Below are 55,205 nucleotides of genomic sequence, written 5' to 3'. Positions count from 1 at the left end.
GCCGACGGCCGGATCTGGAACGGACTGAAGGTCCTGCGCAAGGACAATCGCGGCTATGATCTGAAGCAGGTCTTCATCGGTTCGGAAGGCACGCTCGGCATCGTCACCGCCGCTGCGCTGAAGCTCTTCCCCAGGCCGACGCAGATCGAAACGGCGCTCGTCGGCCTGCGTTCGGTCGAGGATGCGATGGCGCTCTATGCGCGGGCGCGGCGCGGCTGCAGCGACCTGCTCACCGCCTTCGAGCTGATCCTGCGCGGCGGCATCGAGATCACCATGCGCGAGGGCAAGGATTTCCACGAGCCGCTCGGCAAGCCTTACCCTGCCTATGTGCTGATTGAGGTTTCGTCCGGAGGACTGATCGACCTCAAGGATATGCTGTTGAGTTTTCTCGCGGGCGTCGAGGATCTCGTCGAGGACGGCATCGTGGCATCGACCCGGGCACAGGGTGAGCGCCTGTGGCTCTACCGCGAGATCATGGTCGAGCGGCAGGGGCGCGGCGGCCGCTATCTGCGCACCGACGTCTCCGTGCCGATCTCGAAGCTTGCTGATTTCGTCACCGATGCACTGTTCGAATTGGGGCGGGCGAGACCCGACGCGCTGCCCGTCACCTACGGCCATGTCGGCGACGGCAACATCCATCTCAACGTCGTGCCGCCGGAGGGCATGGCGGCCGAGGCGATCGAGCATCTGTTCGAGGAGGCGGAAGCGGAGATTTTCGCCGTCGTCGACCGCTATGGCGGCTCGATCAGCGCCGAGCACGGCATCGGCCGGGTCAAGCAGCGGGCCTTCCTCGACCGCATCGATCCGGTGGCGCTCGATCTTGCGGCAGGCATCAAGGATGCGATTGATCCGCGCCATATATTGAGCAACGGCCGCATTCTGGCGTCCGCATCCGCGCTCGACTATAGGTGAGCGATGACGCTGAAGCTCGACAAGGTCAATCGCGGTCCGCACCTCTCCACGCTCGTGGCGAGTTCCATCTCGCGCGAGATCGCGCAGGGGCGGCTGAAGCCCGGCGATCAGCTTCCGACCGAACAGGCGCTGGCGACCACGTTCGGGGTCAGCCGCAACGTGGTGCGCGAAGCGATCGCAAGGCTGCGCTCCGAAGGCCGCATCTGGTCGCAGCAGGGCAGGGGCGCCTTCGTTGCCGACGCTACCAACGCGACGGTGCTGACGATCGACTATGAAACCTTGCAGCGGGCGGATTCCTTCCGCAACCTGTTCGAACTGCGCGGCATGCTGGAAGTGCAGATCGCCGCACTGGCCGCGACCCGCCGCTCCGATGCCGATATCGTGGCGATGGAACAGGCACTCGACGGGATGCGCACGGCTCCCTATGGCAGCGTCGCCTGGCTGAAGAACGACCTCGGTTTCCACCGCGCCGTCGCCGAAGCGACCCAGAACCCTTATATGGGCCAGTTCCTCGTCTTCGTCTCGGAACGGGTGCGCGAAAGCATCCTGGCCGCCGGCAACCAGCAGAAGTCCGACGACATGGCGCGCACGACGCTGGGCGAGCACGAGCGCATCCTGGCGGCGATCAAGGCCGGCGACGCGAAGGGCGCGAGCGCCGCCATGACGCGGCATCTTGCGGGTGCTGCCGCGCGTGTTGGATTGCCTGGAAGCGAGGCCTCGCCGAAGCCAGTGTCGCCAGCACTGCCTTCGCGGCTGCGGAAGGCAGTGCGCGGGCAGGCGGCGGGGTAGGCGGCGGCTCAGCCCGCTCGGTCAACGCCAGCCAAAACGGAGAGGAGCGCCCAGTGCGATTTCACTCAGCCGCCGGCTCAACCAGCGACACCCCATTCAACCCCGCGACGATATCCGACAGCGCCGGCACGAATTTTTCCCCGTGTCCCGTGGCCACCGCCGTCGCAAAACCGTTGCGGACCACGGCGCCGACCGGGTTGGCGATGCCGGCGGCCTGGGCGAAGGAGGCGAGGTAGGTCATGTCCTTCAGCGCATTGGCGATGGCGAAGCGCTGGGCGTTTTCGTTGCGGTTCAGCACGAAGTCGAAGAAGGCCTGGTAGAAGCCGCAATCCATGCGGCTGCCGGAGATGACGCTGTTGAAGACCTGCGGCGTCAGCCCGGCCTTGGCGCCGAGCATCAGCGCCTCGGAATAGATCGCCGAATAGCCCATCGAGACGAAATTGTTGAGCAGCTTCATGGTGTGGCCGCTGCCGGTCGGGCCGGTGTGGACGATGCGCGCGGCGAAGGCTTCGAGCACTGGCCGCGCGCGGGCTACCGCTTCCGCCGCGCCGCCGACCATGACGTCGAGCTTGCCCTCGGCGGCTTCCTTGGGCGTGCGCGCCAGCGGCGCGTCGATCAGCGTCACGCCTTGCGTGGCGAGTTCGGCGGCGAGCGCGATCGTCGAGGGCGGGTTGGAGGTCGAGCAGTCGACGATCAACAGCGGCTTGCCGGCGGCGGCCAAGCCGTCAGGACCCCTCACGACCGCTTCCACCTGCGGCGAGCCGGTGACGCAGAGGAGAACGATGTCGCAGCCTTCGGCGAGCGCGCGCGGCGTCGCCGCCTGGCCGGCGCCGGCGCTGACCAGCTTCTGCGCCGCCTCCTGGTTGCGGTGCGCCCAGACCGTCAGCGGCCAGCCCTTGGTCAGAAGGTTGGCCGCCATGCCCGAGCCCATCGCGCCCAGGCCTATAAAGCCGATTTGCTGCTTCATGTTGGTCTTCCCTTGCTGTTGGGCTCAAACAAACGAAAGATTGCCGTTGCAACCAAGCGGTGCGATCCTTGGCGTAAGAATCGATTTAACGGGCCGGTTTTCCGATGACGGATCGCGAGGGAGCAATGTTCGGCGCCATTCGCCAGTCCCCCAACCTCAGGGGCGAGCTGGTCGACAAGTTTGCCGCGCAGATCGAAGCCGGCGATCTTGCGCCGGGACAGCGGCTTCCCACCGAGCAGGAGATCGTCAACGCGACGGGCGTCAGCCGGACGGTGGTTCGCGAGGCGCTGGCCTCGCTCCGCGCACGGGGGCTGATCACCACACGGCAGGGCCTTGGCGCCTTCGTGGCCCAGGAGCCCCCGCCGAAAACCTTTTCGATCGTGCCGACGGATGTCGAATCGATCGACGAGATCCTGGCGGTGCTTGAGCTCCGCATGGGCGTCGAGGCGGAAGCTGCGGCGCTGGCGGCCACGCGCCGGACCGCCAAGGACCTTGCGCTCATGGCCAAGCAGCTCGACGCCATCGACCGCGCGATCGCCGAAACCGGTCTCGCCGCGACCGAGGATGCGGCTTTCCATCGGGCGATTTCGCTCGCCTCGCACAACGCCTATTTCAGCCGGCTTTTCGACACGTTCGGCACCGCGATGATCCCGCGCCAATGGACGCAGTTCGATCGCCTGGAGCCCGACGAGCGCGAGCGGCATTTCGAGCGCACGCGGCGCGAGCACCGGGCGATCCACGACGCCATCGCGGCCCGCGACGCCAAGGCGGCGCAGCGCGCGATGCGGCTGCATCTTTCGCGTTCCTACAAGCGCTTCGAGCAGCTGCGCGACAGCGCTGGGAAATAAATCGGGCAAGGTCGCTCGATCGGTCCGTGGCTTGTATCGATCAGCGGCGGCTGCGGCTTGACGGTCCAAATCGGGTTGGCATCGATCGGCACCACGCGCCGATGCCAGGAACATCCCATCGCCCTCCAGCCTGCCGGTAGATCCAAAACCGCCGCTTTTCGCCATCACCTTTTGCATGCTTACAGGGTTGTCATACAACTATCCGATCTGATATTCCTGCGGGCACGACCCGTCAAGACGACGTTGGCTTTCAGGAGTGAGTTTCCATGCATCAAAGGCGATTTGGCCGCACCGGCTGGCAAGTGTCGGAAATCGGCTTCGGCAGTTGGGCGATCGGTGCCGACTGGGGCGACGTCGAGGAGAAGGACGCCATCGCGGCGCTCAACGCCGCGCTCGATTCAGGCGTGACGATGATCGACACGGCCGATGTCTATGGCGACGGCCGGGCGGAAAAACTGATCGCAAAGACGCTGAAGGGGCGTGGCGGCGTCAGGCCTATTGTCGCCACCAAGGCGGGCAAGCGGCTGAACCCGCATTTCGCGTCAGGCTACAATCGCCAGAACCTGACCAGCTTCGTCGAGCGCAGCCTGCGCTATCTCGAGGTCGACGTGCTGGACCTGGTCCAGCTCCACTGTCCGATGACGGAGGTCTTCTACCAGCCCGAGACGTTCGAGGCGCTGGACAGGCTGGTCGAGGAGGGCAAGATCCGTCACTACGGCGTCAGCGTCGAGAAGGTCGAGGAAGGCATCAAGGCGCTGCAATATCCGGGCGTCGTCAGCGTCCAGATCATCTACAACATGTTCCGGCAGCGACCCGCGGAGGTGTTCTTCGATATGGCGCGCCAGAAGGATGTCGCCATCATCGTCAGGGTGCCGCTGGCCAGCGGGCTCTTGTCCGGCAAGTTCAAGAGCGATTCCAGTTTCAGCGCCAAGGACCACCGCAACTACAACCGGCAGGGCGAGGCCTTCGACGTCGGCGAGACATTCTCCGGCGTGAATTATGAGGAAGGCCTGCAGGCGGTGGAGGAATTGCGGCCGCTGCTGCCGCCAGGCGCGACAATGGCGCAATGGGCGCTGCGCTGGATCCTGATGAACCCGGCGGTGACGGTGACCATTCCGGGCGCCAAGTCCGTCCGGCAGGCGCAGGAAAACGCCGCCGCGTCCGACCTGCCGGCGCTGTCGCCGCAAGTGATGGAGCGCATCGCCGACATCTATGAGCGGCGCATCAAGGCCTCCGTCCACCAGCGTTGGTGAGCGTCATGACCGCCGGTCGGCCCCTGATCATCGACGGGCATCAGCATTTCTGGGATCCGGCGGATGGCTCCTGCGGCTGGATGACGGAGGATTACGCTTCCATACGCCGGGTGTTCTCCCCCGACGACCTCAGGCCGGCGCTCGCCGCGGCCGGTGTGGACAAAACCATCCTTGTCCAGACTTGGCATTCGCTCAACGAGACGCTTGTGTTCCTGGAGACCGCGAGCCGGACCGATTTCGTCGCCGGCGTCGTTGGATGGGTCGACCTCACCGATCCTGATGTCGACGCCACGCTGTCCGAGCTGAAGGCGCGGTCGGATGGCCGCTATCTGGTCGGCATCCGTCATCTCGTCCATAACGAGGCGGATCCGAACTGGCTGCTGCGCGCGGACGTCCAGCGCGGGTGGCCGCGGTCGCCGAAGCGAACCTCGCCTATGACCTGCTGTTGAAGGAGCCGCAAATCCCCGCGGCCCTGGAGACGGTGGAACGGCATCCCAATTTGCGTTTCGTGGTCGACCACATCGCAAAGCCGCGCATTGCGCAGCATGCGATGGAGCCATGGGCCGGATTGATGCAAGGTTTCAAGGCGCATCGCGACCACGTCTGGTGCAAGCTGTCGGGGATGGTCACGGAGGCCGACTGGCGGCACTGGAAAAGCCAGGACCTGCGGCCCTATGTCGACGCGGTGCTTTCGATCTTCGGGCCGTCGCGATGCCTGTTCGGCTCGGACTGGCCGGTCTGCCTGGTCGCCGCCGACTATCAGTCGGTCAAGCGCGCCCTCGACGATTGCCTCTCCGGGTTGACGGAAGAAGAACGATCGCAAATTCTTGGCGTTTCCGCCATCGAGGCGTACCGCTTGCCGCTGTGACTGTGGCAAGGCTCTGAGCCTCCGCCTTAGCATTTGTCGGGCCACTTTCATCATCACAATGATCGCGGCGCATGTCTCTGCGTTGGGCATCCTAGTCCGGCGCCTCGCACTGACTGCGACGAACTTCCCCACCCAAAGCTTAGATCGGAAACAGACGAACGAAAGGGGTGACACGACGCCACCCGTTCGCTCGCCGTCAGGCCGGAGTCATGTTGACAGCAGTGTTACATGGTAATAGGGTTGTATGACAAGTTGGCCATGTAACGGGAGGAACATGCATGAGACAGCTAGGACTTGGATTGGCCATGGCAGCCGCGGGGCTCGCCATGGCTTTGCAAACGGCCCGCGCCGACGAGGAACTGCCCATCGGCGTCATCGCCGCGCAGTCGGGCTCGTTCGTTTCGGCCGGCAACACCATCGTCGGCGCGGCCAATCTGGCGGCGCAACAGATCAACGACGCCGGCGGCATCAAGGTCGGCGACAAGACCTACAAGATCAAACTCTATATCCGCGACAACCGGACGGATGTGAACGTCACCATCGCGGCCGCGCGCGAGCTGGTCAACGACATCGGCGTCAAGGCCATCTGGGGCACCGAGACGCATGACTTCTCCGTGTCGATGGCCAAGATCACCGGCCCGGCCAAGGTGCTGCAGTTCTCCGGCAACAGCTCGCTCGGCGCCGTGCTCGACGACAAGGCCGTCGCCGAGGACGGTTGGCTTCACTACACGTTCCAGAGCGAGCCGCAGGAATGGCAGCGCAGCGGCAGCACCGCAAAGGGCGTGCTGTCGCTGCTCACACCGCAGCTGAAGTCGCCGCCGAAGCATTCGGTGGTGTTCGTCGGCAATGACGCGACCGGACAATATCTGTCGTCGCACTATGTCAAGGCGCTCGAGGCGGAAGGCCAGAAAGTCGACCTGGTGCAGTATCCGCCGGACACGACCGACTTCTCGCCGCTGCTCACCCGCATCAAGGGCATGAAGCCCGATATCGTGCATTTTTGGTACAATGGCGATTCAACCCTCACAGCCTTCCCGCAAGCCCTCAAGCTCGACGTGGCGCCGTCCTACTTCCTGTTCGGCGTCGACCCGGGCATCTACCAGGAGCGCAGCCTGAAGGCGGGTGTGCCGGTGACGATGAGCTGCGTGCCGGTCTGCTGGGGTTCCTCGCCATACCCCGAAGTGAAGCAGTATTTCGACAAATATTTCGGCCTCGGCGCCGCGAAGGGGCCGCAGTCCTCGGTATCGCTGCTCTACTATGACTACTTCTTCTGGTACGCCAAGGCGCTGGAGAAGGTCGGCAAGATCGATGATCCGGACGCGGTGGTCGCAGAGCTCCTGAAGTCGGACTACAAGGGCGTCGTGTCGCCTGTGCCGCTTGTGTTCAACAAGCATCATCAGGTCACCTTCGCGACCGAGGTCTGCATGGTCGAACCCAACACATCCGACAAGTTCAAATGCGCGGTCGAGCAGCCGCCGGCCGCACCGCCGCCCGGCGACAACGGCGGCTGAGCCGGCCCGCGACAAAATCCAAAATCGGATGGGCGGCTATGTTCCGCCCATCTCCTTCCCTGCAGGTTCGCCACCCGGATTTGATTATGGACATTTTTGTGCAGCAACTGGTGAACAGCCTCTCGGTTGCCAGCGTCACCATTCTCATCGGCATCGGCATCACGCTGATCTTCGGCCTGGCCGGCATCGTCAATTTCGCGCATGGCGAGTTCCTGATGGTCGGGGGCATGGCGACCTGGTTCATGGTCGGCGCCGGCATGAACTTCTTCGTCGCGCTGGTGTTGGCCGGCCTGCTGGTCGGGGCGCTCGGCTTTGCCGCCGAAAGATGCCTGTTCCGCTTCACGCTCAACCGGCCGATGAACGGCTTCATCATGTCGATCGGCCTCAGCGTGATCCTGCAGCACGCCGTCATCCGGGTCTTCAATGAGTTCCAGAAGAGCATCACCGACCCGGTCGGCCTGGTCTGGACGATCGGCGGCGTGGATATCATCGCCATGCGCGCGATCGTCGTCGCGCTAACGGCCGTCATCGTGGCGATAACCTACTTCGGCATCTCCCGCAGCCGCTATGGGATGGCGTTGCGGGCGAGTGTTTCGGACCGCGACACCGCCGAGCTGATGGGCATCCCGGTCCGCCGCTATGTCACCGGCGTCTTCATCTATGGCAGCCTGCTTGCCGGCATAGGCGGCGCGCTGATGATCTCGCTGTTCCCGATCACGCCCTTCACCGGCAGCGTTATCATCATTCGCGGCTTTGCGGTCTCGCTGATCGGCGGTCTCGGCAATGTCGGCGGCGCCGTCGTCGGCGGCCTGGTGCTCGGCCTCGTCGACGGCCTCAGCGCCGGTTACGGCTATCCGGAATGGACCGACGCCTATTCGCTGGTCGTGATGATCCTGATCCTGGTACTGCGGCCCCAGGGTCTGCTCGGCGGCACGCTCGGGCCGAAGGCATCGTGAGATGTCGATGCCAATGACCGACCAGAGCGCCGGCAAGACAAGCGGCGCGCCAGAAGGCGTCAGGGCACGGGATCGGCTCGCGCTTGTGACGGCGGACAATGCCGCCGTTCCGCTGTCGGCCGGCGTCCAGGCGATCACGGCAATCCTGCTGGCGGTGCTGCTCATCGCCTTGCCCTGGCTCGGCCTCGGCTACCGCTTCCTGTCGATCGCCATCACGACGCTCTATACGGCGATCGGCCTCTACGGCCTCGGTCTGCAGTTCGGCCAGGCAGGCATCATGTCGGTCGGCCATGCGGCGCTGATGGGGGTCGGCGCCTATGCCTCGGCCATCCTTTCCGTGCAGCTCGGCTTGGGCTTCTGGACCTCGCTGCCCTTCGCCATGGCCTTGTCGGCGATCGTCGGCGGCGTCATCGGTCTGCCGACGCTGAGGGTGGGCGGACAGCATTACATCATCATCACCTTCTGCTTCTGCGCCCTGTTCGTCATCGTGCTCACCAATGGCGGCACCTTCACCGGATCCGCCACGGGCCTCGATGTCGGGTCGGTCACTCCCTTGCCCGGCATCAATTTCGACAAGCTCTCCAACAATTACTATTTGGTCCTGGCGGCGCTCTTCCTGGCGCTCGCCGCGACCTATCTCATCGGCATTTCGCGCTACGGCCGGACGTTGCGGGCCATCCGCGAGAACGAGCAGCTGGCGCGTTCGGTCGGCATCAATGTCGACCTGCACAAGCTTGGCGTGCTGATGGTTTCAGGCCTGTTCGCCGGCCTCGCCGGCGTGCTGCAGCTCTACTACCTGCGCCACATCTCGCCGACCCTGTTCGGTGCTTTCCCGAGCCTTTACCTGGCGCTGATGGTCATGCTGGGCGGCGCCCGCTATCTCTACGGGCCGCTGATCGGCGCGGTCGTCGTCAATTTCCTGCCCGAGGTGCTAAACCTCGATCCGGTCGATTCCCGTATCGCCTACGGCGTCTGTCTGCTTCTGGTCATCCTTCTGCTGCCGGGCGGAGTCGGAGCAGGCATCAAGAACGTCTACTGCGCGGTTCGCGGCGGGTTCGAAAAGCAAGGCGGAGGCACGAATGGCCGCGCTTGAGGTGAGGGGTCTGCGCAAGCAATTCGGCGGCGTCGTCGCGCTCAACGGCATCGATCTCGACATCGGCACCGACCAAGTGGTCGGCATCGTCGGCCCCAACGGCTCCGGCAAGACCACCTTGTTCAACGTCGTCACCGGCGTCCACCCGGCGACCGCCGGCACGGTATCGTGGCAAGGGCAGGACATCACCAATATCGGCGCGCACCGCATCGCGCGAAAGCGGCTGGTGCGGACGTTCCAGCAGGCGATGTCCTTTCCGGGCCTGACCGTCGACGAGAACGTGCGTATCGCCTGGGAGCAGGGCAGGATGGGAGGCAGCCGCTGGGCGTCGCCCGGCATGATCCTCGACTTTGTCGGCCTGGCGCCGCTCGGCAGGGCGATCGCGGGATCGCTGCCCTTCGGCAGCCTCAGGCGCCTTGGCCTGGCCGTCGCGCTCGGCGTCTCGCCCGAACTGCTGCTGCTCGACGAACCCGGCGCCGGGCTGAACGACAGCGAAGCCCAGGCCTTCGCGGCCGTCATCGCGCAGCTGCCGCCGCAAGGCATCGGCGTCTGCCTCATCGACCATGACATGGACATGATGGCCGAGCTCTGCGACCGCCTCGTCGTCCTCGACTTTGGCACCAAGATCGCGGAGGGCCCGCCGGCCGAGGTTCTTAACGATCCCAAGGTCCGCGAGGTCTATCTTGGTCCCGACAAGAAGGCGGCCGCGTCATGAACTTGCTTGCCGTCGAGCATGTGGACACCGGCTATGGGCCTGTCGCGGTCAATCGCGACGTCTCGCTTACGGTCGGGCAAAACGGGATCGTCACCATCCTCGGCCCCAACGGCGCCGGCAAGACGACGCTGTTGCGTTCCATTGCCGGTCTGGTGAAGCCGCGGCGCGGCGCGGTGACCTTCGACGGCCGCGACGTCACCGCGCTGCACGCCGATGAAAAGGCCACGCTCGGCATCGTGATGGTGCCTGAGGGTCGCCATGTATTCGCCGACATGAGCGTGCGCGAGAACCTTTTGCTCGGCGCCTATACCCGCAAGGACCGGCATGCGGTCGAGGCCGACATCGCATTGATGGAGAACTATTTTACCATCCTTGCCAAAAAGCGCGGCGCCAGGGCGGGCACGCTCAGCGGCGGCCAGCAGCAGATGCTGGCGATCGCGCGCGGCCTTATGGCCAGACCACGGATCCTGTTGCTCGACGAACCCTCGCTCGGACTGTCGCCATTGCTGGTGTCGGAGCTGCAGGGCATCATCATCGACGTGCGCGAGAAGTTTGGCGCCGCTGTGCTGCTCGTCGAGCAGAACGCCGGACTTGCACTCTCGGTGGCCGAGCAAGGCTATCTGATGAATTCCGGCCGCATCGTGGCGTCTGGCGGAATCGAGCAATTGAAACAGTCGCCGGTCATGCAGGAGCTCTATCTCGGCAAGAGGGCACGGCAGAGTTCGTGATCGCTCGAGGACGACGCGCCTGCGCGAGCAGGGGGGCAGTTCGATAGCCTTTCTCAGCGTTCAGATGTCCTCGGCGGCCCCTGGATCGAGGTGCCTCGACCACCACGGCCGAGATGACCGGCATCAGACAAGGGGTCCCCTATGTCCTGATAGGTCTGGCTGGTGCAGCAGGAGGAGGGCGCCGAAACTGGAAAACAACGCAGCAAGGACGAGGGCTGCCGCTGTCACCAGTCGATGCGCACGCCAGCAAGAAACAGGGCTCGTCGCGAATTGCCGAGCGCATAGTTCTCGCGCGGGCGGACTTCCGAGGAGCGACGTTCACCGCGCCGATAGACTTTGACGGCGCTTTTTTCTTTCTGACCCGTATCGAGGGCCTCGATCTTTCCAAATCGACGGGTTCTGTCCCAATGGCAGCTCAACATGGCTTGTTGAGTTGCCTTCTGGCTTGACCAGGCCAGAAAATTGGCCCTGTCAATTCCAGCAGAAATAGCGAGCCTCGTTGGAGTAGGATGCGTCGAGGCGCCCGAGGATCCGGCCGCTCGAATCGAGCATGGGCGCGGCCATGCAGCTCAGATGGCAGTGGCAGGCGAAATAATGCTCGCGCCCGTAGAGGGCGACGGCCGCCTTGCCGGCCGCTGCCAGTTCCAAGCGCGTTGGTGCCGTAGCGAGCGATCCTATCTCCCGCCGCTCTCTCGCATCCGCGCGATGATCTCGGCCATCAGCGCAAGGTCGCGTCGTGAGTCCGCCAGGTCGGTGACCGGCTTGGTGCCCTCCATGATGTGGCGGTGGAATGTCTCCAGTTCGTTGGAGAAGGCGTCACCATAGAGCGGTCCGAAGGCCTTCGTCACCGGGCCAAGCGACCCGGCCTCCGTCACCTCCAAGCGAGTCGGCAGGCTGCGGATATAGGGCGTGTCGTAGATGATCCGTACCCGTTTGGTGTTGGAGCGAACCTCGATCATGGCGTCGAACAGGCCGAGATCGTCGACCACCGCGTCATAGAGGCAGGCGAAGTGGCCATAGTCGAAGGTGACGCTGGTATTGGCGCCGCCATTGGTGCGGTGCGCCGCCACCACGCGCCGCGGCTCGCCGATCAAGCCGCGCATGGCCGAGATGTGGTGCGAGGAGAGCGCGGTCAGGCCGCGATAGGCGCGCACGAGCTCAGCCGATGCGTCTTTTCCGACCACCTCGCGGATCAGCGCGTCGCGCTCCTCGGCACCGCGCGAAAGGATCGTAGGGTCGATATCGGCGGGGTAGAGGACGTTCTGGCTTTTCTGGAGAAAATGCCGGCCTTCCGAGATCAGGTCGAAAATGCGCACATGGGTGATGTCTCCGTGTGCCGGCAACTCGTCTCGCGCCGCCAGATAAGCCGGCGCGTAGCGGCGCATGTAGCCGACGAAGATCGTCTTTTTATAATCCTTGCTCAGCGCCATCAGCTCGTCGATCTCGCGCACCGTCAGGCAGGCCGGCTTTTCGAGCAGCACATGCTTGTTGGCTGTGATCGCGGCGCGGACGAAGCGGCTGTGCGTGTCGTCCGATGAGAGCACGAAGACCGCGTCGATGTCCGGCGAATTGATCAGCGCCTCGGCGCTTTCATAGGCCTTGGCGGTTGGGTATTGCGAGGGGATGAGTTTCACCAGGCTCGCTGATATGTCATGGGCACCGGCAATGACCCAGCGGTTGCGCTGGTCGGCCAATACCGGCAGATGGATCGATTGCGCGACCTCTCCAAGACCCACAAGCCCGACACGGATCAGCGCCACGGCAAACTCCTTCGCTAGTTTGTTTCAAATTCCAGCGCGAGGCGGCGTTCACGCCGCGCCGGTCACCAGCGCCACGAGCTCGTTGCCGGTGGTTTCGGATGAGCGCACCGTCGCCACCATCTTGCCGGCGCGCATCACCCAGATCTGGTCGGAGAGCCGTCGCACCTGATCAAAATTATGGCTGATCAGGATGACGCTTACGCCTTGCTCGCGCAGCTTGCGGATAAGGGCCTCGACATTTGCCGTTTCCTGCACGCCAAGCGCCGCCGTCGGCTCGTCCATAACCACCAGCTTGGCGCCCGACCCCGCCGCGCGGCAGATCGAGATCGCCTGCCTCTGGCCGCCCGAGAGACGCCGGACGCGTTGGGTCACGGACGGCACGTTGATCGACAGCCGCGACAGCATGGCGCGCGCCTGCTCTTTCATCGCCTTGCGGTCGAGCAGGGCGAACGGGCCGATGCGGCGCACGATCTCGCGGTTGAGGAAAAGGTTCTGCGCCACCGTCAATTCGTCGATCAACGCCAGGTTCTGGTGCACTGTCTCGATGCCCGATTTGCGCGCCTCGTCCGGATTGGAGAACGGGTGCTGGCGGCCGTCGAAATGGATCGTGCCGGCGTCGGGCACATGCACGCCGACCAGGCAGCGGATAAGCGTCGATTTGCCGGCACCGTTGTCGCCGATCACCGCGGTGACCTCACCTCGCCGGGCTTGAAACCCGACATCGGTGAAGGCGCGGATGCCGCCGAAATGCTTGCTCAGTCCCTGGCAGGCGAGGATCGCCTCGGAAGGCGCGATGTGATTGACGGTGCTCATTTCTGATACCGCATGATCAGCGCCGCCAGGACCACGATCACGCCCACGGCAAGTGGTTGATAGAAGGCCGAGACGCTGAGCAGCGTCAGCCCGTTGACGAGGGCCGTTAGCATCAGCGCGCCGATGGCCGGTCCCAGGATGCTGGCGCGGCCGCCGAAGAGGCTGACGCCGCCCAGTACCACGGCCGCCACGGAGTTCAGGAGCAGGCTCGTGTTGATCTGCGGCTCGGCCGAGCCGATGCGCGCCACCAGTAGGATCGACGCGATGCCGGCGCAGAAGCCGGAGATCGTGTAGGCGGCGATCTTGACCCGGTTCGTGCGAATGCCGAGCGCGCTGGCGCTCTCGGCCTGGCCGCCGGTGGCAAGCAGATGCACGCCGAACCGCGAGTGATAGAGCGCGACATGCGCGACAAGGACGGCCGCGATCGCCACCCAGACCGGGTGGCCGAACGGCCCGAAGGAGCCGGAAGCGAGCTTGAGCAGGAAGGTGGAGCCGACCATGGTCGGCTCGCCGCCCGACAGGATCAGGCCAAGCCCGGTGATGCCCGACAGCGTGCCGAGCGTCACCACGAAATCGGGGATTTTCCCGGCGGTGATGATGAGGCCGTTGAAGAAGCCCAGCGCGCTGGTGGCCAGCACGCAAAGCACGCAAGCTATGACGATGCCGTAGCCTGCGGCGTTGACGAGGCCGAGTATGACAGCGCCCAGCATGACCGCCGCCGCCAGCGACAGGTCGATGCCTGACGTCGCCACGACGAAAGTCTGGCCGATCGACAGCACGACCAGGATGGCTGCCGCCAGAAGCAGCGCTTGCAGGTTGGCGATGCTCAGGAAGACCGGCTGGGCGATGCCGAAGACGACGACCAGTCCGACCAGGCCGACGACGGATGCCCAGTCGGCCCAGAAAGAGGGATCGAGGAGGAGAGCCGCAAGGGAGGAACGGCTCTCCTCCGGCGCGCCCGACGAGTGGGCGGCGGGCGCATTGTTGGTGGAGTTGCTCACTTCAGCAGCTCACGCAGCGGATCGGGATAGTCGCCGCCGGGGCGTGGGAAGTTCTTCAGCGAGGCTTCGGCATTGTCCTTGTTGATCAGCAGCACCGGCGCCGGCACGTTGGCCGGCAGTTCCTTGCCCTTGACCGCCGCCTTGCACGCCTCGACCCCCATGGCGCCGACGACATAGGGATATTGGGCGACGGTGGCGGTGAGTTCGCCGGCCGCCACCGATTTCAGCGCGTCGACGATGCCGTCCAGGCCGATCACCTTGACGTCCTTGCCCGAGGTCTGCACGGCACGCTCGACGCCGAGCGCCATGATGTCGTTGGCGGCGAAGAAGCCGGCGAGATCCGGATGTGCCGCGAGGATGTCGGTGGCCGCGGTCAGCGCCTTCTCGCGATCCCAGTCGGCGCTCACCATCACCACCACGTCGAGCTTGCCTTCGACGGCCTGCCTGAAGCCCTTGATGCGGGCGTTAGAGCCGACGTCGCCGACGATGCCGGCGAGCAGCGCGACTTTCGAGCCCTTCGGCACCAGCTTCAGCATCTCCTCGCCGGCGAGCGCGCCGGCGGCGACGTTGTCGGTGCCGATATAGGTCGAGACGGTGAAGCCGGCGGCCTTGGCCTGCTCGGCGTCGATGGTCGAATCGATGTTGACGATCGGCTTCTTCTTCTGGGCCACCGGCACCAGCGCCTGGACGAGGTTGGAGACGCTGATCGGATTGACCAGGTAGCAATCGAAGTCCTGCAGCGCCATTGCGGTCAGCCGGTCGGCCTGGCCGGTGGCGTCGCCCATATTGGCGGCGGCCTGCACCGTGACCTTGACGCCGTCGGCCTTGGCCTGCTCCTCGATGCCCTGCTGCATGGTCTGGAAGAACGGATTGTCGAGACCCTTGACGATCGCCGCGACCTTCGCGTCTTCGGCATGGGCGGGCAGGGCAAGCGTCGTGGCAAGCAGGCCGGCGCCAAGCGCCAGGCGATCGAACATGCGCATATGTTTTCCTCCTCCGGATTTTTGATTGTCGGTTCGTTGTTCTGCGAACGGCATGGCTGACGGCGCAAAAGCGACCCCCGCGCTTGCGTTGGAAAAACCAGCTGGCGCGCGTGGGACGCGCCCGGTTCGGGCTTCTTCCATGGCAGTCATTGCTCCTCCCAGAGAGCTGATGGATGCCCCACCGGCATTTCCGCATGGTTGAGAAAAATTTTACGTACGTCAAGAATTAAAATGGAGCGCAGTGGATTTTAATGTGCTGAAACGCGACAGGAATTTGAGGGCAGCCTCAGGAGATTGGCTGACACGGCGGGGCAACAGCCGATTTCACCGGAGCAATTCCAGGAAGGGTGTACGGTTTTCCGTCCGGGATTGCGTAAAAGCAAAGACAGAACGCGGGAAGATCTCACGTCGGGACGAGGGGCAAGGCTCGCGGCAGCGCCGCCTATTTCGCCCCGGGCTCCGTCTCATCCATCATCTGCTTGACGGCATCGGCGGCCTTGCGCATCCCTGCTTCATCGATGGCCCAACCCGCGAGGCGTTCCAGCAGGGCGGCGAACGTCACCAATTCCTGCTCGTCCCACTGCGCCAGCGCCTCGGCGAAAATCCGCCATTTGGTCTGGCGCACCGCCGTCACCAGGCGCTCGCTCTTGGCTGTGGGTTTGAGACAAATGCGTCGGGCATCGAGCTGCGATGCGACGCGGAAGGCGTAGCCGCGCTCGACGAGATCGGCGGAGATGCGGCTGGCGCGAGAGGGGTCGATCCCCATGCGCTCGGCGATGATGCCGACCGTGACCTCGTCCTGCGGGGTGTCGCCGACGACCGCGCTGAGCGCGATGATCGCATCGAGATGACTTACCTCCAGCGAGGGGTCGATGCGGGCCAGGATCAAACGACCAAAATCCCGGCGCTGGACCGAACGACGCACCTTGCTCATCACCGCATCAATGGCGGCCACAGCCCCGGCTGCCGCTTCGGACAGGCCATTGCTGCGCGCCAGATCGGCGAGATCATGGTCACCATGCGTCTGGGACAGGGTGGACTTGTCGGGCTTGGCATCGTTGCTGTTCATGCCACGGCGCGCTAGCAAAAATATATGCCAATGTCAATTGCATGCTAATAGCATATATTTGATGTTGACATATATCTGCCATGGGCACATAAACCGCGCCCGAACGTCGGAGATACCCCATGAGCACTGACTCAACTCTTCCGGATGCGCCGGCCCGGGGCCAAGCCCGACCTTACAACGTTGATCGTCTATTGCGGCGCGCTGGTTGCATGTTCATGGCCACCATCGACATGCAGATCGTCGTCACCGCCTTGCCAACCATTGCCGGCGAACTCGGCAACCTGCATCTGTTCGGCTGGGTGGGAGCCGCCTATCTGCTCTCGACCGCCGCGGTTTCGCCGTTCTACGGCAAGCTCGGCGATATGTATGGCCGCAAGAACGTCGTCCTGACGGCGATCGGCCTGTTCCTGCTGGGGTCCCTGGTCTGCGGCATGGCATGGTCGATGGAGAGCCTGATCGCCGCGCGCGTGCTCCAGGAATCGGCGGCGGCGGCCTGATGGTCTCCGCCTTCGCCATGATCGGCGAATTGTTTTCGCCGCGCGATCGCGCCAAGTACCAGGGTTACAGCTCGGCGGTGTTCGCGCTCTCGTCGGTGCTTGGACCGTTGGCCGGCGGCTATATCACCAGCCTGTTCGGCTGGCGCTGGGTGTTCCTGGTCAATCTGCCGATCGGCATCATCGTGATGGCGGTTCTGGCATTCGCCATGCGCAGCCGGTTCAATGAGAAGCGGCACCGCGTCGACTATCTCGGCGGCGTGCTGCTGGCCATCGGCACGACTGCCATCGTCTATTGGGGCTATCACGTGCTCGATCCGTCCGGGCCGGACCTCTTCACCTTCGCGCTGCCGCTGCTTGCGCTGGTCGCCATCACCTTGTTCATCGTGGTCGAACGGCGGGCCGAGGAGCCGATCGTGCCCTTGCGGCTCTTCCGCAACTCAACGGTCAGCATCGTGTCGGGCGTGTCGCTGGTCGCCGGAACGGTGACGCTGGGCATGTTCTTCTATTTTGCCCTTTACATGCAGACGCTCACGGGTCTCAGTCCCGCTGAAGTCGGCTTCCTGTTCCTGCCGGCCTCGCTGACGTCGATGGTCATCTCGATCGTCGCTGGACGGATCATCGCCGCGACCGGACGCTACAAATGGATGCCGGTGGTGGCGATGGGAATGGGTGGGCTGCTGATGATTGGCTTCGTCTTCACCAACCAGCACACGCCGATCTGGGTGCTGGCGGGGATGATGGCTACATTTGGCATCTCGATGGGCCTGCAGTTCCAGGTGCTGATCGTGGCGATCCAGGCGGCGGCACCCCTGCAGGACATCGGCGCAGTGACCTCGCTGATCACGCAGGCGCGGACGTTGGGAGCATCGCTCGGTCTGGCGCTGAACGGCGCGGTGATGATCTGGGCCCTGAACCGACATACATCAGAGCTTCCCGCCGATGCCGCCGCTCTGCTGCCGCAGGGCTTGAACGGGCTCACCCCACACATCGCCTCCGGCCTGCCGGCCGCGATCCGCGAGGTGGTGCTCGATCATTACTCCAGCGGGTTCAACGTGATGTTCATCTGGGTGGCGGCGCTCTATTTCGTCGCCATGGGTCTGACGCTGCTGCTGGAGAACAGGGAAATCCCCAAGCGCGCCTGAGCTGTCGGGCTGGACGAAACTCCGACAGATTGAAGCGGTGCCAGCGCCTTCCCGTCTGCATTTGATTGGAGACGGATTCAGATTTCGGTTGAAATCATCCAGCGCTGGCGCCGGCCGGTCCGCCGGTCTTCGCCTCGTCGTCCTGCACCATCGAAAGCGCCGTGCCCGGCTCGCCCTCCCACAGGATCAGGCTGGCGGCGCCGACCAGCCCGGCGCGGTCGCCGAGTTCGGCGCGCACGACCGGCACGTCGCGATAGACCTGCATTGCGCGCTCGTCGATCGTCGCCCGGATCCCTGGCGCGAGCAGGTCGAAGCCGTTGGATAGCCCGCCGCCCATGACGATCACCTCGGGCGAGTAGAGATGCAAAAGGTTGGTGAAGCCGATGCCGAGCCAACGCGCCTCGGCGTCCACCAGGTCGCGCGCGGCCGCGTCGCCGGTCCGCGCCGCCTCGACGACATGGCGCGCGGAAACATCGCCGTTGCCGGAAAGCCGCCGGAGAGCCGAGCCGTCGCCTGACGCGGTCAGCTGTGTCGCCCGGCGTCCCAGCGCGGTGCCGGAGGCGACCGCCTCGAAGCAGCCGACATTGCCACAGAAGCAGCGGCCGCCTTCGCCGGTGATCGTCATATGGCCGATCTCGGCGGCCAGCCCGCGCCGTCCATGATAGATATGGCCGTCGGCGATGACGCCCCCGCCAATGCCGGTCGACACGGTGACGAAGACAAGCGATTCCGAGCCACGCCCGGCGCCGTAGCGCCATTCGCCCAGCGCCGCTGCATTGGCATCATTCTCCAGCCGCACCGGCAGGCCGAACTGCCGGCTCAAAATGTCGATCATCGGCACATTGTGCCAGCCGGAGAGCGTCGGCGGCCCGATGACGATGCCCGCCTTGGGATCGAGCGGACCCGGCGCGCAGGCGCCGATGCCGATGACCTTGGCCTGCGGGTGGTCGGTCAGCAGTTTGTTGGCCAGCGCGATGATCCGGCCGATCACCGCTTCCGATCCCGCTTCAGTCATCGTCGGTTCCCAGACGCGCGCCACGACCTCGCCGCCGCGCTCGACCAGCGCGCCGCGCAGCTCCGTGCCGCCGAGATCGAAGGCCAGCGCGAGCGTGCTCATCAGGCGGCGGCCTTCAGCCCGTGCAGCCATGCCATGCGCTGGGCGAGATCGGGATCACCGAAGGCCAGCGATCCCAGCACCACCGTATCGGCGCCGGCGGCGCGCAGCAGCGGCACCGTCTCGTGGCGGATGCCGCCATCGGCTGCGAGGATGATATCGGCTTCGCGGCCCGCTTTTCTGATCAGCGCGCGCGCTTCGATCAGGCGCGGGCAGGCCTGCTCGGACAGGCTCTGCCCCTTGACGCCGATCGAGGTGCCGAGAAGCGTCACGAAGGCCACTTCAGGCAGGAAGGGGACGATTGCCGTGACCGGCGTCTCCAGCCGCAGCACCACGCCGGCCTCGGCGCCGAGCGCATGCGCCAGCCGCGCGGCGCGTAAGGCTGCTTCGCCATTCTCGGCATGGATGGTGACGAGGTCGGCGCCGGCTTCGATGAACTGGCGCGTTTGCGCCTCGACGATTTCCGCCTCGACCATCAGGTGCACGTGGATCGGCTTCGCCGTCAGCTTTGCAATGCGCGCCACCATGTCGGGGAAGAACAGGAAACCGGGGGTGAAGCGGGCATCCGCCACGTCGATATGGTGCAAGTCGGCATGGGCCTCGATCCGCTTCAGGTCTCGCTCCATGTTGGCGAGATCCGCCGACCACAGCGAGAATTCGCCGATCAGCCGATCGCGCGGAAGCGCTGCGATGGCGGCAGGGCCGGAGAGGGCTTTGCTTGTCATGATGGAATGAGGCTCCGGGCATTTGATTGGGACTGGAGGAAGGAACTGATCTGCTCGTGCAGTTCGCTGAAATGCTTTGCGCTGTCGCGCGCCTTCGGTGTGATCTCGGCCAAGATCGCATTGGGAATGACGGCGGCAAGCGCATAGGCGGACGACAGCGGGTGCACCGCGTCCATTGCGTTGCCGACGACAAGTGCGGGAATGTCGAGCGCGGCCGCGTCGTGTTCGGAAACGCCGGGTCCGTCGGCGGCGATGTTGGCGAGCACTTGCGCGAAGGCCCCGGCGTCCGGCCGGTCGAAATATCCGAGCAGCGAGGAAAGATTATCCGGCGCCTCGCGATAGAGGCGCGTTGCGGTCTCGGATTGCGCGAAGATCCTCCGACCTTTGTCCGCGCCATGTTCGAGGATGAGATCAGCGACCTCGGCGATCGGCCGCATGTTCCGCGGCGCCGGCGAAAACGTCCAAGCCGGGCGCACCAGGATGAGGCCGGCGATGCGCAACGGATGGCGGCAGGCGAGGCGCAGCGCGATCGCCGCGCCCATCGACACGCCGCCGGCAACGAAGCAGTCGAGGCCGAGCTGATCGGCGGTGGCAATGACGTCATCGGCGAACATTTCGAATGAGAATGGCCGCCGCTCGCCGAGCCCGGAGCCGCCATGCCCGCGGCATTCGAGCGTGATGCGCCGGAAGCCGTCAGGAAATGTCTGCGCGACCTGTGCTTCGCCGCCGCCCAGGCCGTGCTGGAAGACGACCGCCAGGCCCGCGCCCGTGTCGGTGATGCGCAGCCTGGCTCCGTCGCGCAAGAGCGTCGCCATCACACGAGCTCTTTCAGGAAGCGGGCGACGCCGGGTGCCTCTTCGGCCGACAGCCCGTGCGTTACCAGCGGTCCGTCGAAGCCGGTGGCCTTCAGCCGGGCGATGAAGTCGGCAAAGTCGACCACGCCTTGCCCGGCGGTGGCGAAGCGGCCGTCGGCGAAGCGATCCTTGGCATGCGCCAGCGCCACATGACCGGCGGTGCGTTCGACCGCGTCGGCGACGATGGCGCGCGCGCTCCCGGCATTCGCCTGTTCGAACAGATTGGCCGGATCGAGCACGATGCGCAGGCGCTTCGACCCCATATGGGCGATCAGCCGCATTGCGTCTTCGGCCGAGGTGACGATGTTGGCCTGCTCCGGCTCGATGCCGAGATCGACGCCATGACGCTCGGCGATCAGCAATGCCTTTTCCATCTCGCGCGCCATGTCGGCCCAGGCCGATGGATCGGCATTGCCGGGGTGGTGCGCCCATTGGTCCTCGGCATTGCGCGTCCCGGTGCAGAGCGTCACGAGCGGCGTGGACAACTTGGCAGCGGTTTCGATCACAACCGCCAACCTGCGCAACCCATCGTCGCGCACCCTCTTGTCCGGATGCGCCATGTTATAGGTTCCCGACAGCGCGATGAGACCGATACTCGAAGCCTTGGCAGCGGCATCGATGGCACGGATCGCATCTTCCGGGACCACGTCCGGCATCGACGGCAGGCCGGCGCAGGCAAGGTTGAACTGGGTGACCGCGAAGCCAGCCTCGCGCACGGCGGCCAGCACGCCGGCCGGCTCGCTGCCCGGGAAGGTCTTGGCGAACACCCCGATTTGCATCAGACCGCTCCGGTGACGCCGGCGAGTTCGACGCGCGCGCCGCTCTCGACTGAGCGAGCAATCGCCACCATGGCGCGGATCGAAGCGAGCCCGTCTTCGACGGTTGCGCCGCGCTGTGGCGCGCCATTGAGCACCGTGTCGGCGAGGCCTTCCAATTGGCGGCGGAAGAAATGGCCGTCGGCGCCGAGCGGCTTGCGCGACGTCGCGTCCTTCTCGTGAAAGATGTCGACCTCGCTGGCGCGGAAATACCAGGGATTGAAGGTCTTCGCGATCACCGAACCGTTCTGGCCATAGAGCTGGAAGCCCTCGTGCCAGTCCATCCGCACGGCGACGGTGAGGTCGAGATGGCCGAGCGCGCCATTGGCGAACTCCGTCTCGACGAACCAGCAATAGGCGCCGAAGCGTTCGTTGAGGCGGGCACGAACGGCAGTGATCTCGCCGCATAGGAAGCGCGCCGTGTCGACGAGATGCGAGCCGTGCGCCAGGATGAAATACTGCCGCAGGTCCGCCTTCGGATTGCCGCCGGGCTTCTTCGCCAGCTTGCTTGTGATGGGCAGCGGCTGCACCGCGTCGGTGTTGGTGTAGCGATGGGTGGAATCGCAATACCAGGCCTTGAGCGCCAGGATCTCGCCCATCTCGTCGCGCACGAAATCGCGCGCCGCTTCCAGCGCCGGGTCGAAGCGCTTCATGTGCCCGACCTGCAGCACCTTGCCCGAGCGTTTGACCGCTTCGGCAAGCTTCTCGCCTTCCTCGACCGAGACGCCGATGGGCTTTTCGCACAGCACATGCTTGCCGGCTTCCAGCGCCTTGATCGACATCGGCACGTGATAGGCGTCAGACGTGGCGACAATCACCGCCTCGAGCTCTGGATCGGCGAGCATTTCGTCATAGTCGCCATACATCTTCCGCGGCTCGTAGGTGGCGCCCATCCGCGCCAGCAGATCGGGTGCCGCATCGCAGATCGCGTAGAGGTCGGCGTTGCTTGCCTTCACGCAGGATTCCAGATGCGCGAATTGCGCGATCGGCCCGCAGCCGAGTACACCGACACGAAGGCGACGGTCTTTCTTGACGATCATCGTCAGGCTCCATAATCGCGCAGGGTCTGGCGATTGATCTTGACCGCGCCGGCGGGATCGGCGGCAGCGGTCTCGGATTCCTCCTCCAGAACCAGCCAGCCGTTGAAGTTGGGCGCGCCGCTGGCGATCTCGATCACCTTGGCCGTGTCGCAGACGCCTTTGCCGAGCATCGCCCAAGTGCCGTTCGCATCGACATCTTTCAGATGCACGTAGCGAATGCGGTCGCGATAGGTCGTGAGCGTGTCGGCCATGTCCTTGTGGCCGCGCAATATGTGGCCGGTGTCCGGCACCCAGCCGACCAGCGAGGCATCGATCAGGGCGAAGATGCGGTCATAGTCGGCACGGTCGAACAACAGCGTGTTGTGGTGCGAGCTCGGATGCACCGCGACCTGGACGCCGGCCTTGGGGCCGATCTCGCCGGCACGGTTGTAGACTTCCGCTGCTATGGCGAACTTGTCGTCGCGCGGCCCATCTAACACGACCGTCGCCGAGCCCATCGATACCACCGCGCCCGGAAAGGCGGCGGCGAAGTCGATCCAGCGCTTGGCGGTGTCGAGGTCGTCGCCGATTTTCTCTTTGAGCGTAAAGCCGCTCTTCGAACCGAAGGCGAAGGAGACGAGCGTCAGGCCGGACGCCTTCAGCGCGGCGGCGAATTCGGCCGGCTTGCCGGCATAACGGCCGATCATCGTGTCGGTGATCTCGATGCCGGCATAGCCGCCATCGGCGATCGCCTTGATGAGATCATCGGGGCCGCCAGTGAACCGGTCTCCCAGCATTTCCCAGGTGAAGGTCTGGCAGCCGACTTTGAGGTCTCTCACGTTCATCCTTTCATTCCTTGGTTCTCCGCGGGACGTGCCTATTTGACCGAGCCCGCGGTCATGCCGGCGAGGAAGAACCTCTGGGCAATGAGGTAGATCAACAAGAGCGGCAACGAGCCGAGCACGCTCATCGCCATCATCTGGTTCCATTCGAAGGCGTGCTGCCCCATCAAAAGCTGGATGCCGATGGGGACGGTACGCATGGAGGTCGACTTCGTCAGCGTCAGCGCAAAGAGGAATTCGTTCCAGCACAACAGGAAAGTATAGACAGACGTCGCCACGATGCCGGGCAGCGAGATCGGCACGATCACCAGCCAGAGCGCTGTCCAACTGGTGCCGCCGTCCACGGCGACAGCTTCGTCGAGGTCGCGCGGCAAGGTGTTCAGATAGCCCGTCATCAGAAGGATCGCATAGGGCAGGGTGAAGACCAGATAAGTCAGGATCAGCGCGATATAGGTGTCGAAGATGCGATACGAGACGACGAGCCCGAAGAAGGGGATCAGAAGCGTGATCGGCGGGATGGTCTGCGTGCTGATGATGAGGGTGTTCAGGCTGCCCTTGCCTCGGAAATTGAAGCGGCTGAACCCGTAGGCCGCCAGCAAGGCGATCAGCACCGTCAGCACAGTCACCACGAAGGCCACGAAGTAGCTGTTGAAGAAGAAGCGCAGCTTGACCGGGTCGCCAAGGATCGCTGCATAGGCTTCCAGCGTGAAGGCTTTCGGCAGGATGGTCGGCGGCAGGGCGAAGATCTCGGTGTTCGATTTGAACGAGCTGCTCAGCATCCAGTAGATCGGGAAGGCCGCGAAAAACAGCCCGGCGGCAAGCGCGACATGCAGCGCCACGGTGATCAGCCTGTCCTTCGTCGTGTGCCTTTTCCTCATGGTGATTACCGGGCCTTTTGATAACGGATGTAGAACAGCGTCAGGCCAAGCGAGATCAGCAGGATGACCACGGCGCTCGCCGACGCCTGAGACAGGTTGTAGCTCGAGAACGCCAGCTTGTAGGTGTAGGTGCTGAGCACCTCGGTCGAGTAGATCGGACCGCCGCCCGTCGTGATCCAGATCAACGGGAAGACCTGCATCGTCCAGATGAAGTCGAGCAGCGAGATGCTGATGATGATCGGCATCAGCTGCGGGATGGTGATGAAGATCAGCTTCTGGTAGGCCTTCGCCCCGTCGATATCGGCGGCCTCGTAGAAATCCTTGGGAATGCCCTGCAGGCCCGCGAGCAGGCTGACCATGAACAGCGGGTAGCCCGCCCAGACATTGGCGAAGGTGACCGCATGCAACGCGGTCTCGGGCGAGGAAAACCACTCGATCTTGGAACCGATGAGACCCAGCTGCATGAGAATGCTGTTGACGACACCGTTGGGCTCGAGCAGCAGGCGCCAGATCACCGCGATGATCACCGCGGTGAAGAGCCAGGGCAGTATGTAGAGCACGCGCAGGATGTTGCGCAGCGTCGGATTGATGCGGTCGCTGTTCAGCATGAGCGCGAAGATCATGCCGATGGTCATGTGGAAAACGACGCTCATGCAGGTGAAGTAGAGCGTGTGCCACAGCGAGGCCCAGAACACGGGATCGGCAAAGATCGCCTGGTAGTGTTTCAGTCCGGCAAAGGATGAGTCGCGACGCAGCACCGCGCTGTTCTGGAACGAATAGGAAATCACCGTCACCATCGGCAGCAGCATCAAAAGGCCAATGATCACCAGCGAGGGCGACAGATAGAGATAGGGTGCGACCGTTCTTTTCAGTCTGTGACGGGAGCGCTTCTGCCGGGTCATATGCCAACCTTGGATACACCTTCGAGAGAAGGTGAGCTTCGTGAACACTCGCGTTGCCGGTGCGTTGCTGCCGGGAGGCCTGCCCGAAGCCAGGCCTCCCGGTCGAAGATCGTAGGACAGGCTAATCAGAATTTCGCCGTCCATCCTTTTTGAGCGTTGGCCGCGGCCTGTTCCGGAGACTGCTCGCCGGCCAGCATCTTCTGGGCTTCGACGTCGAACTGGGTCATCAGGTCTTCAGCCACCGGCAGACCCGTGAACTCGTTGGCGAGGTAACCGGTCTTGAAGATTTCGAAAGCCTTGCCGAAGGCCTTGTCCGAGGTCACGAAGTCGGGCTTGGCGTTGACGTTGCCCGGAAAGGCGTTGGCCAGCGACACCAGCTTGGCGTTGACCTTCTCGCTCATGAGATATTGGACGAGTTTCCAGGCCTCTTCCTGGTGTTTCGAGCCGGCGGAGATGCCGATGCCCCAGGAGGCATAGGGAAGGCCGCGCTTGCCCGTATAGCCCTCCACGACCGGGACCGGGATGAGGTCGAAGTTCAGCTTGGGATTGCGCTTGCGTATGAGGTTCACATGCGCGAGCGAGTCGATCATCATCCCGACGCGGTCGTTGACGAATTCCTCGACCTTTTCCTGTTCGGTCTTGGTGGCGATGCCGGGCGAGATGGTGCCTGCGTCGTTGAGCGATTTGACGAAGGTGAGCATGTCCACCACCGGCTTGCCCTCGAGAGCGGGCTTGCCGTCAGCCATCATCGATTGGCCCGACGCCCAGACCCACGACATCATGTCGTTCTGGACGCCGGACGGCGACTGCATCGACAGCGGCAGCACCCAGCCATACTGGTTCTTGTCGGCATGGGTCATCTTCTTGGCGGCTTCGAGGAACTCCGTGCGGGTCGACGGCAGCTTGGTGACGCCTGCCTGGGCGGCAAGGTCCAGATTGACGAACACCGGATAGACGAAGGAAGCGACCGGAAACATCACAGCCTTGCCGTCCACCTTGATGATGTCAGCGACTTGGGCTTTGTCGAAGCCGCTCGCGTCCATCATCGGATTCATGTCGGCGAGCGCGTTCTGTGCGTTCAAATTGTTCACCCAGGCGCCGTCGAGACCGACGACGTCGCTGAGCGTTCCGGTTGCCGCACCGACCGAGATCTGATCCCGCGTTGCTGCGTAGGGGCCGCTGACCAGCGTCACCTTGATGCCGGGATTCGCGGCCTCGAAATCATCCATGATCTTGCGCAAGGAACCGGGGGGCAATTCGGGTTCCCACCATTGGGTGAATTCCAGGGTCGTGTCCGCCATGGCGCTGGCCGCGCCAAGCAGCCATGCGGCTGCGGCCAACTTCAGCATTATGGGCTTTATCCGAAACGTCATCTTCTCCTCCTTCTTTGAGATCGGCCGCACAATGCGGAAGATCGTCTGGTTCATTCAGCAGTCTTCATTCGCAGGCGCCTCGCTCCCGCCTGCTGGCCTTGCCGCAAATCTTCAGATCGCCAGATGCGTCTCGGGATCGAAGAAATGGAGCTTGGTATCATCCAGGGCCAACCGGATTTCCGAGCCGGAGCGGACCGCGCTTTCCGGTTCGAATTTCGCCACCGCGTTCGACGCCAGGCCGAAATCCTCAACCGCGTCCGGGTCGCCTGAGTCCACCCGGATCGCGTCGATGTTGAGATGGACGATGTGTTCCGACCCGAGCTCTTCGATCGAGGTCACCTTTGCCGGCAGCGTCTGGTACTTGCGGCCGGATTCGAGGCTGCTGTCATAGAGATGCTCCGGCCGGATCCCGAACACGATTTTGCGCCCCGCATACGACCTCAAGCCCGGCCTGCGCACGAAGGCTGCATCCTGGAGCCGGATGGCAAAGGTGCCGGCCGTCAGTTCGTCGCCCGTCAGCGTCCCTTCGAAAAGATTCATCGAAGGCGAGCCGATGAAGCCGGCCACGAAGGCGTTCACCGGCGATTCATAGAGCCGCTTTGGTGTGTCGACCTGCTGCAGCACGCCGCCTTTCAGCACCGCGACCCTGTCGCCCATCGTCATCGCTTCGGTCTGGTCGTGGGTCACGTAGATGGTCGTCACGCCGAGCTGCTTTTGCAGGCTTGTGATCTCGGCGCGCATTTGCACACGCAGTTTTGCGTCAAGATTGGAAAGCGGCTCGTCCATGAGAAAAGCGGCCGGCTCGCGCACCATGGCGCGGCCCATGGCAACCCGCTGGCGCTGTCCGCCGGAAAGGTTGGCGGGCTTGCTGTCCAGCAGCGACGTTAGCTGAAGGATCTTGGCGATCTCGTCCACGCGCTTCTTGCGCTCGGCCTTCGGCTTGCCCGCCAGCCGCATCGAGAAGGCGATGTTTTCGAACACCGTCATATGCGGGTAGAGCGCATAGCTCTGGAAGACCATCGCGATGTCGCGGTCCTTGGGGGGCATGTCGACGACATCCACGCCGCCGATGCGAAGGCTGCCGCTGGTGATGTCCTCCAATCCCGCGATCATCCGCAGGGCGGTGGATTTGCCGCAGCCGGACGGCCCAACCAGGATCAGGAACTCGCCGTCCTCGACCGACAGGTTCAATTGGTCGATCGCACGGAAATTGTTCCCGTAGGTTTTGCAGATATTCTCAAGAATGACTTCCGCCATATTCCTCCCTCCACAAGTCAAAGCCGATGATTTTTGTTTTTCACCTTGGGCCTTTTTGCTTGTGAAAATTTCCTAGGGTAGCTTTCAGTCTACGTTCCGGTGTCGAGGCGCGCATATTTCAGCTCGACCGCCGATGGCGCGCTCGCCGATGCCAGCAATTCCGTGACCTGGTTATCGGTCGGAAGCGCCTCGCGTCCGCCACGTCCGGTTATCGAAAGGGCGGCCGCCGCGGCAGCGAATGCCACCCGGCCCGCAGTGTCGGCTCCGCGCGTCAATGCATGGGCATAGGCGCCGTGAAAGCAGTCACCGGCACCGGTCGAGTCGACGATCGCAACCCGGTGCGGGGGCAGGTGCCAGAGCGTTGTCTCCGCGCGCCCGCGATAATAGACGCCCCGACCGCCGTCGGTCAGGACGACCGCGGAGCGCGATGGCGACCACAATGCATCAAGCATCTCGGCGGGCGCTCGACGGCCCGTGGCGGTCTGAGCAAAGCCGAGCGGAAGAATGAGATGGTCGCAGAGCGCCAGCAGCCTGTCCGTGGCTGGGCCGGCGCTCCATTCGACATCGCCGAGGATCGCCAGGCCGAGATCGCGAGCCCGGGCCACCACATCCAGCGACCGGACCGCGTAGCTGTCGACGATCAGGACAGTCGCGCGGCTGAGGATATCGTCCGGAAAGTCCGGTGCGGTGCCCAGCATCGCGTCGTCGTCATAGGCGATGAAGCGGTCCCCGTCCGAACCGACGGTGATGCGCGAGCGCACCGGGCGCGCGTCGGGATGGCGTGGCGCGAACGCGGTTTCGACGCCGCTCTCAATGAGATCGCACAGCACAGGGTCGTCCGCGGCGTTGCCCAACCACCCAATGAACCCGGCGCTCCCGCCAAGCCGCGCGACAGCGGCCAGCGCCGTCGCGACATTTCCGCCGAAAGCGCGCGCGCTTTGCAGAACCTTCCCCTTGCCCGCCGACAACGGCTGATCGACATAGACGATGTCGTCGATCGCGATGGCGCCGAGGCCGAGGATCGAGGGGACGGCGGGCATCGTTCAGGCGCCCGCCTTCGCAAGCGCTTCCTGCGCCGAAAGCCCGTCATGGATGACGCCCCGAAAGGCAAGTGCTGCCTTCTGAGGATCGCCGTGCCCCCACAGATTGCGGCCCACCACAGCGCCGCGCGCGCCGGCGCGGATGGCGTCCGCCGTCTGCTGAAGCGCGCCGAGCAGCGTATCGGTCTTCGGCCCGCCGGCGATCACGACCGGCACCGGGCACGTCCGCACGGTCTCCTGGAAGGACTCGAAGTCGCCCGTGTAGCCGATCTTGATGACATCGACCCCGGACTCGTAGCCGATGCGCGCTGCATAGGCGATCTCGTCGGGGGTGAAGACGATCTTTGCCCCGTCGGTGAAATCGCGAGGATAGATATGCGCCACCACCGGCATGCCGTAGCGGGCTGCCGCGTTCACCGAATCGGTCAGCCAGCGAATGTATTTGCCTTCGGTCGCACCGCGCACCGGAATGGCCACGGCCAACGCGTCGGCGCCGGCGCGCACCGCATCCTCCGGCGTCGCGATCAATTCGCTGATGCGGTCGTCCGGAGTGAAGCAGCCGGCCTGGATCACCAGGGCAGCCTTGCCCGCATATTGCGGCCACAGATGGCGCGCGGCGCCGGGCTGGATGCTGACATAGTCGGGCTTGCCCGCCATGACGCGGGCCAGCGCGCCGGGCAGATCGGCAAGGCCGCCTTTGCGCACGTCGCCATAGCCGACGAAGTGGTCGACGGCGCCGCCAAATAGATTCCCCGATGGATGCGAGAAGAGGCGCGCAAGGCGCACTTTGGTCCCTAGGCTCATAATTTCCTAATCTCTTGATTTCCAAGGCCGGCGGGCCTGCGACGCCAGGTCAGCGTTTTCACATGCTCTATAAAAATTTTACGCGCGTCAAGATTTAAAATACGCTATAGCGAGTCACGAAAGTTGTCCGTCGCCGTCGCGATGGCTTCTCTCGGGCGTCGCCGATTGGGAGGTCGAAAGGGAAATGCAAGCAAATTCAGGAGCGAAACTCGGTGTCGGCGTCATCGGATGCGGTAACATCTCGATGACCTATCTGCGCAACGCGGCACTTTTTGCCGGCGTGGAATTGCGCGCCTGCGCCGATATTTCAGCCGAAATGGCTGCCTTGCGCGGGAAGGAATATGGCATCCGCGCGCTCGGCGTCGACGCGTTGCTCGCCGACCCGGAGGTCGATCTCGTGCTCAACCTCACTATTCCCGCGGCGCATTTCGACATCTCGTTTTCGGCGCTCTCGGCGGGAAAGCATGTCTTCACCGAAAAGCCGCTCGCCACCTCGGCCAGCGATGGTCGCAAGCTGGTGGCGGAGGCGGCGAAACGGGGATTGCTGCTGGGCTCGGCTCCCGACACTTTCCTCGGCGCCGCCGGACGCCGCGCGCGCCGCCTGATGGACGAGGGCGCGATCGGCCGCGCCGTGACCGGCACCGCCTTCATGATGGGGCGCGGCATGGAGCATTGGCATCCGAACCCGCAATTCTATTACCAGCCAGGCGGCGGCCCGGTCTTCGACATGGGGCCATACTATCTGACGATGCTCGTCAACCTGCTCGGCCCCGTCGCCCGTGTCATGGCGATGGCCACGCGCGGCCAGGAGGAGCGACTGATCACCGCCGACGGCCCTTACAAGAACACCAGCTTCAGGGTCGGCACGCCGACCAACATCCTGTCGCTGCTCGAATTCCGCTCCGGCGCCACCGTCACTTTCGGTGCCTCGTGGGACGTCTTCAAGCACTCCAACCACCCCATCGAGCTGCACGGTACCGAAGGGTCGCTCAGGCTGCCCGATCCCGACACCTTCGGCGGCACCGTCTCGCTTTCCGCGCGGGGCGCCGACTGGAAGGATTTCGCCAGCGAAAGCGAGCTCTACGGCGCGCGCAACTGGCCCTATGCGGCGCCGAATCGCGCCAATTACCGCATGCTCGGCGTCGCTGATCTGGCGCGTTCATTGTCGCAGAAGAGAAAGCCGCGCGCGTCCGGCGATCTGGCTCTGCATGTGCTGGAGATCATGGAGGCCATCCTCGCCTCGGGCGAAAGCCGCAACTCGGTCGCCATCGCCGGCACAGTCGACCAGCCGCCGCTGCTTGGCGAGGACGAGGCTGCGAGCCTGCTGGCCTGAGCGCCCGTGTTGTCCCCACTCGATCCGCAGGCGCGGAAGGTTCTCGATCTCGGCCGAGAGGCGCATGAGCCGCCCTTCGAGACCGGCACACCCGAGCAGGCGCGACGCGCCTACAATAACGGTTTCCGTGGGCTGCAAGGCGAGCGCGAGCCTGTCGCCTCGGTGCGGGAGCAAACCATTGCCGGGCCCGGTGGCCCTCTCAACCTTCGGGTTTATCGCGGGCAGGGTGCTGCGGCGGCCGACGCGCCGTCGCTGCTCTATCTGCACGGTGGTGGCTGGGTCATCGGCAATCTCGATTCCCATGACGAGATCTGCCGCTGGTACGCCAACCTCGCCCCATGTGTCGTCGTCTCGCCCGACTACCGGCTGGCGCCTGAGCACAAGTTTCCGGCTGCGGTCGAGGACTGCCGTGCCGTTCTCGCCTTCATGCAGGATATGCCCGGCGGGCTTGGTATCGACGCCAGCCGCATAGCCGTTGCCGGCGACAGCGCCGGCGGCAACCTCGCCGCAGTGCTGGCGCTGCTTGCCCGCGATGACAAATGCCCTTTGACCGCGCAGCTCCTGTTCTATCCCAACACCGATGCAGATCAGACAGCGGACAGCTATCGCCGCTTCGGCGAAGGTTTCGGCCTGACGGCCGCGACCATGGCCTGGTTCCGCGATCACTATATCCGCAGCGCCGCCGACATCAATGACTGGCGTGTCTCGCCGCTAAAAGCCGACAGCCTTGCCGGCGCGGCGCCGGCCTTTGTCGCCATTGCCGGCCATGACATCCTCGCCGACGAGGGCGATGCCTATGCAAGGCGGCTCGAAATGGACGGCGTCCCGATCGTGGCCAAACGTTGGCCAGGGCAGATCCACGGCTTCGTCTCGATGGGCCGCCACGGTCCGGCGTCGCGTCAGGCGGTCGAGGCTGCTGTTGCGGCCTGGCGCGAATTCGATCCGGCGTTTGACAGGGTTTAGGCCGACTGACGCATCACCAGCGTTGCGTCGAGGCTGACCTTCGGCGTCACGGCGGCCGCATCCTCGTCGAGCATTGCAAGCAGCGTCTCGACACTGCGGCCGGCCATGGCGGCGAAATCCTGCGCCATGGTGGTGAGCGCCGGGCAGGTGTAGCGGCTGAGCGGATGGTCATCATGCGCGGCGACCCGAAGGTCGCAGTCGGTCTTGCGTCCCACCTTCAGGCCCTTCGAAAAGGCCGCCGCCATCACGCCGAAGGCGAGGCGATCGTTGGCGCATAGAATGGTTTTGCCCGGCAGGCCGCCATTGCCGATCAGCTTCTCCGTCTGCTCGTAGCCGATGCGCTCGAAGTCCCAAGTATAGTCGCTGGTGTCGCCGAAGACGGTCGGCTCGAACCCCAGTCGCTGCATCGAGGCGACATAGCTGCTCAATCGTTCCGCCGAATTGTGATTGACGTGTGGGATGTCGAAATAGACCGGGGCGTCGCCGGAACGGCAAAGGTAATCCACGATCGTCGCGACGCTCTTTTCGTTGTTGTTGCCCACGAATGGCGTGTCACCTTCCAGGAAAGTGTCGAAATAGACAATCGGGATGGTCTGCGTGAGCTTTTCCAGTGTTCTCTGATCGGATCGTTTGCCCAGCGGCGCGATCAGCGCGCCGGATACCTTCAGGGAAAGGATGGTTCGGGTGGCTTCGATCTCGAGTTCGGTAGAGCCATGCGAGGAAATGACGACCGGCCAGTAGCCTTCGTCGCGCAGCCTGAGCTCGATGCGGCTGACCATCTCCGAATAGAACGGGTCGGTCACCGTCGGCACGACAATGCCGATGCTGCGCGTGCGCTTGCGGTTGAGGTTGCGCGCGAAGAGGTTCGGCTGATAGTCGGACGAGCGCAACGCATCTTCGATACGCTTACGCGTTGCCGGCTTGACGCTGGTCGGATCGTCGAAGAACTTCGACAATGTCGGTCTGGAGACGCCGCAGGAGCGGGCGAAATCCTCCATGGTCTTGTGCGTCATCGACATTAATGCCCTCGCGGCGTGGAACTTCCAATCGCCGTGTCTCTGTGTTGCCCCGGCGCCGTCACTACGGTGCGACGGCGCGCGAGCGCAAGTTGAAATTTTACAGGAAGTTTTACCAGTTTCAACGCGTTGAGAGAGATTATTGCATGCGTAAATTAATTAATTGACGTGAAAAATTTCACGCCATATTGAATTTGCGGACGGTCGTGCGGGGCGAATGCCGGAGGTCATGGATGAAGAAGCTGGTCTGCGCCGGTGAAATCCTCGTCGAGATCATGGCTGAACGCATCGGCCAGAGCTTTCTCGAGCCTGGACCTCTGGTAGGTCCGTTTCCGTCCGGCGCCCCCGCGATCTTCGTCGGCCAGGCAGCGGCGCTTGGGCAACCGGCGGGCCTCATCGGCGCCGTCGGCGAGGACGATTTTGGTCAGCTGAACATTGACCGGCTGCGAGCGCTCGGCGCCGACGTTTCGGCAATCACGTCCCACAAAGGCCATGCCACCGGCACTGCCTTCGTCACTTATCTGGCCGATGCCTCCAGGCATTTCGTCTTCAACATCCGCAACAGCGCGGCGGGCCTGATGGCCATCGATGACGCCGCAAGACACTTGCTTGCCGACGCCGACCACTTTCATGTCATGGGCTCGTCGCTGTTTTCGGACAAGGCGACCGACGTTGTGCTCGCCGCGACCGCGGCCGTGAAGGCCAGGGGCGGCACCGTGTCCTTCGACCCCAACGTCCGCCGAGAGATCCTACAGGTTTCCGGCATGCGCGCCGCGCTGGACAAGGTGCTGGCGGAAACCGACGTCTTCCTGCCCAGCGGGGACGAATTGTTCCTGTTCTCTTCGGCCGGTGACGAGAAGGGCGCAGTTGATGATCTGTTGGGCCGAGGCATTTCCTGCGTCGTGTTGAAGAAGGGCGCAGACTGTGCCGCCTATCACGACCGGCAGGGCGCGGTCGCTTTGCCAGCTTTTCCTGTCGAGGAGGTCGACCCGACCGGAGCCGGCGACTGCTTCGGCGCCGCCTTCGTTTCAATGTGGTTGCGCGGCGCCGCACCTGTCGATGCCCTGCGCGTCGCCAATGCCTGCGGCGCGCTTGCCGTAACACGGAAGGGACCCATGGAAGGTATTTACCGGCTCGCCGATGTTGAGGCTTTCATCGCCAGGGCCGGTACACGCGCATGAGCTGCGCGACCGAGAGACTTGCGGCCATCGGCGCGCAGCGGGCGGCGGGCGGCAAGGGAGGTATCGCCTCGATCTGCTCGGCGCATCCGCTGGTGATCGAGGCAGCGCTTCGCCATGGCGCGCTGCACGGCGCCGATGTCCTTATCGAGGCGACCTGCAACCAGGTCAATCACGAAGGCGGCTACACCGGCATGGCGCCGGCCGCCTTTCGCGGCCTCGTCGAAACGCATGCCAGAAGGGCTGGTCTTCCCCTCGATCGCCTGATCCTCGGCGGTGACCATCTTGGACCCAATCCCTGGAAGCATGACGCCGCTGCCGAGGCGATGCGGAAAGCGGCCGCGATGATCGACGCCTATGCGGCCGCCGGCTTCACCAAGCTGCATCTCGACACCAGCATGGCCTGCGCCGACGATCCGGTGCCGCTCCCCGATGAGACGATTGCCGCCCGCGCGGCCGTGCTTGCCAAGGTCGCCGAGGCGGCGGCCGCGCGTACCGGCGGTGAGAAACCCGTCTACATCATCGGTACCGAGGTGCCAGTCCCCGGCGGTGCCCTGGAGCCGCTCGAGCATATGCAAGTGACCGAGCCTGCGGACGCGCTCCGTTCCGTCGAGCTCCACCGCCAGGCCTTTGCAAGCGATGGGCTCGACGAGGCATTTGACCGGGTCGTCGGCGTCGTCGTCCAGCCCGGTGTCGAATTCGGCAATGCCGATATCATTGCCTATGCGCCGGAGAAGGCGATCGAGTTGGTCGCTGTGCTGGAACGCATGCCGCAATTCGTTTTCGAAGCGCACTCGACCGACTACCAGCCGGCGGAAGCGCTGGGCATGCTGGTGCGTGACGGTTTCGCCATCGTCAAAGTCGGCCCATGGCTGACCTTCGCGCTACGCGAGGCGCTCTACGGCCTCAGTCTGATCGCCGATCAGATGGTTCCCGACCCGTCCCGGGAAAACCTGCAGGCGGCGATGGAGCGGGTGATGCTCGCCTCGCCCGAGAACTGGCGCAACTACTATTCCGGCACATCGAACGAGCAACGCCTGCAGCGGCATTTCTCCTTCAGCGACCGCATCCGTTACTACTGGCTGACGCCGGAAGCGGAGCGCGCAACCGCAGCGGTGCTGGCCGCGCTTGGCGACACGGAGATTCCCCGCCCGCTGATCAGCCAATTTATTGGCCATCTCGATGTCGACGTCGGCGCGGGCCGCAGCAGACCGACCGCGCATGGGCTTCTGCTCGGCAGCGTGACACGCGTGCTCGACATCTATCGCAACGCCACGAACCAGTAAGCGGTCTTCGCTTCCAAACCTCGGATTTGACTTAGCCCGCGTGGATCTTTCATGGAGGGCTCGAGCAAGCCGCACATCTGACAGTGGATAGTAAATCCGTTACTGCTCCTTCTTGAACAGGTCCTGGAAGATCAGCGGGCCCCAGGTGCGGCCGCGTGCGTGCACCGCGCGCAACCGTCGCCCGGGCTGTCCATGGTAGTTGATCTTGCGGCGAAGAAGTGCAGCTATCTGGAGCGGCGACGGTACTTTTCGAGATCAGCTGTGGCGGGTTCGAAAACCCCAAAGTGGGAAAAGTTGACCGATTGGCCGCGATAGCTGGTGAAACCGCAAAATTTTTTTTGTGGCAATTTTCCCTTTAAAATCAAAAGCGTAATTTTTTGACGGTCTTGATGCCTGTGTTTGGACGGCGGCAAGAAGTATTTTCCAGTAATTTCAGTGGGTTATATGCTGTTTGAACAATCGAGTGGGAATGATTCAGGTCTAGCCGAACGTCGCCGAACTTACGCCAGAGTTCGACATAACTTTGAGATAAAAAATAATTTCGGCCATCAGCTTTCGCTGGCTATCGGTGCAAGCGGCCAAGGGGTAACGAAGATGCGTGCGGGCCTAACCGATCCCTCGGGATCAGGTCCCAGACAAGTCGTTGCCCGCAATAACAAGGCGCCGACACTCGCTGAACTCAAAATGCAGATTGCTAAGAGGGAGCTGGTTCTTCCCGCAAGATTGGAAACTGTCGCTCGCGTGATGTTTTCAGAGCCCGACTATGTTGCCTTCGAGAACTCTGCCTCAATCGCACGCCGGTGCAACGTGCCCGCAACGACCTTGTCTCGTCTGGCTCCGCGCCTTGGCTTCAGGTCATTCAAGGAAATGCAGACCTGCTTTCGAAATCACATTCTTGATCGACGGGCTCAGCGTAAGCCGAGCTGACAACGGATAGTTAGATCATTGAGGGCCAGATCGGCCCTCGCCTGGCCTTCTGATCTAGAAGTCAGCTTTCCATGAGCAGGCTCCCGAAACCGACCGTCAGCTTCCGGCCCCAAACCGGTCGCGCTAACGCCCTCGGTCAACATGTGTTCATGACCTTTTTGGAGGATAGGAAAGAGTCACGGACGGCATTGAAAACTACTCCTCTTCCTGATCCCTAGGTTCGCCAGACCATACGAGATCATACGAAGGATATGGGTCGGCTAACCATCCGCTAAGCCATTGATTTTCTTTGACGGCCTCACACCCTCAGCGACTAACATAATCGTTATTTGCCAATGACTTAAGAAGCGCTTCGCCAAAGTCGATCCAACACAGCTGCTCGCCGATCGTATTGATTTCCTGTCGAAAACGATGCCCCCCGGCGGCAGCGGCTTCGGACGGGGTCATGATCGAATCCAGCACGAGATCACCTCTTCTCTTGAGCGACCGACAATAGAGACCCGGAGACGGCCGAAATGATCGTTCCAAGGGTCAGCCATGCAATCAGCAGGTTGGCCGCCACTAAGGCCGGGAGAGCTAGGACCCCCGCCATATTCGTGTCACCAGCGCCATTCTGTGCATCAAGCCTCTTCCAGAAACCCTCAGCATAGGGTCTCGCACGCCACGCCGTCGCCGTCCCGGTCCAGCTTCCCGCCCCACGAGCAATTCTGCAGATACCATTGGGCTTCTTCGCACGAGCTGATCTGCTTGCACGTTCGTCGCGGCTCGCATGAATAGCCGCTCTGCGCAACCAGCTTGCGGCTCATGATGCCGAGTGGCTGTTTCGCCGGCGCCGCGCCGACGGCGTGAGATGCGCGCCAGTCCCACGGCGCTTCGAATTTGCCGACCCATAGACCGCTCTTTGCCGCTTCGGCTTTCGCTTGCTGCGCTGCATAGGCGCCATGGCTGTAGCGCGGCCAATCGAGCGCCTGACCGTGCTCGACCATCCACGCCGCCACGCTGGCGCCATCGGCACGGCGGCAATCGCCGACGAAGCGGTGATAGCGATCCCACTCGGCGAACGTGCACTGTACCGGCCTGGATGCCGCCAGGAACGCGTCCAGCGCTTCGGCCGAGCGGCGCCCACAAGGATATTCGAAGCCCTTGGCATCGTCGCAATATTGCTTGCTCTCCGGCGCGTCGATGCCGTTGAACCGGATCCGCTGCCCGTGGACTTCGATCGTGTCGCCGTCGATGACCGATGCGACGCCGATGAGTGGGTGCGGCTCGGGCGCGGATAAATACGGCGCGGGGATGTCCTGCATGCTTTCGCTGTGCTTCATCACCCACTCGGCGACGAAGGCGCTTGCAGCGGCCACGGTCAGAAAGATCAGCCGCCGCGGCACACTCGCCCAACGCAAGGCGCGTGAGCGCTTCACGCCGGCGCGCTTGCGCCACTGGTCGGATCGATTGTCGTACCTTGATTTGTCCAAGCCTTTCCCCCGCCACGGAGAATGCTCCAAAATGTGGCGGGGGTCTAGCAGTAGACGGGTCAGGCATTCACCTAAGTCTGCCGAAGAATTAGCTAACGTACATATCCAGCAAGCTGCTGATGCGCCAACGGTACAGTCGCGCAGCCACTCTTTCCGGTCCCATAACCGTCTCCGCATGTTCCGTGGCGAGTTTAAGCAGCGTTTCGGAGACTTCCTGCGCCGACCAGCCTCTATCAAGGGAGGCCTTCACCAACGCTTCAAACGCAGGCTCAAGGGCAACTTCGCAGTTGATTGGGCGGTCGGGGCTGCCATCAGGAAGCAGGGGCGATTGGATTGGTGGCAGTGGGGCCATGCACTCAGAAAGCGCAAAAGGGGAGAATCGTTCCGCTCGTCATTGGCAACCTTGCTGTTTTAGCAGCCGCTAACGAACGTCCGCGCTCGTGCGATATTGAATCAAATTCGAGTTGCGTGAGAGTGGCGATGCGTTAGCCTGCTGGCGGCGCCCGGCTGTCCTTCATCCCACCGTTGCTGTCGACCCTAGTCGACAAGCCGCCAGAGGGCGACGGCTGGATTCACGAGGTAAAATTCGACGGCTACCGCTCTCAGATCGTCCGCGATGCGGAAGGCGTACGCATCTTCACTCGCCGCGGGCTCGACTGGACGGCGAAATATCGCGACCTGGTGAGGGCCGCCGGAGAGCTCAGCGCCATCATCGACGGGGAAATCGTTGTCTTGGACGAAGCCGGCCATTCGGACTTTGGCGAGCTGCGAAAGGCGATCATCAGGCGCCAGCACGACCTTTATTTCGTCGCCTTCGATCTGCTGCACCTCAACGGCCGCGATCTGCGCGACATGCCGCTGACCGACCGTCGGTGACGCGAAACGAATGGTTGGAGCGGAATCGAGCGACCGATCAGCAAGCCGCCGACTTCAACCGCCGGCTGGACTAACTCCGGCAGCACTTCGGCGCGGTCTACGGCACTCGCGACGTCATCCAGGACATGAAGCGGGAGATCGACGAGCTGCGACGCAAGCAGGCGGCGGCCTCACCTTGAGGCCACAACGCTTGCGCAACTCGTACCTATCTCCTAAGTCTGGACTGGAAACCGGGATGCTTGAGATGAACGAAGACGACTCGAAGGGCGCTTCGCCAGATGGCATAAGGCACGCATTGAAGGGATGGGCCCTTTTCATAACCTAACGGCGTGTTATTCTTTCCTGGCTGAGCCATGGCTCATCTCCTGCGAAAAATAGGCATGCGTTCGATCAGAGAGCGACACGCCTGTGTAGGTAGTTATGAGGCTGTCTACCCGGCCCAATCGATCCGATGACGAGAGCGTGCGTCTCTTGATCTCTCGCGGCTACATCGCATCGCAGGGCAATGCTCAGTTTGCACTCAATTGGATATTATCTCCCGGACGCGAGGCCAAAGTCTTTCGCGTCCGGGCTAGAGACCTGCTTTGAGGCACCCTGCGTCTAGTCGAGAATTTTGCATGACAATATTCATAACAGCATAAATGTAGTAAAGGTCTATTCGGAATCAAGCGACGCCGGCAGCCGCGGTCTTTTCGGAGTTGTTCGATGTTTTTCCCTCGGTAATTTGACGGATCGGGGAAACAAACAAGAGCTACCAAATAGACGCAAAAATAATGCACTGAAATCGCATTTTATTTCGTTTGACGTACACGGACTTCTCCTCCTTGCTTGTTCGAGGCCGAACGGGCCGTGTCAGCGCGAGTAGGATCGGATTTAGGCCTTCCAAGTTGCCGGGCTGCCGCGCCGCTTCCACCCTAGCAAGGAGTACAGTGATGAAAAAGCTTGCCCTCGCAGTCGCCGTGACAATGGCCAGTTCGTTTAGCGCCATGGCGGCCAGCGATGTAACCAAGTCTCCGCCGGCTGCTCCCTACGAACAGGTCAGCAAGCTTGTGAAATTGCCCGACTTCCTCCCTGGAATGGGCCAGCTCTTCGTCGATCCGGCGACGTTACCCGCCGGTCCGTTCCTCGCTTATGACCATGACGGCAAGCTTGTCAGCACCATCTACATGCTTCCGCTCAAGGAACTCAATCCGGACAAACGTTTCGACAACCTCGCGGCGCCGGGCGGCAACGTCGACCATGTCGACGTTTACTGAAATGCCGGGCACCCGGGCGTTCCGGAACCTCATGTCCACGTCGTGCTGTGGCATACCTCGGCCGTTGAGGAAGCGCGGGTAGCCAAATGAGACTCACGCGCCGTGAGATACTTGGCGCGGGCGGCGGTTTCGTCGCCCTGACGCTTTCCTCGTCGGCCGCGTGGACCGACGAGATAGTCGATATCGTCATGAAGGGTCGCGACGACGGCTCGCACGTCTGGTTCGACCCTATCGGCGTTCTGATCAAGCCGGGTCAGACGGTCCGCTGGACAAATCTCAACTCTGGCAACTCACACACGACGACGGCGTACAGCCCCGAGAATTTCGGACGGCCGCTACGCATGCCCAAGACGGCACGACCGTGGGCCTCCGACTATCTCCTGCCTAACGAGACCTTTTCGGTCTCCTACGCAGAACAGGGGGTCTATGATTATTTCTGCATTCCGCATGAGCACGCCGGAATGGTCGGCCGCGTCATCGTCGGTGAACCCGCGAAAAACGGCTGGACCCAACTTGACGGAGCGAATGGCGACCTCCCCGAGGAGGCCCTCAAGGCGTTTCCGACAGTCGAGGAGATCATGGCGAAAGGCATCGTTCTGCCCGCCTAGGTATGCACGAGAGGACGACCGCCAGCAATAAGGAGATTGGAACGACGATGGAAGCGGGAGCGCCAGATTCCTCGCCGTCGTCAGCGGTTGATCAATTTGGGGGCAATCTTCATGACAGCCAATACTTTTCCGCGAGGTGTTCAATCACGATCGGAGCCGAGGCGCGATGACGGGACCCATGAACCTGAAATCCCTCTCGGCGCGTCGACTGCAGCCCAACACCGTGAGTGTGCGACAAACCGGCTCGCAGCGCTGGGCGAGATGACGGGCGGCATTGCTCACGACTTCAGAAACCTCCTGGCCGTCGTAGAAGCCGGCCTGCGGCTCGCCGAAAAGCGAGCCGACGAACCCGAACGCGTGCGAGCCCACATTGCAGCGGCGCGGCAAGGAATAGATCGAGGGATCGAGCTAACGTCGCAGTTGCTCGCCTTCGCAAAGCATCAGGAGCTCGATGTCCATGCGGGCGATCTGAACGAGTTCCTCAGGTCTTTCGAGCCTTTCCTCAGGTATGGCGCGGGACCCGATGTCAGGGTCAAGCTTGAACTCGGTTCCGATGTCCCGCTCTGCATGGTCGACCCCGCATTCTTTGATGCAGCCGTGCTTAACCTCGTCATCAACGCGCGCGATGCAGCACCAAATGACGCCGAAGTCCGGGTCACCACCGGACGACTGGTGCAGCCGACCGCCGCACCCGATCTGCCCGGGCCGGGTAGCTACGCCTACGTCCGGGTCGAGGACCGCGGTTGTGGCATGGCTCCGGAGGTGTTGCAGAAGGTTTTCGATCCCTTCTTCACGACGAAGGAAGAAAACGGCACAGGGATAGGACTGCCGCAGGTGCAGGCATGGCTGGGCATGGTGGGTGGCCGGATCCGCATTGCAAGCGAGCAAGGCATCGGAACGACGGTAGACCTGCTGTTCCCGTCAATTTAGGCGGAAGCCTGACAAGGCTCCCGCTATCTCCTCTCGTCGCGTGCGACGGAATGCAATCCTGCGAGCGCAGGACCTACTACGCTCTCATCCGCACTTGCCGATTGCACCGCGTAAACCGGATAGGAGAACTGCGGCATTTCCGGCACAAGATGAAGCCGACCGGCCTCTATGTGAGATTGCACTGAGCTCATTCTGAAATATCCGGAGCCGCCCGTCGCAAGAACATAGTTTAGTGCGAGCGGACCGAGATCGAAGGAAAGATCCGGCGCGGCACTCGGGAAATTCATCCCGTGGTGAACCCCAAAATCTGGCCCCCAATCCATGTAAACATATGATTCATCCACGACACGCGCATCGGAGTTGGTCGTCACGAGGACGAGTTTTTCTTCCAAAAGCAGATCGATTTTCAAACCCGGTCTGTGCGGGGGCGCGTACATGATAGCCAAGTCGACCAGTCCTGAGGCGACCTGGTTGATGAGATCCTGTGGCACGTCGACGTGCACTCGCAGCGCGATATCCTGAAGCGATAGGCGCATCCAGCGGACCCAGTCGAGCAAAAGAGGTTGCGCAAGGCTGACTTCGCTGCCGACCGTCAGGACGGCCCGTCGTCCCGGAGGCACGGCAACCTGGTGAAGGGTGCGTTGCCACAGTTGGATGAACATCGGGGCGTGGCGCAGAAATTGCTCACCCGCGGGAGTGAGCGAAGCGCCCCCCTTATGTCGAACGAAGAGTGGTCGGCCCAATTGTTGCTCGAGGTTGCGGATTCGGGCGCTGACGGTGGTCTGGGCGACATTCAAGCGCTCCGAGGCGCGAATGAAGCTCCCGGTCGAGACGATCTCGATAAAGGTGCGAGCGAGTTCAATATCCATAATTGCTAATAGCATAAAAATTGCGCTTAAATGTCAATGAATTTCGTTTGTCACATAGCATCGTGAACATTAGGCTCTCCGAATACTCACCGGATTGGGCGCTGAACGCGGCGCAGCGCCGGGATTGAGCAGGCATAGGCCTCTCCGTCCTCACCCCCCGTTTGCCCGCAGTGTCACAGGAGCGATCATGTCGACGAGAGAGAAGAAGAACGGCCAAGGCGATGTCGGACGTCGTGACTTTCTAAAACTGTTCGGCGCGGCGGGCGCGGCGGCGGGCACCCTGCCGTTTGGTGGAACCGCATCGGCGGACGACGTCCTGCCAGCAACTGCCGCCACGGAAACAAAGCACCATGACGCGGCCGAGCCTCATGCCCGAGGCGGCGGCTACGAATTCTTCAACGTCGACGAATCCGCCTTCGTCGAGGCGGCGGTCGATACGCTCATTCCAAAGGATGCGACCGGTCCCGGAGCTAAGGAGCTTGGCGTGGCGATATACATCGACCGGCAGATGGCCGGCGGATACGGCAAGGGCGACCGGCTTTATCTGAAAGGGCCGTTTGGCGAGGGTACGCCCGAGCAGGGATATCAATTGCCGATGATGCCCTCGGAGCTGATCCGGGCGGGCATCGCCGACGTCAATGCCGTCGTACAGAAAAGCCGGAAGAACAGCTTCGCGGCCCTTTCGGCAAAGGAACGCGCCGCCATTATGGCCGACCTTGAGGCCAAGAAGACCGAGCTTCCAACGGTGCCCGCCGAAACCTTCTTCAGTCTCCTTCTGCAGCTCACGATCGAAGGCTATTTCGCGGACCCGATGTACGGCGGGAACAAGGACGCGGCTGCCTGGAAGATGATCGGCTTCCCCGGCGCGGATGCCATGTACACAGACAAGATCGAGCCGTTCCGGAACAAGCCCTACAGGGCTGAACCGAAGGGCATCCAGGACCTCATTTGATCGGCGCGAGAAAAAGGAGACTTTGACATGGCCACCAAACTGAACCCGGTCGATGTGCTGATTGTCGGTCTGGGGTGGACAGGCGGCATCATTGCGAAGGAGCTTGCATCCACCAAGCTCAAGATCGTCGCCCTTGAGCGGGGAGGCCCGCGTGACACCAATCCGGACTTCATCGATCCTGAAATCCACGACGAACTGCGCTACGCCGCCCGCCACGACCTCATGCAGAACGTGCGGCGGGAAACCATCACATTCCGCAATAGTGAATCGCAAACGGCGCTGCCGATGCGTCAACTCGGCTCCTTCTTGCCGGGGCAGGGTGTCGGCGGCGCCGGCGTGCATTGGAACGGCGTGACTTGGCGCTGGCTCGAATGGGATCATCAGGCGCGCACTCGCACCGTCGACAAGTACGGCGAGAAGATCATTCCCTCGGACATGCACCTGCAGGACTGGCCGATCACCTATGACGACCTCGAACCCTATTACGACAAGTTCGAAAAGACCTGCGGCACCTCCGGCAAGGCCGGCAATCTCAACGGCAAGAAAATCGACGGCGGCAATATCTTCGAGGGCTCGCGTAAGGAAGATTATCCCAACCCGCCAATGATCGCCGCGCAGAGCATGGTGATGTTCGAGAAGGCGGCCCGCAACCTCGGCTACCATCCTTTCCCAAATCCCTCGTCCAACGCCTCTCGCGATTACGTCAATCCCGATGGCGTAGCGTTCGGCCAATGCCACTACTGCGGCTACTGCGAGCGTTTCGGCTGCGAGGCGAATGCAAAAGCCAGCCCGCATTTCACCGTCATTCCGCTGGCGCTGAAGAATCCGGATTTCGAACTGCGCACAAATTCGATCGTGCTGAAGGTCAATCTCGATTCTGCCCGAAAGAAGGCCGTCAGCGTCAGCTATCTGGACGCTCGCGGGCGAGAATTCGAGCAACCTGCCGACCTCATCATCCTGTCGGCCTACGCGCTCGGCAACGTCAACCTGCTGCTGCAGTCGGGGATCGGCGTTCCTTATGATCCGGCCACGGGGAAAGGCGTGGTCGGCCGAAACTATGCCTACCAGTGCGGCGGCGGGGCTACCGCCTTCTTCGACAAGAGGACCATCCTGAACCGCTTCATGGGCGCCGGCGCGCTCGGCACCTGCATGGATGATTTCAACGGCGACAACTACGATTTCGTGAAGGCCGGTTACATCGGCGGCGGCGGTATCAGTTGCAGCAACTCGGGCGCCCGGCCTATCCAGTCACATCCGACACCCCACGGCACGCCGCGCTGGGGCTCGGACTGGAAAAAAGCAGTGGTCGACAACTATGACCATGCGGCCAATGTCGGCAATCAAGGCGCGGTGATGGCCTACAGGCAGAACTATCTCAGCCTCGATCCGACCTATACGGACATCTTCGGACGTCCGCTGATGAGGATGACGTTCGATTTCCAGGACAACGAAATAAAGCAGATGAACGGCCAGGCCGACATCTGCGTGACAATCGCCAAGGAGATGGGTGCGATCAGGGTCGATCGGAGCATTCCGCCGGTGCCCTATTCCATCGTTCCCTATCAGAGCACCCACAATACCGGCGGGGCTGTTTTCGGCGCCGACCCCACCACCAGCGTCCTGAACAAACATCTTCAGGTCTGGGATGTCCCGAACGTATTCGTCACCGGCGCCTGCGTATTTCCGCAGAACGCCGGGAAGAATCCGACCGGACCGGTGGGCGCTCTTGCCTATTGGGCGGCGGACGCGATCAAGAATTATCTGAAGAATCCCGGCCCATTGGTTCCCTCCTGAGACACGCCTGCCGGGACCGGATCCACGCTTCGGATCCGGCAGGCTGTGCGTTTCGAATACCGACATAACAGGGTGGCATGGCGACAACCAAGCCGCCCCTCATTGAAAGCACGCGAAGATGAAATCGACCATTCTTGGATTGACGACCGCGGCTCTCACCGCAGTCGGCTCTGCGCAGGCGCAGGACAAATCTCCTGGCAATGCTGCGGCCGGCGCCTCGGTCTTCAAAAGATGCATGGCCTGCCATGCTGTTGGCCCTGACGCTAGGAACGGAGTAGGACCTGTATTGAATGGCATCGTTGGCCGTGCGGCGGGTACTTACCCAGGTTACAACTATTCCGCGGCGAACAAGAATTCGGGCCTGACCTGGGATGAACCGACGCTGACCACATATCTGCACGCGCCGCGCAAGCTGGTGCCAGGCACGAAGATGACGTTCGCCGGTCTCAGCAAGGACCAGGAGATCGCCGATGTGATCGCCTATCTGAAACAGTCCCAAGGACAGAAGGCCTCCCCATGAGCCAGGGACGAATTGTCCCGGCTTGCAAAGCATCAATCTTATGAAATTCCTCCTGCATCAGGGCCTGGGGTATTCGACGGTTCATCAGATCGGTGACTACCTGCGCAGCCACGGAACCGGCCATCACTGGATCGAACGGTATCGGGGTAGCATCTTCGTCATCGTATCCGATCAAGCCGACGAGATGATCCTTCGACAGGAGTTCTCAGGGCTTCTCGATGCCGTCAACGAAAAGGAGACGGACGGATGAGCGGAAAAGTCATCGACGAGAAGATAAAACTGAAGCGGGCATATGAGAGCCCGGCTGCCGACGATGGCACGCGGGTGCTAGTTGACCGGCTTTGGCCGCGCGGGATCAAGAAGACCGACGCCGGCATCGACTGCTGGATGAAAGAACTCGCGCCAAGCGCCGAGCTTCGGAAATGGTTCGGACACGATCCCGCCCGATGGGAGGAATTCCGTCGGAGATATGCGGCGGAAATCCACGCGCACCGCGACGAGCTCGACCGGCTGCGTGACCTGATACTGCAGGGCGCCGTCACGCTTGTCTACTCGGCTCACGACGAGGCCCACAACGACGCCGTCGTCCTGCGAGAGATTTTGCTGGGACATCGGTAAGAGACGTCGCGCCGCGCTGCCTTTGCCATCGATGACATTGGGCGTGTGACCACGACAGCGGGCCCCAACAACACTTTTCTGGAACCAAACTGAAGGAAACCTCATCCAAGCATCGAGGGCACGTTCACGTCGAGGAGAAGCACAATGAAATTCTTTGTCGATACAGCAGATGTATCTGAAATTCGCGAGCTTGCTGCCGCTGGATTTGTCGACGGGGTGACCACGAACCCATCGCTCATCTCAAAGACCGGTCGACCGATCAGGGATGTGATCAAGGAGATTTGCGGGACGATCGAAGGCCCGGTTTCAGCGGAAGTCACCGCGACCGACTTCGACGGCATGATCGCCGAAGGAGAGCGTTTGGCGGGCATCGCCACGAACGTGGCCGTCAAGGTGCCATCCACCTGGGATGGGTTCAGAGCTTGCAGGGTGCTCGCTCACCTCGGCCACAAGGTCAATGTCACGCTGTGCTTTTCAGCAAACCAGGCATTGCTTGCGGCCAAGGCTGGCGCGACGTTCATTTCGCCGTTCGTCGGCAGGCTCGACGATATCGGATTGGACGGCATGGAAGTGGTCCGGGAAATCCGCGCGATCTACGACAATGACGAATCCTTCACGACGGAAATCCTGGCGTCTTCAATTCGCACCCCACTCCACGTCAAAGAGGCGGCAATCGCAGGCGCCGATATTGCGACCATCCCCCCAGCAGTACTTCGAAGCCTTGCCAAACACCCGCTCACCGACAAGGGTCTGGCGTCCTTTCTCGCGGACTGGGGCAAGACGGGGCAAGCGATCCTTTAAGGTTGCCCAGGCCGGCTGTGGGAAATGGCCGAAGCCGTTAGCAGCCAAATGGACGAATTGGTCGAGGAGCAGATGCTCTGGGATGACACCGTCGCGTCAAACTGGTTGGCAGTTCATCTTACCGCGCCGGCTCCGAACCCGCCGAGATGCCCATCAGCCCGTCGAGCGCATGATCTTGGAATCTAACACAAAAAATGCATCCAATTGCTCATTAAATTCGTTTGCATGAGGTCCTAGATGGCGGGAGACTGGGGACGTAGCGGTTCCGCTTTGGTCGGGAGCTCTGGTGAAAAAGAAATCGAGAATCTGAGGGCGCGCGCCTGGACGGGAACATGTTCCGGGCTTGCGAAGTCTAATGCGGCTCTAGCTAACGATTTTGAATTGAGAATCGCGAACGGAGAAGAAAATGGCTGGGAGCCATTCGAAATCAAACGGTCCGGATCTGGTCCAGGGCATCGCGGTCGCCGATCTTCAGGATGGCGGCAAGCTTGTCGGCCATTGCGGCGACGAGCAGGTGCTGCTGGTGCGCCGCGGGGCCGAAGTATTCGCGATCAGCGCGACATGCACTCATTACGGCGGGCCGCTCGTCGACGGTCTGGTAGCGGAAGATGCCGTTCGGTGTCCGTGGCATCACGCGTGCTTCGACCTGCGCACGGGCGAGGCCTTGCGCGCGCCCGCTTTCAACCCGCTCACCTGCTGGTCGGTGGAACAGCGAGAAGACAAGATATTCGTGGTGGGAAAGCGCCCGCGAACGGCACCCATGGCGCGAGGTGGCGGCACGGCTCCCGAAAGAATTGTCATTGTCGGCGGCGGCGCGGCCGGTTTCGCTGCCGCCGAGACACTGCGCCGCGAGCAATACCAGGGCAGCATCGTCATGATCAGCGATGACCAGACGCCGCCCGTCGACAGACCGAACCTCTCCAAGGACTATCTCGCCGGCAAGGTGCCGGAGGATTGGATTCCGCTTCGCGGCGAGAAGTTCTATTCAAAAAACAACATCGACCTGCGTCTCGATACGAAGGTCGACCGCATCGACCTGCATTCCCGCGAGGTCGTCCTCTCGGATGGCGGCAGGATTCCTTTCGACAGCCTGCTGCTTGCCACGGGGGCTGAACCGGTTCGCCTTGCCGTCCCTGGCTCCGACCAATCTCGTATCCACACGCTGCGCTCGTTCGCGGACTGCAAGGCGATCATCGAGCGGGCTGCGAACGCGCGGCGCTGCGTCGTGCTCGGCGCCAGTTTCATCGGCTTGGAGGTTGCGGCGGCCCTGCGTTCGCGCGGCATCGACCTGCATGTCGTGGCTCCGGACAGACGGCCAATGGAGCGTGTCCTGGGTCCGCAGATGGGCGATTTCATCCGCACCCTCCATGAGGAGAATGGTGTCGTTTTCCATCTCGAGGCGACTGCGGCCAGCATCGACGGCAGCAAGATGAAGCTCAGCAGCGGCGACGCGCTGGCGGCGGATTTCGTCGTGGCCGGGGTCGGCGTGCGGCCGCGGATCGGGCTCGCCGAAAAGGCCGGGCTTAGCCTCGATCGCGGCGTGGCGGTGAACTCGTTTCTGGAAACGAGCGCGCCCGGGATATTCGCGGCCGGCGACATTGTCCGGTGGCCCGATCCCCACAGTGGCGAGAACATCCGGGTCGAGCATTGGGTGGTTGCGGAGAGACAAGGTCGCACCGCCGCGCTCAACATGCTTGGCCATCGCGAGAAGTTCGCGGCGGTGCCGTTCTTCTGGAGCCAACATTACGACGTGCCCATCAACTACGTCGGCCATGCCGAGCGATGGGACGAGATCTCGGTCGATGGAGACATCGCGGCCAGGGATTGCCTGCTCCGATTCAAACGGGAGGGGCGCACGCTCGCTGTCGCCTCGATCTTCCGCGACCTGGAAAGTCTGGAGGCCGAGTTGGAAATGGAGCACCAAACGGCAGCTAGAACGCGCTCTTGAGCACGGGCGGGAGCGCATCGAGAATGACGCAGCCGAGTATGTCGCCGTGACCCAAAGGAGACCGATCTATGTCCGCATTGCAACAGGAATTCAACGTTGCCAGGGATTTGCAAATCATTGAGCCCACTCAGCATCATTCAAAGATCGTCGAGTTCGCCAAGGAGGTTGCCGGACAAGAGTCCCATCATATGCCGACGTCGGTCGAAATCTTCTCCGACAGCGGTCGCTGGTACTGCCAGGTTCGTCGCGGCAATGAAAAGACGCGACCGATGGGCCCCTATACCAAACAACAGGCTGAACGGGTTCAGGAAGTTCGCAGAGCCTTGATCGCAAAAAGAGGCACAGCTCGGATTATGTTCGAGTAGGCGGGGACGTGACGATCGCGCCGGCCGGCATACGCTTCACCGCAACGATCGTCTTTATCGAGTTTACAGGAACGTACGAGGCAGGCCTCCGGCCATTGCCGCGTTGTGAACCAGGTTTCGCGACGTGACCTGTCGACGTTCCCGCTTGCCGAGCCGGCATCGTCTCAGCCAACGGAAGGAAAGCCGATATGGAATGCAGGTCGATTGTTCTCAACCTCGACATCGACGGGATGGTTGAACCTGTCGTCAAGCTCGGTGTCGATCTCGCCCAGCGCTTCGACGCGCGCCTGATAGGTCTGTCGGCTGCCGACGTCGCGCCGCCCGTTGTAATGGAAGGCGGAATGGCCTTTGAAGGGGAGAGCATGATGCGCCAGCGCAAGAACATCAGGCGACGGCTCGAGGACCTCCACGCGAAGTTCGAAAGCATTGCTGGCGCAAGGGTTCATACGCAATGGCGTGGGGCCGTGGGCAATCCGACCCGCTTGCTGATCGAATCGGCGCGGCTGGCCGACCTCATCGTCACAGCCTCTCCGGAGGGCGCCAGTTTCGGCAACGCCTATCGTTCCACAGACCTCGGCAATCTGATCCTTCAGGCCGGACGGCCTGTATTCGTGCCATCGACCAACCAGGAGAATTTCCGCATCAACAAGGTTCTGGTCGGATGGACGGACACGCGGGAAGCCAGGCGCGCGGTTCTAGATGCCATGCCCTTTTTGCAGCTGGCTCAGGAGGTTCGGATCATTACGATCGACGACGGCCCAACCGATGAAACCTGGAACGGGCTCGACGATGTTGTCGCCTTCCTGGACCTGCACGGCATAGAGGCCAAGGCGGAAGTGTTTCCGGAAAAATCCAATGGCGGAACGATCGCCGACGTCGCCGGCGCAATGAACGCGGATCTCGTCATAACCCGCGCCTACGGCCACAGCAGGCTCAGGGAGTGGATCTTCGGCGGCGCTACCCGCGCGCTACTTGAAGCTGATCGGCTGAACCGGCTCATGCGAACTGATCGCCGGCACCGATGGCGGAGTGCATCCCCACCCAGATTTCGCGAACGCATCCCGCCCCCGCTGGGCTGGCTGCTCGTCAGCCGTGACAAGCCTGCCGGCCAGACCTATCGCAAAAACTCAGGCTTGTTGTTGTTCGCCCTCGGTGGCGATCAACGTCCAGTTCCGCTTCCTTAACTGGGTTTGACAGGCGAACGTCCATGTATCGATCATCTCGACGATCTCCCGGGGATCGCCGGCGACGACTGCATTGTCGGCAGAGCGTGTAGCGCTGACCACGTCGGAAACGTACCGAACGACGATCTCCGCGGTACCATCCGCCACGAACGCGTCGACAACCTTGGCTTCGTCCGTACCTATGAAGGTGAGTTCCAGCACTTCTCGTCGATCCCGCCGCCCGACGATTTCTCGCTCGAAGGCGGCAAGCACCTCCGGTCCGACAAGGCGCTGCAGTGTCTGGATGTCACTATCCGCAAACGCCCGCAGGATGGCTTCATAGGCCCTCCTGGCGCCTGACAGGAATACTGCGAGGTCGAAATCCGGGTCGATCTTGCGAAGCGCATCCTGGGACATGTCCGCGCAGGACGCGTGTTCGGTACTGACGTCTTGTTGCGGCGGCGCAGCGTTTCGCTTGGCCCTCTCGTCGTTCCAGCGCGAGAGGAGCTGGCTCCAACTCCCAAGCATTGCCCAATAAAGCGCAAAGATTGCAACGAGAAGGATCTGGCTGTTCGGGTCTGTGGTCTCGCTCATGACATTCACCCATCGACTTGTCGAAGATGCACGTATCAGCGGATGCGGGGCAGCCTTTCCCACTGATGGAATGGCGGCGGCGAGGGCAGCTGCCATTCAAGCGTGGTCGCTCCTGCGCCCCATGGATTGGCGCTGGCCGGGCGCCTTCGGCTGAAAGCTTCAGCGACGGCAATGAAGAAGACGATCAATCCGGCGGTCGAGATATAGGAGCCGATCGACGCGATGAAGTTCCAGTCCGCGAAGGCGTCCGGGTAGTCAGCGGTGCGGCGCGGCATAGCGGCCATGCCGAGGAAATGCTGCGGGAAGAATACGAGATTGACGCCTACGAACATCGTCCAGAAATGCAGCTTTCCCAACGTCTCGCTGTACCTGTAGCCGGTCATCTTGGGGAACCAGTAATAGAAGCCCGCGAAGATGGCGAAGACCGCTCCCAAAGACAGCACATAGTGGAAGTGAGCAATCACGAAGTAGGTGTCGTGCAATGAGCGGTCTATGCCGGGGCTGGCGACCATGATTCCGGTGACGCCGCCAATGGTGAAGAGCAGGACGAAGCCAAGAGCCCACAGCATAGGCGTCTTGAATTCCATCGACCCGCCCCACATCGTAGCCAGCCACGAAAATACCTTCACGCCTGTCGGAACGGCGATCACCATCGAGGCGAAGGCGAAGTAACGCTGGGCGTCGACGGAGATACCGGTCGTATACATGTGATGCGCCCAGACGACGAAACCGATCATGCCGATGGCCACCATCGCGTACGCCATGCCGATATAGCCGAAGATCGGTTTTTTGGCGAAGGTCGAGATGACATGGCTGATGATGCCGAAGCCGGGAAGGATCATGATGTAGACTTCGGGATGACCGAAGAACCAAAAAAGATGCTGGTACAAGATCGGATCACCGCCCCCGTCCGGGACGAAGAAAGTCGTGCCGAAGTTGCGGTCCGTGAGCAGCATCGTGATCGCGCCGGCAAGCACTGGCAGCGACATGAGAAGCATGAAGGCGGTGACGAGCATCGACCAGGCGAACAGAGGCATCTTGTGCATCGTCATTCCTGGTGCGCGCATGTTGAAGATCGTCGTGATGAAGTTGATCGCGCCGAGGATAGATGATGCTCCCGCAAGGTGGATCGAAAGAATGACGAGGTCGACCGCAGGGCCAGGCTGGCCGGAGGTCGAGAGCGGCGGATAGAGCGTCCAGCCGCCGCCGTGGCCGAGCGCGCCGGTCGCTCCCGGCACGAACATCGAGGTGATGAAGAGGATGAACGCCATCACCAGCAGCCAGAACGAGATATTGTTCAAGCGAGGAAACGCCATGTCGGGCGCGCCGATCATGATCGGCACCATCCAGTTGCCGAAGCCACCGATCAGCGCCGGCATGAGCACGAAAAAGATCATGACGAGGCCGTGGGAGCTGACGACGACATTGTAGGTCATCGGGTCGCTGAATATCTGCAACCCAGGCTCCTGGAGCTCCATCCGGATCAGCACTGAAAGCGCGGTGCCGAGAATCCCCGCCAAGATGGAGAAGATCAGATAGAGCGTCCCGATATCCTTGTGATTGGTCGAGTACAGCCACCTGACGAAAAACTTGGGCTTGTGGTCTTCGGTGGATGCCGTTGATGTCGACATGGTGATCTACCTGCCTTTCGCTCGCAAGCAAGCCTGACGGCTCGCGATGGAGGCCTTTCAGCCGCCGCGACCGGGAAACCAGGCCCTGTCTGCTTCGTGTTTTCAGTCCGTGACGATCGCGTCCATCGCAATGTCGTGGGGTTGCGGACGTATCGTTTCGAGCCGGCTTCCGGCGTAACCCACTCCGATGGCCAGCGGTCGCCGGTGCATCGCCGCGAGCGTCCGGTCGAAGAAGCCGCCGCCATATCCCAGGCGGTAATTTGCTCCGTCGAAACCGACCACCGGTGCGATGACGACATCCGGCAGGACCGATGGTCCGCGTGAGGGAACCAGGATGTTCCAAACGCCACGCTCGAGCGGGTCGCCCGGGCTCCAGATGCGGAATTCCAGGGGCCAACCTTTCCTGATGACGACTGGAAGCGCGATCCTGCCGCCGCGCTCGATGACCGTGATCGCCCAGTTGCGAAGGTCGGGTTCCCCGCGGAACGGCCAATAGCCGCTGACGATGCGTCCGCTGACCTTGCCGATTGCAAGATCGAGACGCGAAGCGATGCGATCCGACCTTTTCTTCCTCTCGTCGGCGTCGATAGCGAGACGCTCCTCGATCAACCTCTGCCGTTCCACCTTGCGCCAGCGTAGGACGCAGCTCCAGGAATCTTCCGGCTCGGATTGTCCGCCATATTCGGGCGAAAGCTCATGCGCGTAGCAGGGCGGAGATGCATACTCCCGGATTTCGGTGTCGCTGTCACTTTTCTCGGCCATGGCCAGCTCCGTTTCCGTGCGCCCCGCACGTTTGCTACAGCGTGCTCCGCACGAAACAGGAAGGCAAACGGAATTAAATGTTGTATGAGTGCAAAATTATTGCATTCAGAGACGGTACGATGGATATCGATCGCGCGCGCACGTTCCTTGAGATTGTCCATTCGGGCAGTTTCCTGAAGGCCGCGGACCGCCTTCACGTCACGCAGACCACCGTGAGCGCGCGCATACGCACGCTGGAGGAGGAACTCGGTCGTCGACTCTTCATCCGGAACCGCAACGGCGCGCGCAATTGACCCCGTCCGGACGCGAGTTCGAGCGCTTCGCCCAGTCTTTCGTTCAAATCTGGGAGCATGCCCGGCATCAGCTTGCCATCCCGTCGGGGCGGACAAGCGTGGTGGCGTTAGGCGGCGAGCTCAGTTTGTGGAACCCGCTGCTGCTCGACTGGCTGGTGTGGATGAAGGAGGCCAAGCCCGAAATTGCGATCCATGCCCAGGTGGGCGTGCCTGACCAGCTTCTCGATCAGCTAAGAACGGGCGTGCTGGACATCGCTGTGCTTTACGCGCCGAAGCTGTTGCCAGGTTTCAAGGTGGAACTGCTGGTTGAAGAGCAGCTTGTTCTCGTTAGGACCAAGAACGAAGAGCCGGCTGGCGCCAAAGACTATGTCTATGTCGATTGGGGACCGCTGTTTGCCGCGCAGCACGACGCAAGTTCGACCGCTTTCGGAGAACCTGGATTGCTGGTTGGCCTGGGGCCGCTGGGGCTCAGCTATATCCTGCGCGCTGGCGGCATGGGCTATTTCCGCCGGGGCGCCGCAGCTCCCCATATCGAGGCGGGGCAGTTGGAGATCGTGGAAGGCGCGCCCGAATTCACCTATCCGGCCTATGCCGTCTATCCGGAAGCAAGCGAGACGCGCACCGATATTCAGGAGGCGCTACGCGGCCTCAAGCATGTCGTGAAATGAATGATCCTTCGAGGAGCGAACCAAGTTTGGGCCCGGATGATCGTCACGGATTGACCGAAAATGACTCATCCATTCTACACCATCGGTCACTCGACTCGATCGCCGAATTCGTCGCCCTGCTGCAAGTTGGAGAAGTCGGGCTGGTGTGGTTGACACAAGGACGGTCCGGCGTTCGCGGGAAAACCCGCAATTCAACAGCGAGGTGCTTCCCGAAAGCCTGGCGGCGTTCGGCATCGTATATGAGCACATTCCCGAGCTTGGCGGCCTTCGCGGCAAGGCACACGACGTTCCGCCGACGCTCAACACATTCTGGATCAACCAGAGCTTCCACAACTACGCCGACTATGCTTTGTCCGCGGAATTTGCCAGCGGCTTGAACAGGCTTGTGTCCCTCGGCAGGCAGCGGCGGTGCGCCGTGATGTGCGCAGAAACGCTCTGGTCGCGCTGTCACCGCAGGATCGTGGCCGACTACCTGATCAGCCACGGCGAGATCGTTTTCCATCTGATGCGCGATAACAAGGTCGAGCCTGCGAAGCTAATCGACGGCGTGAGGGTAAGGATCGACGGAACGCTTGTCTACCCGCCCCCACGCCCCTTGAGGGCATATGCGCTAAGATAGCTTTGCATGGCTTGAAACTTGCGCTTTCGTAGTGGCTCGCGCCAACGATGTCGCAAGGCATGGAGATTCTGGCGCAGGATTGCCAAGGGCGGCTGAGTAAAGATGGCCGCGATCAGGGAGGCGACGATCTGGCGGGTAGCGCGCCACAGCAGCGGGCGCCCGTCGCTCAAGGGGGAGAGACACCCAACTCCTGCGAGAGGGGTTCGGTCACAAGCGCGATGAGGAAGTGGGCAAG

59 protein-coding genes and 1 pseudogene (1 of these 60 running past the window's edge) are annotated in these 55,205 nt (G+C 62.5%); 34 read left to right on the top strand and 26 right to left on the bottom strand.

What is annotated here, in order from left to right:
• A protein-coding gene (locus tag O7A05_RS05840) for an FAD-binding oxidoreductase (protein ID WP_337092044.1) crosses the window boundary here: on the top strand, positions 1-912 show its 3' portion. Its footprint begins 531 nt before the window's first position; the window shows 912 of its 1,443 coding nt (coding positions 532-1,443); its start codon lies off the left edge, out of view; the stop codon is at positions 910-912.
• Positions 913-915: 3 nt separating this feature from the next.
• A complete protein-coding gene (locus O7A05_RS05835; protein WP_337092043.1) occupies positions 916-1,701 on the top strand; it encodes a FadR/GntR family transcriptional regulator in 786 nt (261 codons plus the stop codon).
• Between the two features lie 61 nt (positions 1,702-1,762).
• Here the strand turns inward: O7A05_RS05835 and O7A05_RS05830 are convergent, their stop codons facing one another.
• On the bottom strand, positions 1,763-2,668 hold the full coding sequence (locus tag O7A05_RS05830) for an NAD(P)-dependent oxidoreductase (protein WP_337092042.1): 906 nt from the start codon (positions 2,666-2,668) through the stop codon (positions 1,763-1,765).
• A 104-nt stretch (positions 2,669-2,772) separates the two neighbouring features.
• On the opposite strand from O7A05_RS05830, the gene O7A05_RS05825 reads away from it, so the two are divergent.
• From O7A05_RS05825 to O7A05_RS34335, 10 genes are all read left to right on the top strand, one after another.
• Positions 2,773-3,516 (top strand): FadR/GntR family transcriptional regulator, encoded by a 744-nt coding sequence (locus tag O7A05_RS05825; RefSeq protein WP_337092041.1) that lies wholly within the window; start codon positions 2,773-2,775, stop codon positions 3,514-3,516.
• A gap of 266 nt (positions 3,517-3,782) precedes the next feature.
• Complete coding sequence (locus O7A05_RS05820; RefSeq protein WP_337092040.1) at positions 3,783-4,769, top strand: aldo/keto reductase; 987 nt, start codon at positions 3,783-3,785, stop codon at positions 4,767-4,769.
• Positions 4,770-4,774: 5 nt separating this feature from the next.
• Entirely contained in the window at positions 4,775-5,218 is a 444-nt protein-coding gene (locus O7A05_RS05815) for an amidohydrolase family protein (protein ID WP_337092039.1), read from the top strand.
• Positions 5,173-5,637, top strand: a complete 465-nt coding sequence (locus tag O7A05_RS05810) for an amidohydrolase family protein (RefSeq protein WP_337092038.1) — start codon at positions 5,173-5,175, stop codon at positions 5,635-5,637. Before O7A05_RS05815 ends, O7A05_RS05810 begins: the two co-directional genes overlap by 46 nt.
• Before the next feature lie 278 nt (positions 5,638-5,915).
• Entirely contained in the window at positions 5,916-7,148 is a 1,233-nt protein-coding gene (locus O7A05_RS05805; RefSeq protein WP_337092037.1) for an ABC transporter substrate-binding protein, read from the top strand.
• A gap of 86 nt (positions 7,149-7,234) precedes the next feature.
• Complete coding sequence (locus O7A05_RS05800) at positions 7,235-8,104, top strand: branched-chain amino acid ABC transporter permease (protein WP_337092036.1); 870 nt, start codon at positions 7,235-7,237, stop codon at positions 8,102-8,104.
• Positions 8,105-8,111: 7 nt separating this feature from the next.
• A complete protein-coding gene (locus tag O7A05_RS05795; RefSeq protein WP_337092035.1) occupies positions 8,112-9,197 on the top strand; it encodes a branched-chain amino acid ABC transporter permease in 1,086 nt (361 codons plus the stop codon).
• Complete coding sequence (locus O7A05_RS05790; protein WP_337092034.1) at positions 9,184-9,912, top strand: ABC transporter ATP-binding protein; 729 nt, start codon at positions 9,184-9,186, stop codon at positions 9,910-9,912. The genes O7A05_RS05795 and O7A05_RS05790 overlap by 14 nt, the downstream gene beginning before the upstream one ends.
• Entirely contained in the window at positions 9,909-10,640 is a 732-nt protein-coding gene (locus O7A05_RS05785) for an ABC transporter ATP-binding protein (RefSeq protein ID WP_337092033.1), read from the top strand. The genes O7A05_RS05790 and O7A05_RS05785 overlap by 4 nt, the downstream gene beginning before the upstream one ends.
• 113 nt (positions 10,641-10,753) lie before the next feature.
• Positions 10,754-11,089, top strand: a complete 336-nt coding sequence (locus O7A05_RS34335; RefSeq protein WP_415926960.1) for a hypothetical protein — start codon at positions 10,754-10,756, stop codon at positions 11,087-11,089.
• Positions 11,090-11,111: 22 nt separating this feature from the next.
• On the opposite strand, the gene O7A05_RS05775 is transcribed toward O7A05_RS34335, so the two are convergent.
• From O7A05_RS05775 to O7A05_RS05750, 6 genes are all read right to left on the bottom strand, one after another.
• Positions 11,112-11,288 carry a hypothetical protein gene (locus tag O7A05_RS05775; RefSeq protein WP_337092031.1) on the bottom strand — a complete coding sequence of 59 codons (177 nt, stop codon included), beginning with the start codon at positions 11,286-11,288 and terminating at the stop codon, positions 11,112-11,114.
• A gap of 26 nt (positions 11,289-11,314) precedes the next feature.
• On the bottom strand, positions 11,315-12,400 hold the full coding sequence (locus tag O7A05_RS05770; RefSeq protein WP_337092030.1) for a Gfo/Idh/MocA family protein: 1,086 nt from the start codon (positions 12,398-12,400) through the stop codon (positions 11,315-11,317).
• 48 nt (positions 12,401-12,448) lie between these two features.
• Positions 12,449-13,213, bottom strand: a complete 765-nt coding sequence (locus tag O7A05_RS05765) for an ATP-binding cassette domain-containing protein (protein ID WP_337092029.1) — start codon at positions 13,211-13,213, stop codon at positions 12,449-12,451.
• Positions 13,210-14,214 (bottom strand): ABC transporter permease, encoded by a 1,005-nt coding sequence (locus tag O7A05_RS05760; RefSeq protein ID WP_337092028.1) that lies wholly within the window; start codon positions 14,212-14,214, stop codon positions 13,210-13,212. The genes O7A05_RS05765 and O7A05_RS05760 overlap by 4 nt, the downstream gene beginning before the upstream one ends.
• Positions 14,211-15,197, bottom strand: a complete 987-nt coding sequence (locus tag O7A05_RS05755) for a sugar ABC transporter substrate-binding protein (protein ID WP_337092027.1) — start codon at positions 15,195-15,197, stop codon at positions 14,211-14,213. Before O7A05_RS05755 ends, O7A05_RS05760 begins: the two co-directional genes overlap by 4 nt.
• Positions 15,198-15,639: 442 nt before the next feature.
• The gene (locus tag O7A05_RS05750) at positions 15,640-16,266 is read right to left on the bottom strand and encodes a MarR family winged helix-turn-helix transcriptional regulator (protein WP_337092026.1); all 627 of its coding nucleotides are present in this window, start codon (positions 16,264-16,266) and stop codon (positions 15,640-15,642) included.
• 119 nt (positions 16,267-16,385) lie between these two features.
• On the opposite strand from O7A05_RS05750, the pseudogene O7A05_RS05740 reads away from it, so the two are divergent.
• Positions 16,386-17,905: pseudogene (locus O7A05_RS05740) on the top strand (MDR family MFS transporter).
• Between the two features lie 94 nt (positions 17,906-17,999).
• Here O7A05_RS05740 and O7A05_RS05735 read toward each other — a convergent pair.
• The 12 genes from O7A05_RS05735 to O7A05_RS05680 all read right to left on the bottom strand — a co-directional run bounded on the left by O7A05_RS05735 (position 18,000) and on the right by O7A05_RS05680 (position 29,528).
• On the bottom strand, positions 18,000-19,022 hold the full coding sequence (locus O7A05_RS05735) for an ROK family protein (protein ID WP_337092022.1): 1,023 nt from the start codon (positions 19,020-19,022) through the stop codon (positions 18,000-18,002).
• Complete coding sequence (locus O7A05_RS05730; protein ID WP_337092021.1) at positions 19,022-19,744, bottom strand: ribulose-phosphate 3-epimerase; 723 nt, start codon at positions 19,742-19,744, stop codon at positions 19,022-19,024. Before O7A05_RS05730 ends, O7A05_RS05735 begins: the two co-directional genes overlap by 1 nt.
• Positions 19,741-20,559 (bottom strand): alpha/beta fold hydrolase, encoded by an 819-nt coding sequence (locus O7A05_RS05725; protein ID WP_337092020.1) that lies wholly within the window; start codon positions 20,557-20,559, stop codon positions 19,741-19,743. The genes O7A05_RS05730 and O7A05_RS05725 overlap by 4 nt, the downstream gene beginning before the upstream one ends.
• Positions 20,559-21,377 carry a sugar phosphate isomerase/epimerase family protein gene (locus O7A05_RS05720; RefSeq protein WP_337092019.1) on the bottom strand — a complete coding sequence of 273 codons (819 nt, stop codon included), beginning with the start codon at positions 21,375-21,377 and terminating at the stop codon, positions 20,559-20,561. Before O7A05_RS05720 ends, O7A05_RS05725 begins: the two co-directional genes overlap by 1 nt.
• Complete coding sequence (locus O7A05_RS05715; protein WP_337092018.1) at positions 21,377-22,453, bottom strand: Gfo/Idh/MocA family protein; 1,077 nt, start codon at positions 22,451-22,453, stop codon at positions 21,377-21,379. The genes O7A05_RS05720 and O7A05_RS05715 overlap by 1 nt, the downstream gene beginning before the upstream one ends.
• Before the next feature lie 2 nt (positions 22,454-22,455).
• Positions 22,456-23,277, bottom strand: coding sequence for a sugar phosphate isomerase/epimerase family protein (locus tag O7A05_RS05710; protein WP_337092017.1), 822 nt, complete (start codon positions 23,275-23,277; stop codon positions 22,456-22,458).
• Positions 23,278-23,309: 32 nt separating this feature from the next.
• Complete coding sequence (locus O7A05_RS05705) at positions 23,310-24,152, bottom strand: carbohydrate ABC transporter permease (protein ID WP_337092016.1); 843 nt, start codon at positions 24,150-24,152, stop codon at positions 23,310-23,312.
• 5 nt (positions 24,153-24,157) lie between these two features.
• On the bottom strand, positions 24,158-25,054 hold the full coding sequence (locus tag O7A05_RS05700) for a carbohydrate ABC transporter permease (RefSeq protein WP_337092015.1): 897 nt from the start codon (positions 25,052-25,054) through the stop codon (positions 24,158-24,160).
• 125 nt (positions 25,055-25,179) lie between these two features.
• A complete protein-coding gene (locus tag O7A05_RS05695; RefSeq protein WP_337092422.1) occupies positions 25,180-26,427 on the bottom strand; it encodes an ABC transporter substrate-binding protein in 1,248 nt (415 codons plus the stop codon).
• A gap of 111 nt (positions 26,428-26,538) precedes the next feature.
• Positions 26,539-27,684 carry an ABC transporter ATP-binding protein gene (locus O7A05_RS05690; protein ID WP_337092014.1) on the bottom strand — a complete coding sequence of 382 codons (1,146 nt, stop codon included), beginning with the start codon at positions 27,682-27,684 and terminating at the stop codon, positions 26,539-26,541.
• 89 nt (positions 27,685-27,773) lie between these two features.
• Complete coding sequence (locus O7A05_RS05685) at positions 27,774-28,724, bottom strand: PfkB family carbohydrate kinase (protein ID WP_337092013.1); 951 nt, start codon at positions 28,722-28,724, stop codon at positions 27,774-27,776.
• Between the two features lie 3 nt (positions 28,725-28,727).
• On the bottom strand, positions 28,728-29,528 hold the full coding sequence (locus O7A05_RS05680) for a class I fructose-bisphosphate aldolase (RefSeq protein WP_337092012.1): 801 nt from the start codon (positions 29,526-29,528) through the stop codon (positions 28,728-28,730).
• 184 nt (positions 29,529-29,712) lie between these two features.
• On the opposite strand from O7A05_RS05680, the gene O7A05_RS05675 reads away from it, so the two are divergent.
• Both O7A05_RS05675 and O7A05_RS05670 read left to right on the top strand, forming a co-directional pair.
• Positions 29,713-30,861, top strand: a complete 1,149-nt coding sequence (locus O7A05_RS05675) for a Gfo/Idh/MocA family protein (RefSeq protein WP_337092011.1) — start codon at positions 29,713-29,715, stop codon at positions 30,859-30,861.
• A gap of 9 nt (positions 30,862-30,870) precedes the next feature.
• Positions 30,871-31,824 carry an alpha/beta hydrolase gene (locus tag O7A05_RS05670; RefSeq protein ID WP_415926959.1) on the top strand — a complete coding sequence of 318 codons (954 nt, stop codon included), beginning with the start codon at positions 30,871-30,873 and terminating at the stop codon, positions 31,822-31,824.
• Here O7A05_RS05670 and O7A05_RS05665 read toward each other — a convergent pair.
• Positions 31,821-32,843, bottom strand: coding sequence for a LacI family DNA-binding transcriptional regulator (locus O7A05_RS05665; protein ID WP_095769692.1), 1,023 nt, complete (start codon positions 32,841-32,843; stop codon positions 31,821-31,823). The genes O7A05_RS05670 and O7A05_RS05665 overlap by 4 nt on opposite strands.
• 230 nt (positions 32,844-33,073) lie before the next feature.
• Between O7A05_RS05665 and O7A05_RS05660 the strand changes: the two genes are divergently transcribed.
• The 3 genes from O7A05_RS05660 (at position 33,074) to O7A05_RS05650 (ending at position 36,231) form a co-directional block, all read left to right on the top strand.
• Positions 33,074-34,021, top strand: coding sequence for a sugar kinase (locus O7A05_RS05660; protein ID WP_337092008.1), 948 nt, complete (start codon positions 33,074-33,076; stop codon positions 34,019-34,021).
• On the top strand, positions 34,018-35,304 hold the full coding sequence (locus tag O7A05_RS05655; RefSeq protein WP_337092007.1) for a D-tagatose-bisphosphate aldolase, class II, non-catalytic subunit: 1,287 nt from the start codon (positions 34,018-34,020) through the stop codon (positions 35,302-35,304). Before O7A05_RS05660 ends, O7A05_RS05655 begins: the two co-directional genes overlap by 4 nt.
• A gap of 399 nt (positions 35,305-35,703) precedes the next feature.
• On the top strand, positions 35,704-36,231 hold the full coding sequence (locus O7A05_RS05650) for a MurR/RpiR family transcriptional regulator (RefSeq protein WP_337092006.1): 528 nt from the start codon (positions 35,704-35,706) through the stop codon (positions 36,229-36,231).
• 306 nt (positions 36,232-36,537) lie between these two features.
• Here O7A05_RS05650 and O7A05_RS05645 read toward each other — a convergent pair whose 3' ends face one another.
• Together O7A05_RS05645 and O7A05_RS05640 are read right to left on the bottom strand one after the other, a co-directional pair.
• Positions 36,538-36,693 (bottom strand): hypothetical protein, encoded by a 156-nt coding sequence (locus tag O7A05_RS05645; RefSeq protein WP_337092005.1) that lies wholly within the window; start codon positions 36,691-36,693, stop codon positions 36,538-36,540.
• Between the two features lie 179 nt (positions 36,694-36,872).
• Complete coding sequence (locus O7A05_RS05640; RefSeq protein ID WP_337092004.1) at positions 36,873-37,616, bottom strand: excalibur calcium-binding domain-containing protein; 744 nt, start codon at positions 37,614-37,616, stop codon at positions 36,873-36,875.
• Positions 37,617-38,228: 612 nt separating this feature from the next.
• On the opposite strand from O7A05_RS05640, the gene O7A05_RS05635 reads away from it, so the two are divergent.
• From O7A05_RS05635 to O7A05_RS05620, 4 genes are all read left to right on the top strand, one after another.
• Positions 38,229-38,579: an ATP-dependent DNA ligase gene (locus tag O7A05_RS05635; RefSeq protein ID WP_337092003.1), complete on the top strand. Its 351-nt coding sequence runs from the start codon at positions 38,229-38,231 to the stop codon at positions 38,577-38,579.
• 932 nt (positions 38,580-39,511) lie between these two features.
• Positions 39,512-39,835 (top strand): DUF5602 domain-containing protein, encoded by a 324-nt coding sequence (locus O7A05_RS05630; protein ID WP_337092002.1) that lies wholly within the window; start codon positions 39,512-39,514, stop codon positions 39,833-39,835.
• Between the two features lie 86 nt (positions 39,836-39,921).
• Positions 39,922-40,443: a plastocyanin/azurin family copper-binding protein gene (locus O7A05_RS05625; RefSeq protein ID WP_337092000.1), complete on the top strand. Its 522-nt coding sequence runs from the start codon at positions 39,922-39,924 to the stop codon at positions 40,441-40,443.
• 111 nt (positions 40,444-40,554) lie between these two features.
• Positions 40,555-41,373, top strand: a complete 819-nt coding sequence (locus O7A05_RS05620; RefSeq protein WP_337091999.1) for an ATP-binding protein — start codon at positions 40,555-40,557, stop codon at positions 41,371-41,373.
• 23 nt (positions 41,374-41,396) lie between these two features.
• On the opposite strand, the gene O7A05_RS05615 is transcribed toward O7A05_RS05620, so the two are convergent.
• A complete protein-coding gene (locus O7A05_RS05615) occupies positions 41,397-42,242 on the bottom strand; it encodes a LysR family transcriptional regulator (protein ID WP_337091998.1) in 846 nt (281 codons plus the stop codon).
• A 94-nt stretch (positions 42,243-42,336) separates the two neighbouring features.
• On the opposite strand from O7A05_RS05615, the gene O7A05_RS05610 reads away from it, so the two are divergent.
• The 9 genes from O7A05_RS05610 (at position 42,337) to O7A05_RS05570 (ending at position 50,424) form a co-directional block, all read left to right on the top strand.
• Positions 42,337-43,194 (top strand): gluconate 2-dehydrogenase subunit 3 family protein, encoded by an 858-nt coding sequence (locus O7A05_RS05610; RefSeq protein WP_337091997.1) that lies wholly within the window; start codon positions 42,337-42,339, stop codon positions 43,192-43,194.
• A 27-nt stretch (positions 43,195-43,221) separates the two neighbouring features.
• Positions 43,222-44,988: a GMC family oxidoreductase gene (locus O7A05_RS05605; protein ID WP_337091996.1), complete on the top strand. Its 1,767-nt coding sequence runs from the start codon at positions 43,222-43,224 to the stop codon at positions 44,986-44,988.
• 118 nt (positions 44,989-45,106) lie between these two features.
• The gene (locus O7A05_RS05600; protein WP_337091995.1) at positions 45,107-45,508 is read left to right on the top strand and encodes a c-type cytochrome; all 402 of its coding nucleotides are present in this window, start codon (positions 45,107-45,109) and stop codon (positions 45,506-45,508) included.
• Between the two features lie 40 nt (positions 45,509-45,548).
• The gene (locus O7A05_RS05595) at positions 45,549-45,758 is read left to right on the top strand and encodes a hypothetical protein (RefSeq protein ID WP_149804986.1); all 210 of its coding nucleotides are present in this window, start codon (positions 45,549-45,551) and stop codon (positions 45,756-45,758) included.
• Positions 45,755-46,126 carry a DUF488 domain-containing protein gene (locus O7A05_RS05590; RefSeq protein ID WP_337091994.1) on the top strand — a complete coding sequence of 124 codons (372 nt, stop codon included), beginning with the start codon at positions 45,755-45,757 and terminating at the stop codon, positions 46,124-46,126. The genes O7A05_RS05595 and O7A05_RS05590 overlap by 4 nt, the downstream gene beginning before the upstream one ends.
• Before the next feature lie 144 nt (positions 46,127-46,270).
• Positions 46,271-46,927 (top strand): fructose-6-phosphate aldolase, encoded by a 657-nt coding sequence (gene fsa, locus O7A05_RS05585; RefSeq protein ID WP_337091993.1) that lies wholly within the window; start codon positions 46,271-46,273, stop codon positions 46,925-46,927.
• A gap of 406 nt (positions 46,928-47,333) precedes the next feature.
• Positions 47,334-48,875 carry an FAD-dependent oxidoreductase gene (locus tag O7A05_RS05580; protein WP_337091992.1) on the top strand — a complete coding sequence of 514 codons (1,542 nt, stop codon included), beginning with the start codon at positions 47,334-47,336 and terminating at the stop codon, positions 48,873-48,875.
• Positions 48,876-48,943: 68 nt separating this feature from the next.
• Positions 48,944-49,240 (top strand): hypothetical protein, encoded by a 297-nt coding sequence (locus O7A05_RS05575; protein WP_337091991.1) that lies wholly within the window; start codon positions 48,944-48,946, stop codon positions 49,238-49,240.
• Positions 49,241-49,428: 188 nt separating this feature from the next.
• Entirely contained in the window at positions 49,429-50,424 is a 996-nt protein-coding gene (locus O7A05_RS05570; RefSeq protein WP_337091990.1) for a universal stress protein, read from the top strand.
• Here the strand turns inward: O7A05_RS05570 and O7A05_RS05565 are convergent.
• From O7A05_RS05565 to O7A05_RS05555, 3 genes are all read right to left on the bottom strand, one after another.
• Complete coding sequence (locus O7A05_RS05565; RefSeq protein ID WP_337091989.1) at positions 50,368-50,997, bottom strand: Tim44/TimA family putative adaptor protein; 630 nt, start codon at positions 50,995-50,997, stop codon at positions 50,368-50,370. The two genes, O7A05_RS05570 and O7A05_RS05565, sit on opposite strands and share 57 nt — an antisense overlap.
• Positions 50,998-51,032: 35 nt before the next feature.
• Positions 51,033-52,628: a cytochrome c oxidase subunit I gene (gene ctaD / locus O7A05_RS05560; RefSeq protein ID WP_337091988.1), complete on the bottom strand. Its 1,596-nt coding sequence runs from the start codon at positions 52,626-52,628 to the stop codon at positions 51,033-51,035.
• Between the two features lie 102 nt (positions 52,629-52,730).
• Positions 52,731-53,390, bottom strand: a complete 660-nt coding sequence (locus tag O7A05_RS05555; RefSeq protein ID WP_337091987.1) for a 5-formyltetrahydrofolate cyclo-ligase — start codon at positions 53,388-53,390, stop codon at positions 52,731-52,733.
• 119 nt (positions 53,391-53,509) lie between these two features.
• Between O7A05_RS05555 and O7A05_RS05550 the strand changes: the two genes are divergently transcribed.
• The 3 genes from O7A05_RS05550 (at position 53,510) to O7A05_RS05540 (ending at position 54,970) form a co-directional block, all read left to right on the top strand.
• A complete protein-coding gene (locus O7A05_RS05550) occupies positions 53,510-53,683 on the top strand; it encodes a LysR family transcriptional regulator (protein ID WP_337091986.1) in 174 nt (57 codons plus the stop codon).
• On the top strand, positions 53,680-54,351 hold the full coding sequence (locus O7A05_RS05545; protein WP_337091985.1) for a LysR family transcriptional regulator: 672 nt from the start codon (positions 53,680-53,682) through the stop codon (positions 54,349-54,351). The genes O7A05_RS05550 and O7A05_RS05545 overlap by 4 nt, the downstream gene beginning before the upstream one ends.
• Before the next feature lie 202 nt (positions 54,352-54,553).
• Positions 54,554-54,970 carry a DUF488 domain-containing protein gene (locus tag O7A05_RS05540; RefSeq protein ID WP_337091984.1) on the top strand — a complete coding sequence of 139 codons (417 nt, stop codon included), beginning with the start codon at positions 54,554-54,556 and terminating at the stop codon, positions 54,968-54,970.
• Positions 54,971-55,205: the final 235 nt, after the last annotated feature.

It is taken from the genome of Mesorhizobium argentiipisi (SeqCode), from assembly GCF_037179585.1.
In the GTDB taxonomy this organism is placed as follows: Bacteria; Pseudomonadota; Alphaproteobacteria; order Rhizobiales; family Rhizobiaceae; genus Mesorhizobium; species Mesorhizobium argentiipisi.
This window is presented reverse-complemented; position numbering and strand designations above follow the sequence as displayed.

What these genes read in the sequence shown, in the direction of transcription:
- O7A05_RS05590 (WP_337091994.1), top strand. Translation starts at nt 45,755, where the DNA reads ATGAGCGGAAAAGTCATCGACGAGAAGATAAAACTGAAGCGGGCATAT.
- fsa (WP_337091993.1), top strand. Translation starts at nt 46,271, where the DNA reads ATGAAATTCTTTGTCGATACAGCAGATGTATCTGAAATTCGCGAGCTT.
- O7A05_RS05575 (WP_337091991.1), top strand. Translation starts at nt 48,944, where the DNA reads ATGTCCGCATTGCAACAGGAATTCAACGTTGCCAGGGATTTGCAAATC.
- O7A05_RS05565 (WP_337091989.1), bottom strand. Translation starts at nt 50,997, where the DNA reads ATGAGCGAGACCACAGACCCGAACAGCCAGATCCTTCTCGTTGCAATC.
- O7A05_RS05605 (WP_337091996.1), top strand. Translation starts at nt 43,222, where the DNA reads ATGGCCACCAAACTGAACCCGGTCGATGTGCTGATTGTCGGTCTGGGG.
- O7A05_RS05785 (WP_337092033.1), top strand. Translation starts at nt 9,909, where the DNA reads ATGAACTTGCTTGCCGTCGAGCATGTGGACACCGGCTATGGGCCTGTC.
- O7A05_RS05835 (WP_337092043.1), top strand. Translation starts at nt 916, where the DNA reads ATGACGCTGAAGCTCGACAAGGTCAATCGCGGTCCGCACCTCTCCACG.
- O7A05_RS05750 (WP_337092026.1), bottom strand. Translation starts at nt 16,266, where the DNA reads ATGAACAGCAACGATGCCAAGCCCGACAAGTCCACCCTGTCCCAGACG.
- O7A05_RS05805 (WP_337092037.1), top strand. Translation starts at nt 5,916, where the DNA reads ATGAGACAGCTAGGACTTGGATTGGCCATGGCAGCCGCGGGGCTCGCC.
- O7A05_RS05790 (WP_337092034.1), top strand. Translation starts at nt 9,184, where the DNA reads ATGGCCGCGCTTGAGGTGAGGGGTCTGCGCAAGCAATTCGGCGGCGTC.
- O7A05_RS05625 (WP_337092000.1), top strand. Translation starts at nt 39,922, where the DNA reads ATGAGACTCACGCGCCGTGAGATACTTGGCGCGGGCGGCGGTTTCGTC.
- O7A05_RS05830 (WP_337092042.1), bottom strand. Translation starts at nt 2,668, where the DNA reads ATGAAGCAGCAAATCGGCTTTATAGGCCTGGGCGCGATGGGCTCGGGC.
- O7A05_RS05580 (WP_337091992.1), top strand. Translation starts at nt 47,334, where the DNA reads ATGGCTGGGAGCCATTCGAAATCAAACGGTCCGGATCTGGTCCAGGGC.
- O7A05_RS05665 (WP_095769692.1), bottom strand. Translation starts at nt 32,843, where the DNA reads ATGTCGATGACGCACAAGACCATGGAGGATTTCGCCCGCTCCTGCGGC.
- O7A05_RS05710 (WP_337092017.1), bottom strand. Translation starts at nt 23,277, where the DNA reads ATGAACGTGAGAGACCTCAAAGTCGGCTGCCAGACCTTCACCTGGGAA.
- O7A05_RS05725 (WP_337092020.1), bottom strand. Translation starts at nt 20,559, where the DNA reads ATGGCGACGCTCTTGCGCGACGGAGCCAGGCTGCGCATCACCGACACG.
- O7A05_RS05685 (WP_337092013.1), bottom strand. Translation starts at nt 28,724, where the DNA reads ATGCCCGCCGTCCCCTCGATCCTCGGCCTCGGCGCCATCGCGATCGAC.
- O7A05_RS05735 (WP_337092022.1), bottom strand. Translation starts at nt 19,022, where the DNA reads ATGAGCACGCTCGCGCTGGCCTTCGATCTCGGCGGCACGGAGCTGCGC.
- O7A05_RS05690 (WP_337092014.1), bottom strand. Translation starts at nt 27,684, where the DNA reads ATGGCGGAAGTCATTCTTGAGAATATCTGCAAAACCTACGGGAACAAT.
- O7A05_RS05680 (WP_337092012.1), bottom strand. Translation starts at nt 29,528, where the DNA reads ATGAGCCTAGGGACCAAAGTGCGCCTTGCGCGCCTCTTCTCGCATCCA.
- O7A05_RS05550 (WP_337091986.1), top strand. Translation starts at nt 53,510, where the DNA reads ATGGATATCGATCGCGCGCGCACGTTCCTTGAGATTGTCCATTCGGGC.
- O7A05_RS05630 (WP_337092002.1), top strand. Translation starts at nt 39,512, where the DNA reads ATGAAAAAGCTTGCCCTCGCAGTCGCCGTGACAATGGCCAGTTCGTTT.
- O7A05_RS05700 (WP_337092015.1), bottom strand. Translation starts at nt 25,054, where the DNA reads ATGACCCGGCAGAAGCGCTCCCGTCACAGACTGAAAAGAACGGTCGCA.
- O7A05_RS34335 (WP_415926960.1), top strand. Translation starts at nt 10,754, where the DNA reads ATGACCGGCATCAGACAAGGGGTCCCCTATGTCCTGATAGGTCTGGCT.
- O7A05_RS05705 (WP_337092016.1), bottom strand. Translation starts at nt 24,152, where the DNA reads ATGAGGAAAAGGCACACGACGAAGGACAGGCTGATCACCGTGGCGCTG.
- O7A05_RS05765 (WP_337092029.1), bottom strand. Translation starts at nt 13,213, where the DNA reads ATGAGCACCGTCAATCACATCGCGCCTTCCGAGGCGATCCTCGCCTGC.
- O7A05_RS05620 (WP_337091999.1), top strand. Translation starts at nt 40,555, where the DNA reads ATGACAGCCAATACTTTTCCGCGAGGTGTTCAATCACGATCGGAGCCG.
- O7A05_RS05815 (WP_337092039.1), top strand. Translation starts at nt 4,775, where the DNA reads ATGACCGCCGGTCGGCCCCTGATCATCGACGGGCATCAGCATTTCTGG.
- O7A05_RS05570 (WP_337091990.1), top strand. Translation starts at nt 49,429, where the DNA reads ATGGAATGCAGGTCGATTGTTCTCAACCTCGACATCGACGGGATGGTT.
- ctaD (WP_337091988.1), bottom strand. Translation starts at nt 52,628, where the DNA reads ATGTCGACATCAACGGCATCCACCGAAGACCACAAGCCCAAGTTTTTC.
- O7A05_RS05660 (WP_337092008.1), top strand. Translation starts at nt 33,074, where the DNA reads ATGAAGAAGCTGGTCTGCGCCGGTGAAATCCTCGTCGAGATCATGGCT.
- O7A05_RS05615 (WP_337091998.1), bottom strand. Translation starts at nt 42,242, where the DNA reads ATGGATATTGAACTCGCTCGCACCTTTATCGAGATCGTCTCGACCGGG.
- O7A05_RS05695 (WP_337092422.1), bottom strand. Translation starts at nt 26,427, where the DNA reads ATGACGTTTCGGATAAAGCCCATAATGCTGAAGTTGGCCGCAGCCGCA.
- O7A05_RS05820 (WP_337092040.1), top strand. Translation starts at nt 3,783, where the DNA reads ATGCATCAAAGGCGATTTGGCCGCACCGGCTGGCAAGTGTCGGAAATC.
- O7A05_RS05675 (WP_337092011.1), top strand. Translation starts at nt 29,713, where the DNA reads ATGCAAGCAAATTCAGGAGCGAAACTCGGTGTCGGCGTCATCGGATGC.
- O7A05_RS05720 (WP_337092019.1), bottom strand. Translation starts at nt 21,377, where the DNA reads ATGCAAATCGGGGTGTTCGCCAAGACCTTCCCGGGCAGCGAGCCGGCC.
- O7A05_RS05800 (WP_337092036.1), top strand. Translation starts at nt 7,235, where the DNA reads ATGGACATTTTTGTGCAGCAACTGGTGAACAGCCTCTCGGTTGCCAGC.
- O7A05_RS05600 (WP_337091995.1), top strand. Translation starts at nt 45,107, where the DNA reads ATGAAATCGACCATTCTTGGATTGACGACCGCGGCTCTCACCGCAGTC.
- O7A05_RS05595 (WP_149804986.1), top strand. Translation starts at nt 45,549, where the DNA reads ATGAAATTCCTCCTGCATCAGGGCCTGGGGTATTCGACGGTTCATCAG.
- O7A05_RS05825 (WP_337092041.1), top strand. Translation starts at nt 2,773, where the DNA reads ATGACGGATCGCGAGGGAGCAATGTTCGGCGCCATTCGCCAGTCCCCC.
- O7A05_RS05655 (WP_337092007.1), top strand. Translation starts at nt 34,018, where the DNA reads ATGAGCTGCGCGACCGAGAGACTTGCGGCCATCGGCGCGCAGCGGGCG.
- O7A05_RS05755 (WP_337092027.1), bottom strand. Translation starts at nt 15,197, where the DNA reads ATGCGCATGTTCGATCGCCTGGCGCTTGGCGCCGGCCTGCTTGCCACG.
- O7A05_RS05715 (WP_337092018.1), bottom strand. Translation starts at nt 22,453, where the DNA reads ATGATCGTCAAGAAAGACCGTCGCCTTCGTGTCGGTGTACTCGGCTGC.
- O7A05_RS05795 (WP_337092035.1), top strand. Translation starts at nt 8,112, where the DNA reads ATGCCAATGACCGACCAGAGCGCCGGCAAGACAAGCGGCGCGCCAGAA.
- O7A05_RS05555 (WP_337091987.1), bottom strand. Translation starts at nt 53,390, where the DNA reads ATGGCCGAGAAAAGTGACAGCGACACCGAAATCCGGGAGTATGCATCT.
- O7A05_RS05730 (WP_337092021.1), bottom strand. Translation starts at nt 19,744, where the DNA reads ATGACAAGCAAAGCCCTCTCCGGCCCTGCCGCCATCGCAGCGCTTCCG.